This is a genomic window from Acinetobacter sp. 24-47-67 (assembly GCF_056779735.1).
Map to the genome: position 1 here is coordinate 1 of NZ_JBWYIK010000013.1, position 57,671 is coordinate 57,671.

Annotated in this window: 58 protein-coding genes and 1 rRNA gene (1 of these 59 running past the window's edge); 26 read left to right on the plus strand and 33 right to left on the minus strand. The window is 38.2% G+C overall.

Going from position 1 to position 57,671, the window contains the following annotated elements:
• Both rrf and AC1M9K_RS13075 read left to right on the plus strand, forming a co-directional pair.
• Window positions 1-85 (plus strand): 5S ribosomal RNA (rrf, locus tag AC1M9K_RS13070); the annotation flags it as partial.
• A 551-nt stretch (window positions 86-636) separates the two neighbouring features.
• A complete protein-coding gene (locus tag AC1M9K_RS13075; RefSeq protein ID WP_481589498.1) occupies window positions 637-1,989 on the plus strand; it encodes an MFS transporter in 1,353 nt (450 codons plus the stop codon).
• A gap of 26 nt (window positions 1,990-2,015) precedes the next feature.
• On the opposite strand, the gene AC1M9K_RS13080 is transcribed toward AC1M9K_RS13075, so the two are convergent.
• On the minus strand, window positions 2,016-2,501 hold the full coding sequence (locus AC1M9K_RS13080) for a lytic transglycosylase domain-containing protein (protein WP_481589499.1): 486 nt from the start codon (window positions 2,499-2,501) through the stop codon (window positions 2,016-2,018).
• A gap of 269 nt (window positions 2,502-2,770) precedes the next feature.
• Between AC1M9K_RS13080 and ybaK the strand changes: the two genes are divergently transcribed.
• Window positions 2,771-3,241, plus strand: a complete 471-nt coding sequence (gene ybaK / locus AC1M9K_RS13085; protein WP_180028959.1) for a Cys-tRNA(Pro) deacylase — start codon at window positions 2,771-2,773, stop codon at window positions 3,239-3,241.
• A 10-nt stretch (window positions 3,242-3,251) separates the two neighbouring features.
• Here the strand turns inward: ybaK and ppk1 are convergent, their stop codons facing one another.
• The 6 genes from ppk1 to AC1M9K_RS13115 form a co-directional block, all read right to left on the minus strand.
• Window positions 3,252-5,318 carry a polyphosphate kinase 1 gene (gene ppk1, locus AC1M9K_RS13090; RefSeq protein WP_481589500.1) on the minus strand — a complete coding sequence of 689 codons (2,067 nt, stop codon included), beginning with the start codon at window positions 5,316-5,318 and terminating at the stop codon, window positions 3,252-3,254.
• 177 nt (window positions 5,319-5,495) lie between these two features.
• Window positions 5,496-6,587 carry a porin gene (locus AC1M9K_RS13095; protein WP_180028952.1) on the minus strand — a complete coding sequence of 364 codons (1,092 nt, stop codon included), beginning with the start codon at window positions 6,585-6,587 and terminating at the stop codon, window positions 5,496-5,498.
• A 219-nt stretch (window positions 6,588-6,806) separates the two neighbouring features.
• A complete protein-coding gene (locus AC1M9K_RS13100; RefSeq protein ID WP_180028951.1) occupies window positions 6,807-7,220 on the minus strand; it encodes an HIT family protein in 414 nt (137 codons plus the stop codon).
• Window positions 7,221-7,249: 29 nt separating this feature from the next.
• Window positions 7,250-7,516 (minus strand): YARHG domain-containing protein, encoded by a 267-nt coding sequence (locus AC1M9K_RS13105; protein WP_035266544.1) that lies wholly within the window; start codon window positions 7,514-7,516, stop codon window positions 7,250-7,252.
• 83 nt (window positions 7,517-7,599) lie between these two features.
• The gene (locus AC1M9K_RS13110) at window positions 7,600-8,469 is read right to left on the minus strand and encodes an NAD(P)-dependent oxidoreductase (RefSeq protein ID WP_481589501.1); all 870 of its coding nucleotides are present in this window, start codon (window positions 8,467-8,469) and stop codon (window positions 7,600-7,602) included.
• 5 nt (window positions 8,470-8,474) lie between these two features.
• The gene (locus tag AC1M9K_RS13115; protein ID WP_092768451.1) at window positions 8,475-9,569 is read right to left on the minus strand and encodes an alpha/beta fold hydrolase; all 1,095 of its coding nucleotides are present in this window, start codon (window positions 9,567-9,569) and stop codon (window positions 8,475-8,477) included.
• A gap of 141 nt (window positions 9,570-9,710) precedes the next feature.
• On the opposite strand from AC1M9K_RS13115, the gene AC1M9K_RS13120 reads away from it, so the two are divergent.
• The 9 genes from AC1M9K_RS13120 (at window position 9,711) to trpB (ending at window position 17,375) form a co-directional block, all read left to right on the plus strand.
• Window positions 9,711-10,898 (plus strand): O-succinylhomoserine sulfhydrylase, encoded by a 1,188-nt coding sequence (locus AC1M9K_RS13120; protein ID WP_092768449.1) that lies wholly within the window; start codon window positions 9,711-9,713, stop codon window positions 10,896-10,898.
• Between the two features lie 24 nt (window positions 10,899-10,922).
• The gene (locus AC1M9K_RS13125; RefSeq protein ID WP_035266548.1) at window positions 10,923-11,252 is read left to right on the plus strand and encodes a YbaB/EbfC family nucleoid-associated protein; all 330 of its coding nucleotides are present in this window, start codon (window positions 10,923-10,925) and stop codon (window positions 11,250-11,252) included.
• A 12-nt stretch (window positions 11,253-11,264) separates the two neighbouring features.
• Window positions 11,265-11,861 carry a recombination mediator RecR gene (recR, locus tag AC1M9K_RS13130; RefSeq protein ID WP_481589502.1) on the plus strand — a complete coding sequence of 199 codons (597 nt, stop codon included), beginning with the start codon at window positions 11,265-11,267 and terminating at the stop codon, window positions 11,859-11,861.
• Between the two features lie 209 nt (window positions 11,862-12,070).
• Entirely contained in the window at window positions 12,071-13,213 is a 1,143-nt protein-coding gene (locus AC1M9K_RS13135) for a ribonuclease D (RefSeq protein ID WP_481589527.1), read from the plus strand.
• Between the two features lie 129 nt (window positions 13,214-13,342).
• Entirely contained in the window at window positions 13,343-13,648 is a 306-nt protein-coding gene (locus tag AC1M9K_RS13140; protein ID WP_035266558.1) for a YcgL domain-containing protein, read from the plus strand.
• A 34-nt stretch (window positions 13,649-13,682) separates the two neighbouring features.
• Window positions 13,683-14,054 carry a hypothetical protein gene (locus AC1M9K_RS13145; protein ID WP_481589528.1) on the plus strand — a complete coding sequence of 124 codons (372 nt, stop codon included), beginning with the start codon at window positions 13,683-13,685 and terminating at the stop codon, window positions 14,052-14,054.
• Between the two features lie 29 nt (window positions 14,055-14,083).
• Window positions 14,084-14,935, plus strand: a complete 852-nt coding sequence (locus AC1M9K_RS13150) for an AAA family ATPase (protein WP_092768445.1) — start codon at window positions 14,084-14,086, stop codon at window positions 14,933-14,935.
• Between the two features lie 8 nt (window positions 14,936-14,943).
• Window positions 14,944-16,131, plus strand: a complete 1,188-nt coding sequence (locus tag AC1M9K_RS13155; protein WP_481589503.1) for a vWA domain-containing protein — start codon at window positions 14,944-14,946, stop codon at window positions 16,129-16,131.
• Between the two features lie 35 nt (window positions 16,132-16,166).
• Window positions 16,167-17,375: a tryptophan synthase subunit beta gene (gene trpB / locus AC1M9K_RS13160; protein WP_481589504.1), complete on the plus strand. Its 1,209-nt coding sequence runs from the start codon at window positions 16,167-16,169 to the stop codon at window positions 17,373-17,375.
• A gap of 35 nt (window positions 17,376-17,410) precedes the next feature.
• Here the strand turns inward: trpB and AC1M9K_RS13165 are convergent, their stop codons facing one another.
• The 4 genes from AC1M9K_RS13165 to AC1M9K_RS13180 form a co-directional block, all read right to left on the minus strand.
• The gene (locus AC1M9K_RS13165; RefSeq protein ID WP_481589505.1) at window positions 17,411-18,283 is read right to left on the minus strand and encodes a hypothetical protein; all 873 of its coding nucleotides are present in this window, start codon (window positions 18,281-18,283) and stop codon (window positions 17,411-17,413) included.
• A 174-nt stretch (window positions 18,284-18,457) separates the two neighbouring features.
• Entirely contained in the window at window positions 18,458-18,889 is a 432-nt protein-coding gene (locus AC1M9K_RS13170; RefSeq protein ID WP_481589506.1) for a CBS domain-containing protein, read from the minus strand.
• Between the two features lie 87 nt (window positions 18,890-18,976).
• Window positions 18,977-19,360, minus strand: a complete 384-nt coding sequence (locus tag AC1M9K_RS13175; protein WP_092768437.1) for a DUF2750 domain-containing protein — start codon at window positions 19,358-19,360, stop codon at window positions 18,977-18,979.
• 140 nt (window positions 19,361-19,500) lie between these two features.
• Window positions 19,501-19,734, minus strand: a complete 234-nt coding sequence (locus AC1M9K_RS13180) for an SEL1-like repeat protein (protein ID WP_035266572.1) — start codon at window positions 19,732-19,734, stop codon at window positions 19,501-19,503.
• Between the two features lie 225 nt (window positions 19,735-19,959).
• On the opposite strand from AC1M9K_RS13180, the gene AC1M9K_RS13185 reads away from it, so the two are divergent.
• Together AC1M9K_RS13185 and AC1M9K_RS13190 are read left to right on the plus strand one after the other, a co-directional pair.
• Window positions 19,960-20,319 carry a hypothetical protein gene (locus tag AC1M9K_RS13185; RefSeq protein WP_180028945.1) on the plus strand — a complete coding sequence of 120 codons (360 nt, stop codon included), beginning with the start codon at window positions 19,960-19,962 and terminating at the stop codon, window positions 20,317-20,319.
• Between the two features lie 106 nt (window positions 20,320-20,425).
• Window positions 20,426-20,746 carry a hypothetical protein gene (locus AC1M9K_RS13190; RefSeq protein ID WP_180028944.1) on the plus strand — a complete coding sequence of 107 codons (321 nt, stop codon included), beginning with the start codon at window positions 20,426-20,428 and terminating at the stop codon, window positions 20,744-20,746.
• Here the strand turns inward: AC1M9K_RS13190 and AC1M9K_RS13195 are convergent.
• Both AC1M9K_RS13195 and AC1M9K_RS13200 read right to left on the minus strand, forming a co-directional pair.
• Window positions 20,743-22,254, minus strand: a complete 1,512-nt coding sequence (locus AC1M9K_RS13195; RefSeq protein ID WP_481589507.1) for a M16 family metallopeptidase — start codon at window positions 22,252-22,254, stop codon at window positions 20,743-20,745. The two genes, AC1M9K_RS13190 and AC1M9K_RS13195, sit on opposite strands and share 4 nt — an antisense overlap.
• 7 nt (window positions 22,255-22,261) lie before the next feature.
• Complete coding sequence (locus AC1M9K_RS13200) at window positions 22,262-23,569, minus strand: M16 family metallopeptidase (RefSeq protein WP_481589529.1); 1,308 nt, start codon at window positions 23,567-23,569, stop codon at window positions 22,262-22,264.
• Window positions 23,570-23,821: 252 nt separating this feature from the next.
• On the opposite strand from AC1M9K_RS13200, the gene ftsY reads away from it, so the two are divergent.
• The 3 genes from ftsY to AC1M9K_RS13215 all read left to right on the plus strand — a co-directional run bounded on the left by ftsY (window position 23,822) and on the right by AC1M9K_RS13215 (window position 26,487).
• Complete coding sequence (gene ftsY / locus AC1M9K_RS13205; protein ID WP_481589508.1) at window positions 23,822-24,901, plus strand: signal recognition particle-docking protein FtsY; 1,080 nt, start codon at window positions 23,822-23,824, stop codon at window positions 24,899-24,901.
• Between the two features lie 237 nt (window positions 24,902-25,138).
• The gene (locus tag AC1M9K_RS13210) at window positions 25,139-25,732 is read left to right on the plus strand and encodes a nitroreductase family protein (protein WP_035266583.1); all 594 of its coding nucleotides are present in this window, start codon (window positions 25,139-25,141) and stop codon (window positions 25,730-25,732) included.
• A 113-nt stretch (window positions 25,733-25,845) separates the two neighbouring features.
• Window positions 25,846-26,487, plus strand: coding sequence for a DUF2057 family protein (locus tag AC1M9K_RS13215; protein ID WP_481589509.1), 642 nt, complete (start codon window positions 25,846-25,848; stop codon window positions 26,485-26,487).
• 58 nt (window positions 26,488-26,545) lie between these two features.
• Here AC1M9K_RS13215 and AC1M9K_RS13220 read toward each other — a convergent pair whose 3' ends face one another.
• From AC1M9K_RS13220 to AC1M9K_RS13255, 8 genes are all read right to left on the minus strand, one after another.
• On the minus strand, window positions 26,546-26,842 hold the full coding sequence (locus AC1M9K_RS13220) for a cyd operon YbgE family protein (protein ID WP_481589510.1): 297 nt from the start codon (window positions 26,840-26,842) through the stop codon (window positions 26,546-26,548).
• Window position 26,843: 1 nt separating this feature from the next.
• Window positions 26,844-26,945: a cytochrome bd-I oxidase subunit CydX gene (cydX, locus tag AC1M9K_RS13225; protein WP_035266590.1), complete on the minus strand. Its 102-nt coding sequence runs from the start codon at window positions 26,943-26,945 to the stop codon at window positions 26,844-26,846.
• Between the two features lie 26 nt (window positions 26,946-26,971).
• Window positions 26,972-28,117 carry a cytochrome d ubiquinol oxidase subunit II gene (gene cydB / locus AC1M9K_RS13230; protein WP_481589511.1) on the minus strand — a complete coding sequence of 382 codons (1,146 nt, stop codon included), beginning with the start codon at window positions 28,115-28,117 and terminating at the stop codon, window positions 26,972-26,974.
• Window position 28,118: 1 nt separating this feature from the next.
• Window positions 28,119-29,699, minus strand: coding sequence for a cytochrome ubiquinol oxidase subunit I (locus tag AC1M9K_RS13235; RefSeq protein ID WP_035266593.1), 1,581 nt, complete (start codon window positions 29,697-29,699; stop codon window positions 28,119-28,121).
• Window positions 29,699-29,890 (minus strand): cytochrome oxidase putative small subunit CydP, encoded by a 192-nt coding sequence (cydP, locus tag AC1M9K_RS13240; RefSeq protein ID WP_481587955.1) that lies wholly within the window; start codon window positions 29,888-29,890, stop codon window positions 29,699-29,701. Before cydP ends, AC1M9K_RS13235 begins: the two co-directional genes overlap by 1 nt.
• Before the next feature lie 384 nt (window positions 29,891-30,274).
• Window positions 30,275-30,889, minus strand: coding sequence for an OB-fold-containig protein (locus AC1M9K_RS13245; protein WP_035266601.1), 615 nt, complete (start codon window positions 30,887-30,889; stop codon window positions 30,275-30,277).
• Between the two features lie 17 nt (window positions 30,890-30,906).
• Entirely contained in the window at window positions 30,907-31,215 is a 309-nt protein-coding gene (locus AC1M9K_RS13250) for a Rieske (2Fe-2S) protein (protein WP_171076765.1), read from the minus strand.
• A gap of 16 nt (window positions 31,216-31,231) precedes the next feature.
• Entirely contained in the window at window positions 31,232-32,236 is a 1,005-nt protein-coding gene (locus AC1M9K_RS13255; protein ID WP_481589512.1) for an adenosine kinase, read from the minus strand.
• Between the two features lie 258 nt (window positions 32,237-32,494).
• Between AC1M9K_RS13255 and AC1M9K_RS13260 the strand changes: the two genes are divergently transcribed.
• Both AC1M9K_RS13260 and AC1M9K_RS13265 read left to right on the plus strand, forming a co-directional pair.
• A complete protein-coding gene (locus tag AC1M9K_RS13260; RefSeq protein ID WP_481589513.1) occupies window positions 32,495-35,434 on the plus strand; it encodes an insulinase family protein in 2,940 nt (979 codons plus the stop codon).
• Between the two features lie 73 nt (window positions 35,435-35,507).
• Complete coding sequence (locus AC1M9K_RS13265) at window positions 35,508-36,599, plus strand: phospholipase A (RefSeq protein ID WP_481589530.1); 1,092 nt, start codon at window positions 35,508-35,510, stop codon at window positions 36,597-36,599.
• 39 nt (window positions 36,600-36,638) lie between these two features.
• Here AC1M9K_RS13265 and AC1M9K_RS13270 read toward each other — a convergent pair whose 3' ends face one another.
• From AC1M9K_RS13270 to AC1M9K_RS13300, 7 genes are all read right to left on the minus strand, one after another.
• The gene (locus tag AC1M9K_RS13270; protein WP_481589514.1) at window positions 36,639-37,274 is read right to left on the minus strand and encodes a CoA transferase subunit B; all 636 of its coding nucleotides are present in this window, start codon (window positions 37,272-37,274) and stop codon (window positions 36,639-36,641) included.
• 3 nt (window positions 37,275-37,277) lie between these two features.
• The gene (locus AC1M9K_RS13275; RefSeq protein ID WP_092768413.1) at window positions 37,278-37,982 is read right to left on the minus strand and encodes a CoA transferase subunit A; all 705 of its coding nucleotides are present in this window, start codon (window positions 37,980-37,982) and stop codon (window positions 37,278-37,280) included.
• 78 nt (window positions 37,983-38,060) lie between these two features.
• The gene (locus tag AC1M9K_RS13280; protein WP_092768465.1) at window positions 38,061-38,993 is read right to left on the minus strand and encodes a hydroxymethylglutaryl-CoA lyase; all 933 of its coding nucleotides are present in this window, start codon (window positions 38,991-38,993) and stop codon (window positions 38,061-38,063) included.
• Window positions 38,993-40,987 carry an acetyl/propionyl/methylcrotonyl-CoA carboxylase subunit alpha gene (locus tag AC1M9K_RS13285; protein ID WP_481589515.1) on the minus strand — a complete coding sequence of 665 codons (1,995 nt, stop codon included), beginning with the start codon at window positions 40,985-40,987 and terminating at the stop codon, window positions 38,993-38,995. Before AC1M9K_RS13285 ends, AC1M9K_RS13280 begins: the two co-directional genes overlap by 1 nt.
• Before the next feature lie 13 nt (window positions 40,988-41,000).
• Window positions 41,001-41,801 carry an enoyl-CoA hydratase/isomerase family protein gene (locus AC1M9K_RS13290; protein ID WP_180028890.1) on the minus strand — a complete coding sequence of 267 codons (801 nt, stop codon included), beginning with the start codon at window positions 41,799-41,801 and terminating at the stop codon, window positions 41,001-41,003.
• Between the two features lie 12 nt (window positions 41,802-41,813).
• Window positions 41,814-43,415, minus strand: a complete 1,602-nt coding sequence (locus AC1M9K_RS13295; RefSeq protein WP_481589516.1) for a carboxyl transferase domain-containing protein — start codon at window positions 43,413-43,415, stop codon at window positions 41,814-41,816.
• 26 nt (window positions 43,416-43,441) lie between these two features.
• Complete coding sequence (locus tag AC1M9K_RS13300; protein WP_092768404.1) at window positions 43,442-44,614, minus strand: isovaleryl-CoA dehydrogenase; 1,173 nt, start codon at window positions 44,612-44,614, stop codon at window positions 43,442-43,444.
• Between the two features lie 145 nt (window positions 44,615-44,759).
• Between AC1M9K_RS13300 and AC1M9K_RS13305 the strand changes: the two genes are divergently transcribed.
• From AC1M9K_RS13305 to AC1M9K_RS13325, 5 genes are all read left to right on the plus strand, one after another.
• Complete coding sequence (locus tag AC1M9K_RS13305; protein WP_092768402.1) at window positions 44,760-45,386, plus strand: TetR/AcrR family transcriptional regulator; 627 nt, start codon at window positions 44,760-44,762, stop codon at window positions 45,384-45,386.
• A gap of 102 nt (window positions 45,387-45,488) precedes the next feature.
• The gene (locus AC1M9K_RS13310) at window positions 45,489-47,180 is read left to right on the plus strand and encodes an AMP-binding protein (RefSeq protein ID WP_481589517.1); all 1,692 of its coding nucleotides are present in this window, start codon (window positions 45,489-45,491) and stop codon (window positions 47,178-47,180) included.
• A gap of 98 nt (window positions 47,181-47,278) precedes the next feature.
• The gene (locus tag AC1M9K_RS13315; protein WP_481589518.1) at window positions 47,279-47,953 is read left to right on the plus strand and encodes a class I SAM-dependent methyltransferase; all 675 of its coding nucleotides are present in this window, start codon (window positions 47,279-47,281) and stop codon (window positions 47,951-47,953) included.
• A 122-nt stretch (window positions 47,954-48,075) separates the two neighbouring features.
• Window positions 48,076-49,074: a cysteine synthase A gene (cysK, locus tag AC1M9K_RS13320; RefSeq protein ID WP_481589519.1), complete on the plus strand. Its 999-nt coding sequence runs from the start codon at window positions 48,076-48,078 to the stop codon at window positions 49,072-49,074.
• 183 nt (window positions 49,075-49,257) lie between these two features.
• A complete protein-coding gene (locus AC1M9K_RS13325) occupies window positions 49,258-50,574 on the plus strand; it encodes a flavin monoamine oxidase family protein (RefSeq protein ID WP_481589520.1) in 1,317 nt (438 codons plus the stop codon).
• 60 nt (window positions 50,575-50,634) lie between these two features.
• Here AC1M9K_RS13325 and AC1M9K_RS13330 read toward each other — a convergent pair whose 3' ends face one another.
• The gene (locus tag AC1M9K_RS13330) at window positions 50,635-52,257 is read right to left on the minus strand and encodes a long-chain-fatty-acid--CoA ligase (RefSeq protein ID WP_092768393.1); all 1,623 of its coding nucleotides are present in this window, start codon (window positions 52,255-52,257) and stop codon (window positions 50,635-50,637) included.
• Between the two features lie 113 nt (window positions 52,258-52,370).
• Window positions 52,371-53,726 (minus strand): flavin-containing monooxygenase, encoded by a 1,356-nt coding sequence (locus AC1M9K_RS13335; protein ID WP_213032621.1) that lies wholly within the window; start codon window positions 53,724-53,726, stop codon window positions 52,371-52,373.
• Between the two features lie 104 nt (window positions 53,727-53,830).
• Between AC1M9K_RS13335 and AC1M9K_RS13340 the strand changes: the two genes are divergently transcribed.
• Window positions 53,831-54,448 carry a TetR/AcrR family transcriptional regulator gene (locus AC1M9K_RS13340; RefSeq protein ID WP_481589521.1) on the plus strand — a complete coding sequence of 206 codons (618 nt, stop codon included), beginning with the start codon at window positions 53,831-53,833 and terminating at the stop codon, window positions 54,446-54,448.
• Window positions 54,449-54,452: 4 nt separating this feature from the next.
• Here the strand turns inward: AC1M9K_RS13340 and AC1M9K_RS13345 are convergent, their stop codons facing one another.
• Complete coding sequence (locus tag AC1M9K_RS13345; protein WP_481589522.1) at window positions 54,453-55,325, minus strand: alpha/beta hydrolase; 873 nt, start codon at window positions 55,323-55,325, stop codon at window positions 54,453-54,455.
• A gap of 152 nt (window positions 55,326-55,477) precedes the next feature.
• Here AC1M9K_RS13345 and AC1M9K_RS13350 point away from each other — a divergent pair, with 152 nt between their 5' ends.
• Window positions 55,478-56,146: a phosphatase PAP2 family protein gene (locus tag AC1M9K_RS13350; RefSeq protein WP_481589523.1), complete on the plus strand. Its 669-nt coding sequence runs from the start codon at window positions 55,478-55,480 to the stop codon at window positions 56,144-56,146.
• A 4-nt stretch (window positions 56,147-56,150) separates the two neighbouring features.
• On the opposite strand, the gene AC1M9K_RS13355 is transcribed toward AC1M9K_RS13350, so the two are convergent.
• Entirely contained in the window at window positions 56,151-57,464 is a 1,314-nt protein-coding gene (locus tag AC1M9K_RS13355; protein WP_481589524.1) for an ATP-binding protein, read from the minus strand.
• A 15-nt stretch (window positions 57,465-57,479) separates the two neighbouring features.
• Window positions 57,480-57,671, minus strand: partial view of a response regulator transcription factor gene (locus AC1M9K_RS13360; RefSeq protein ID WP_092768381.1) — the 3' end only. It continues 489 nt past the right edge of the window; only the last 192 of its 681 coding nucleotides appear in the window; the start codon falls outside the window, past its right edge — the gene reads right to left on this strand; the stop codon is at window positions 57,480-57,482.

Genomic DNA, 57,671 nt, shown 5'->3' on the forward strand with positions numbered 1-57,671 from the left:
GATCCCTTCCCGAACTCAGAAGTGAAACCTCTTAGCGCTGATGGTAGTGTGGGGTTACCCATGTGAGAGTAAGTCATCGCCAGCTCATTATTCTAAACACCCCCTTCAATAGAAGGGGGTGTTTTTTTATATATAAAAATTGAATTTGAAAATAATTAAACCCTTATAATTAAATAAGAAGCTCCATTCAGTTAATTTATGCTAAACAATAAATGCCTTAGTGATAAGGCTAATATCATAAAAACAACCCAACTAATTAGTTGAAAAGCTAAATAATAAACAATAATGAATGGTTCAAAAAATGAATGATTTACAATGAAATTTTTATTTACAAAGAGCATCAAAGTTGACTATTAAATAAAATGCCAATCCTAATTTGCAGATTGAGTATTAAAAATCAAGATTTCAGTCGAAAGGTTATATAAGAATTCATTCTTAGTAACTAAGAATAAATATAAAACTCTTAAAACTTGAATTTTCATGATTTTTTATGCCAATTGAATTATTAATCAATCTATTAAATGAATAATCCACTAGAAAGTTGTATAGACAAAAATCCTAATTTATTGCATTTATATAAAATATGAATCCAGGTTCATTATTTTAAAAATACTCACAATTGGAGGTGAGATAAAAATGACAGCGCAGACAATGAATGTGAATGCTGTAATTGATAATGCAAAATTTAAACCCTTTCATTTATCAATCGTATTATGGTGTTTATTTATCGTAATTTTTGACGGTTATGATTTAGCAATTAATGGCGTAACGTTGCCACTTCTTATGCAAGAGTGGGGTATGACTTCTGTCCAAGCTGGGTTATTAGCGAGCACAGCGCTAGCGGGAATGATGTTTGGTGCGATGCTTTTTGGTATGTTGGCAGATAAAATTGGTCGAAAAAAAGTTATTTTAATTTGTGTAACCTTGTTCAGTGGTTTTACTTTTTTAGGAGGATTCGCAAGTAATCCAACAGAATTTGGAATTTTAAGATTTATTGCTGGACTTGGTATAGGCGGTGTTTTGCCAAATTTAGTAACTTTAACTTCTGAATATGCACCACAAAAATTGAGAAGTACCTTAGTTACGATTATGTTTAGTGGCTATGCAGTTGGCGGAATTATGGCGGCTTTATTGGGTGTAAAATTTACACCTGAATTTGGTTGGCAGATTATGTTCTTTATTGCAGGAATTCCATTATTAGTATTACCGTTTATATGGAAGTATATGCCTGAATCACTAACATTTTTAGTGAAACAAAAAAATTATGAACCTGCCTCAGAAATTATTAATAAGATCAATGCAGATTTAAATGTTAATTCGTCAACTCATTTGGTTCTAAACGAAATTAAACTACCTGATGCATCGGTTAAATCGCTATTTACTGATAGTAGAGCGAAAACGACGTTATTATTTTGGTGCTGTTTTTTTATGTGTCTTTTAATGACATACGCATTAGGAAGTTGGTTACCAAAGTTAATGATGGCTGCAGGTTATTCTTTAGGAAGTAGTTTAACATTTTTACTTTCATTAAATATTGGCGCTGTCATCGGTACTATTGGTGGTGGAATTCTAGCAGATAAGTTTCATCTCAAACCTGTAGTGATTTCGATGTTTGTAATTGGAGCTTTTGCTTTATTTGGATTAAGTTTCAATTCGCCGCCAATGGTTATTTATCTACTTGTGGCATTGGCTGGTGCAGCATCAATTGGTACTAGTATTTTAATATATAGCTATGTAGCGCAATCTTATCCAATTGCTGTACGTTCAACTGGGATTGGTTGGGCTTCAGCGGTAGGGCGTATAGGTGCAATTGTCGGCCCCATTGTCATTGGTATTCTTTTAGGAATGGAATTGCCGCACAAATGGAATTTCATTGCTGTTGCTATACCAGCAGTAATTGGTGCAATAGCCGTATTCTGTATTAAGAGGACAAAAGTGATTGAAACAGTTCCTGAAAAAATAAAAATCGCATCTTCAATCACACAGTAGAATAAAAGCCTCATAAGAGGCTTTTTTTATAAATGTGATTTTAAAATTTTTTGATGCTCTTTAACCTGTTTGGCATAACGTTTACCTTGTTTTTTAATTTTTCGATTTGTGTTGTATCCAGTAGGCCCAACGTTGTAATAGGCCAGTGCTTTTTTCCAGCTACCAGCAGATTGATTATATTTTGATAGGATAAAAGTCCCACAATGTATATTAATATTTTCTTGAAAAAGGTCACCTGGACAAGATTGTTGCCAATATCTAGGGATAATTTGAGTAAGACCTACAGCACCTGCTGGTGATACTGCATAATTTCGATAACTCGATTCTTGTCGAATAAGAGCGGCCATTAACAGGGGGTCGACATCAAATTGTTGCGCACTTTGCACAATTAGTGGTGAAACCCTATTTGCGGTGTCTGGGTGTACAGAGTATGCCTTTTGAATACCTGTTGAAAGTTTTGCGGCGCGTTTTTGTACTGAACCACCACCTAAAGATGAGCAACCAACAAACACGATACACGATGATAGAACTAAACTATATTTAAGGAAAGTAAAGGATGGGGGAGGTGATTGTAAACGTTGTAAAAAAAGCAAAATAGTAACCGTGCAAATTCAATTTGCAAAAATCATAAGTAAGCTGGTGATTGGGGTCAAGCCCTAGATAAATTGGAGTGTTGTAGTTTTGCAATATATTGATGAGTAAGATAAATAGATCAGAAAAACTTTAAAATTGATTCAATATTTTCTTATAATAATGCCATTATTAAATGCCTGAAATCATCATGACGCCAGCTTGTAAATTTCTAAAAAACAAAAAGATAGATTATTCTGTTCATGAATATGAGCATGATCCTAATGCTGAAAGTTTTGGTTTAGAAGCAGCTCAAAAATTGGGTTTATCTGTACATGAAGTTTTTAAGACACTTCTAGTGACAGATGATGTCAATTATTTTGTGACAATTTTACCAGTGGACCATCAACTTAATTTAAAAAAGGCGGCGAATGCTTTCAGTTGTAAAAAACTTAAAATGGCTGATCCGAAAGTGGCTGAGCGTCTGACAGGTTACTTAGTGGGTGGGATTAGTCCAATTGCTCAAAAAAAGCGACTTAATACAGTCATTCACCAATCGGCAAGTTCTCTTAAAAAGGTGTACGTGAGTGGTGGAAAACGAGGGCTAGATATCGGATTAGATCCTCAATCATTGGCCCAAGTATTAGATGCTCAATTTAAGGACATTGTGGATCACACTTAATGTTTGATCACTACATTTGACGTAGATTGGTTAGATATTCTTGAGCGATAAAAATTTCTTGATCATCAGGTGGGCATACCTTGTTCCATTGATGTTCTTGATCTAATTCCCAAGCACGTTGATTATCGTTCAGATAATTCAGTAGACCATCTTTAATAATCGTTTTCTTTAGTTTTTTATCTTCAATCGGAAAACAAGTTTCTACTCTTGAAAATAAATTACGTCCCATCCAGTCTGCACTTGAACAATATAATTTCTCATTGCCTTGATCTAGAAAATAGTAGACCCGTGTGTGTTCTAAAAAACGTCCTACAATGGATCTGACGCGGATATTTTCTGATAACTGTGGTACTTGAGGTCTTAATGAACAGATGGAACGAATGATCAGATCGATTTGAACACCTGCATTTGACGCTTGATAAAGTGCCGCGATTAATTTAGGTTCAGTTAAAGCGTTAACTTTGATAATAATATGCGCTTTATGACCAGACTTAGCATGGTGGATTTCATTGGCAATGAGTTTTAAAAGCTGTTCATGCAAGGTAAAAGGTGCATGGAACAGCTTTTTAGGCTTTGCCATTTTTCCCATACCTGTCAATTCTTGAAAGATTTTATGGACATCTTCACAAATGTCATCATCAGTGGTCAGAAGACCGTAATCGGTATACATTTTTGCATTACCAGCATGATAATTGCCAGTTCCCAAATGAACATACCGTTTCAGATGATCTGCTTCTCTACGAACAACCAGAATCATTTTAGCGTGAGTTTTATAGCCCACGATGCCATACACAACAACAGCTCCAGCTTCTTGTAGGAGGTTGGCGACCATGATATTGGATTCTTCATCAAATCTAGCACGTAATTCAATAATCGCAGTAACTTCTTTACCATTTCGTGCTGCTTCTGCTAAGACCTGAACGATCTCTGAATCTGGTCCGCTGCGATAAAGAGTTTGCTTAATTGCCAAGACATTAGGGTCTTTTGCAGCCTCTTTTAACAGGTTGATGACGGGTGAAAATGAGTCAAAAGGATGATGTAAAAGGACATCACGTTGTTTTAATACATCAAATATACTTTTTGATTGTCTCAATATCTTCGGTATCACGGGTTGATAGGGTTTAAACTTCAAATCTGGACAATCAAAATCTGAAAATAATCGAGCTAAATTTACAGGACCTTGAACACGATAGAGTTGTGAAGGTTCTAAAGAAAATTGTTCAAGTAGATATTGGTTAATCGTTTCTGGGCAATTGTGATCAATTTCAAGTCGAACTTCACGTCCAAATCTTCGCGAAGAAAGTTCATCTTTAAGAGCAACTGCCAGATCGTCTACATCGTCAGCTAAATTTAAGTCAGCATTGCGTGTAACACGGAATTGGTAGCATCCTGTCGCCTTCATTCCTGGAAATAAGTCATTGATATGTTGTTGCAGAATAGCCGACAACAGGATGTAATGTTGCTTACCTTCGCATAAGTCATCAGGAATTTTGACCGCCCTTGGCAAAGTTCTCGGTGCAGGTACGATCGCGAGCTCAATCTGACGACCAAAAGCATCTTTACCTTCAAGCGTGACAATAAAATTAAGGCTCTTATTGACTAAACGGGGAAAAGGATGGGCAGGGTCTAAACTGATGGGCGTGATTACTGGTTGAATAAATTTACTGAAGTAGTTTTGAATCCATTCAGTATATTTATCTAAAATTCCATGATATTGGATAAATTCGATACCATAAGATTTAAGTTGAGGAATGAGCTCGTTATTAAGTATCTGATATTGTTCTTGAACCGCATGATGCGTTGTTTTAGATATTTGTTCTAAAATAATTTCATTGGGAATAGCATCAGGCGCAGTAGTTATTTGATTTAATTCGATCTGTTTTAAAAGTCCAGCAACGCGTATTTCAAAAAACTCATCTAAATTCCGAGAAAAGATGATTAAAAAATTTAGTCGCTCTAATAAGGGGTGGTGAGGGTCTTTAGCTTGAGCTAAAACTCGTTTATGGAATTCTAATAATGAAAGTTCGCGATTAATGTAAGTGTCTGAATTGTGTTGAAAGTTTTCAAAAGAGTGCATAGTACCAATTATTGCTTTTTGAGCCGTCAGGAAAGACCTTGCAGCGATGGTACGTTTGATGTGTGACAGTAATATTACATTGATTGGTATATATTCGATAAATATATATAATTGGATTTATTTTATTTTAATCAAAAAAGCACACAATAAGTGTGCTTTTTTTAAATCAATTAGGGCTTAGAAATCGTAACGGAAACCTAAAGATAAACCTAAAGCATCCTCACCTTTGAAACCCTTCACATTATTTGTACGTGCTTGTTCCCACGGTGTAAGGCTTGAGTTTTTGTCATTAAGCACAGTTGCGACGTTACCGTAAACACGAACTGCTTTATCAAGACGATGTTCAAGTCCTAAAGCAATGAGTGTTGCGTTCGCATCTTTAGCATCTACATCACGGTGCATCACTTGACCACGGATATATGTTTTTGGTGCAAATTTATAATCAGCTGCAACACCAATGACTTGTGCATCAGGATTTTTTACGTCATTGTCATGAGTCATATATTGATATAAACCACCAATATTTAGCTCAGGTGTGATTTTATAAGCACCAGCTAAACGGAAGCCATCACGTTCGCCGCGAGTCGCATCTTCTTCATAGTGTTCATAAGCAGCTGCGAAATCAACAGGACCTTCTTTATAGGTCAATGCAAGATCGTAAGCTTTATTCTTTTTAGAGTCGCCTTTCTTTTGAATAACTTCACCAGTATCTTTATCTACAATTGTTTCCGTGAAGCCTGGAGAATTGCTTTCGTGCAATGAAAGTGCTGCTAATACATTGAACCCATTTCCGAATTTTGGTGATTTATATTCGATGGTATTTTCATTACGCTCATCAAAACGTAAGTCACCAGCACGTGTTACATTACGTAAATCACCTACTTGATCGCCGAAAAAGTTAACTGGACCACGTGCTATTTTAAAAGGGCTATCAAAACGACCGACACGAGTTTGACCGAAATTACCTTTTAAGCCAACAAATGTATCACGTGTTGCAAAATCAACACCTGAATTTTGTCCACCGCTAGCAAAGTTGATTTCTTGTTCAATTTGACCAAAAACAGTCATATCATTTTCTAGTTTCTGTTCAACTTTAAAGCCTAGACGAGATGAATTAGATGATAAACCCACTTCATTATAATCTTTACCATCATCAAGGTAATCTAATGAAACATGCGCACGACCATAAATTTTAACGTCGGCTGCCATTGCGATTGATGGTGTAATTAGTGTTGCCCCAACTGCTAATGCACAAAGTGTTTTTTTCATTTCTAGCTCCAGTAAAGACTGATTTATTGTCCTAATAATCATGATCAGTAGTTTTTTTGTAACTACTGTTCTCTATTGGTGCTAAGTATTCATTACAAATAAGTCAGTAATATTAAGAATTTATTTCATTATCATGAAAATGGATAGAAACAATTTATAGTAATCAAAAGGCATAAACCAAAAAAAAGGAGCCAAAGCTCCTTTTTTTATGAGGATCTGTTATAAAGCAGCTTTAATCTTCTCAGCCAAAGTCTTGATACGCTCTTGATCACCCATTTGTGCTGCGTGTTTACCCAGTTCATGAATTGAACTTGGAATAAGATGGAAGTGAACGTGAGGCACGGTTTGCCCAGCTGCAGCACCAGATAACTGCATCAACACTATACCTTTTGCATCTAGTGCTGTTTCAATCGCTTTTGCAATTTTTTGAACGATTTGAATCGTGTACGCTGCAGTGTTTGGATCTAAGTCGAGTAAAGTTACGGCAGGTGATTTAGGGATGACTAAAGTATGACCATCTGCCTGAGGCATAATGTCCATAAATGCAAGAACTTGCTCATCCTCATACACTTTAATTGCAGGAAGTTCACCACGTAGAATTCTTGCAAAAATATTTTGATCATCGTAAGCCATAACTATTCCCAGAATGTAATTAGATTGAATTATTTACAGTTCAATTCTTTCTGACGTTGCTTAATGGAGTCAAGCTTTTGTTGCTCTTTTTCTGAGAACTTAGGTTTAGTTGTATTGCAATTTTCATTGCCGAACTTTGCCTTAGTATCTGGATCTTTAAAACAGAAGCCTTTTGATGCATAGATGATGTTGTAATCATCTTTAAGTTTTTCACACTCTTTTGTAGTGTCGGCAAAAGCATTAACCCCAGCTGAAACAGATACAGCAGTAATTAAACCTAATAAAAACTTATTCATGAGTATCCTCATTTAGAAATGGACATTTGATATTGTCACATTTCAATTATATGGGCTTTATATGTGAATTCAATGGCGAAAATTTATTCTAAGGTAATTTTGCTCCATGATTCGTACATTTTAACTGCTGTCGAAAAATCACTATTAGGTTCAGCTATTGCATTAGCAGCACCAATTAGACTTTGAGTAAGCGTAATGACAGGTGCGGATAATTTTGCTTGATGAATGAGGTCTACTGCGATACCAGTGTCTTTGCTCAGTAACGGTAAGGCAAAAGTATTTGGAAAACTTCGATTTAATACCCGTTGAGGCAATACATTTTCAGTCACACCACTTTTACCACTTGAAGCATTGATGCACTCTAAAGCTTCATTTAAATCCACACCATGTGCTTTAAGTGCAGTAAAACCTTCAGCAGCGGCACATAAGTGAACAGCCAAGAGCATGTTGTTCACTGCTTTCACAGCAAAACCAGATCCTGAGTCTCCTACATGCTTAATCAGTTTACCCATGGCTTGCATTGCTGGTAATGCAGCTTCAAAAGCCGCTTTTTCACCACCAACCATGAAGGTTAAAGTCGCATTTTCAGCACCAATAGTTTGTCCGCTAACCGGCGCATCTAGAAAAAATACACCTTTTGATTTTAAAAAAGCTTGTTGTGCTTTAGCTGCATCAGGCACGCCACTGGTACAGTCTACCCAAATTGATCCAGATTTAATGTCGACTTGATGAATGATCTCATTGACTTGCTGACTCGTTGGTAAGCAACTAAAAATGATATCAGCGTGGGCAGCTTCTTGAAGTGATACAGCTTGTGTTTGATATTCAGTTGCATGTTGTTTGGCTTTCTCGAAATTTCGATTCCATACCAAAACTGATTCATAGTGTTTGGGTAAATGAGCTGCCATACGGTAACCCATTGCGCCTAATCCAATAAATGCAACTGTCGTCATTTTCTTTACTCTATTTGTGTTGAACGCTCTGCTAACCAGTGAGCAAGTTCAGGCCAAAATTGATCGGCACTTTTTTGACTCGACATTAAACCTAAATGCCCACCAGGAATAAGAGTAAACGTGACATCACGACTATTTGTCAATTCAGTCAATGGTCTAACAGCATCAGCTGTGACCATTTGATCGCTTGAACCCGCGCCAATCATAAGAGAGCAGTCTATATTTTTTAATTCGATTTTCTTATCTTGAAGTTCGATATAACCATTTTTTAGCGGATTTCTTAACCAGACATTGAATAACATATCTTGGTTTACCCCAGCAGGATAATCAATCATATGATTGAGGAAATAACCTAAAGTGGCATGTTCATGCAAAAGTTTTTTATCATCAAGATTCAGTAATAATTGTTTATGGCCTTCATACCAACCTTTTGGATCTAAAATTTTAAATCCAATTGCATTTAAAATACCTGGGGAGTGAATGAGGCGCTTAGGAATACGACCGTTATAAACTTTATGTTTGAGTAGACGAGTTCTTTCAAGATAGCGATTCATCTTAGCATATAGCTTTCCGATACTACCTGAAGCAAAGCTATCAATTGGACTACCTAAAACGATTAGATTTTTTACATGGTTCGGCTGTCTGAGCGCTGTGTACAACAGAACAAATATTCCCGCCATACTCCAGCCATGTAATGAAATTTGATCAGATTTAGCGTGTGTACGAATTTGATCGATACAATTCGGGATTGCATCATCAATAAAACCTAAAAAGTTGAGATCGCGATCTTTATAGCTAAAGTGTCCCCAATCCAACAAATACACGTCAAAACCTTGCTCTGTATAATATTTGATAAGAGAACGGTATGGATAAAGATCATAAATATCCATCTTGATCGCTAAAGGCGCGACAAAGACCAATGGCTCAACATATTTTTTATTTTCAGATGCGTAATATCGAATTTTACTCGATTTATGAGTACCTATCACTTCATACGGCGTTGCTTGAGATAAAACCAAAGATTTACCGTAAAAAATGCGTGTCCCTAAATTTTTTAACTTGCTTTGTTTAGAACGCCAGTTAGTTTTTAAATGTTCCATGAAGGTTGAAGATCTCATAAGCATGTGATTTGAACGAAGTCTAAGCGATATTTATATATTTTACCTTGACCTTAAATGCTTTGGGCGCTCAAAATGTTGGCAATTATTCACAAAGGCAGTTTTTAGGACTGATTTAGAGCAATGAGCCAGCAAGACGACATTGAATACCAACTTGATACATTAGCACTTCGTACAGGTCATACGCGCAGTTTTGAAGGTGAGCATGCTGAACCGATGTTTCTAACTTCTTCATTTGTATATGCAAATGCAGCAGAAGCAGCAGCTAAATTCTCTGGGAAAGAGCCCGGTAATATTTATTCTCGCTTTACAAACCCAACAGTCGCAATGTTTGAAAAAAGATTGGCTGCAATGGAAGGTGCTGAACGTGCAGTGGCAACAAGTACGGGTATGGCTGCGATCATGGCGGTGGCGATGTCATTCTTAAAGGCTGGTGATCATGTTGTATGTTCTCGAGCAGTATTTGGTTCAACCGTGGCCTTATTTGAAAAATATATTTCTAAGTTTGGTGTGACTGTCAATTTTGTTGATTTAACAGATTTAGATGCTTGGAAAGCTGCGATCAAACCAGAAACTAAACTACTATTTGTAGAATCTCCGTCAAATCCATTATCGGAAATTGCTGATATTCGTGCATTAGCAGATATCGCGCATGAAAATGATGCCTTACTCGCAATTGATAATAGTTTCTGTACGCCAGTGCTACAACAACCATTAAAATTGGGCGCGGATCTAGTTGTCTATTCAGCGACAAAATATTTAGATGGTCAAGGTCGTGCGTTGGGTGGTGCTGTCGTAGGTAGTCATCAATTACTTGAAGAAGTTTTTGGCTACGTTCGTACAACTGGGCCTTCTATGAGTCCGTTCAATGCTTGGGTTTTCCTAAAAGGTTTGGAAACGCTTCGTCTACGTATGAAGGCTCATTCTGAAAGTGCACAAAAGATTGCTGAGTGGCTTCATCAGCACGATAAAATCGAGAAAGTATTCTTTGCTGGCTTAGCGGATCATGTAGGTCATGATTTGGCTAAACAGCAACAAAAAGGTTTTGGTGGTATCGTTTCATTCGTGGTAAAAGGTGGGCGAGAAGCTGCTTGGAAAGTGATTGATCACACTCAATTTATTTCTATTACTGGAAATCTTGGGGATGCAAAATCAACGATTACTCATCCTGCAACGACTACTCATGGTAAATTGTCTGATGAAGCGAAGGCTGCAGCTGGCATTGCAGAAGGTTTAATTCGTCTTTCAGTAGGTTTGGAAGACGTTGATGATATTATTGCAGACATTCAACGTGGTCTTGATTTAGTCTAATTTAAATTTGTTCGGAGTATACAAATGAACATTAACATGCTTATGCAACAAGCACAGCGCATGCAAAAGGAAGTAGAGTCCAACATCAAGAAAGCGAAAGAAGAGCTTGCACAGAAAGAAGTGCATGCTGAAGCTGGTGGTGGTTTGGTAAAAGTGACAATGACTTGCCGTAATGTGGTAAAACGCATTGAAATCAATCCAGAATTACTTCAAGACGATCCAGATATGATTGAGGATTTGATTGCAGCTGCTATGAATGATGCTGCACGCCAAGCCGAAGCGATTTCAGAAGAAACAATGAAGTCTGCAAATAGTGGTATGGGATTACCTCCTGGCTTATCAGGTTTATTTTAAGGATATTGCCGAGTGTTCAGCGAACGGTTTGACCAACTCGTCCAAGCACTGCGAATTTTACCAAGCGTTGGGCCTAAGTCGGCTCAGCGTATGGCGTTGCATTTGATCATGAAGAATAAGCAAGGTGCTTTGGCATTATCTGAAGCACTTAGCTATGCCGCTGATCATATCCATGAATGTTCTATTTGCCACTCATTGACTGAGAATGAGGTGTGTGACATTTGTCTGTCGCAAGACCGAGATGATACCTTGCTCTGTGTGGTTGAATCTCCTGCAGACGTGATGGCAATTGAGCAAAGTGGAAGTTTCAGAGGCAAATATCATGTATTGGGGGGGCATTTATCTCCTTTAGATGGTATAGGGCCTGAAGAGGTTGGCATACCTGCATTAGTTCAACGCTTAGCTGAAGGTCAGGTAGCAGAGGTTATTCTCGCTACCAATGCAACGGTTGAAGGACAGGCTACGGCACATTATTTGGTAGAAGCCACACGTCATTTGAATATCAAAATGACGCGTATTGCTCAAGGTGTACCACAAGGGGGTGAGCTTGAGTATGTCGATAGTCACACCTTAAGCCAAGCAGTTCATAATCGTATGCAAATGAAATAAGCACAAATTGTGCTTATTTTTTTGATTAGAGAAATATCACTTTTCTGAGTAGTTTTTTAGTCAAAAAAAATATTAAATTTTTCATGTTTTATAACTATTTACAGTGTATACATAGATTTGCTTGACGCTTTAATTGAAAATTTATATTTAAAATTGATAATTTAAGCTAAAATACATCTCGATACCAATCTAGCACATTGTTTTTTATGATGTTTCAATTTATCCAAGAGCAAAAAGAACTCGAGCATGTTTTGACACTAATGAGTCAACAAGATGTTTATGGTTTAGATACTGAATTTATCAAAGTTGATACACTATGGCCAAAATTGGGTGTCTTGCAAATCAATGTCGCAGATCAGGTGTTTTTATTAGACGGTACACGTCTAGATTTTTCGAGTTTCTGGCCTAAAGTTTTTGCTGCAAAGCAAAATATTTTCCATGCTTGTGGTGAAGATATTGATCTGATTTACCATTATTCAAAAGGCAATCATCTTAATAATGTATTTGATACTCAGGTGGCTTTGTCTTTTCTCGGACACGGATTACAGGTCAGTTATCAAAATGCGCTTAAAGAAATTTTAAATATAGAAATTGATAAAGATCAAACACGTTCAGATTGGCTTGCACGTCCTTTAACTGAAGAGCAAAAAGCATACGCAGCGAATGATGTCTTATATATTATGAATTTAGCCGATGCGCTAAAAAATGAATTAGAGAAAAAAGGGCATTATCAGTATGTACTAGAGGATTGTAAGAGCCTCACGCTTGAGATTGCGACAGAAACGCCGAAAGAGAAACTATACGAAGATGTCGGAAATTATAGACACTCTCGAAAGCAGTTAATGCAGCTACAATTGCTCAGTGTTTGGCGTGAAGAAATGGTGAAGGCTTTAAATCAGCCTCGAAGTTTTATTCTGAAAAATGCCACTATGATTGATTTGGTGGAAAAAAATCCAAAAAATACATTTCAATTATCCCAAGTTAAAAATATTCGTCCGAATGTGGTTCGTGAGCACGGTAAAACGATTTTGGATATTATTGCGTTGCTGCCCCCAATGGAAGAATGGCCATTACGAATTGCTCGACCAATTAAACATTCATCTAAAGATATTACACATGATGTTGATAACATGATTGGTAATCTTGCAGAAGTGTTGGTGATCCCCAAAGAAGTGTTAATGCGAAAAAAATGGCTCGGGGCTTTATATCAGCATGTGGTTTTTCATGGCGATGAACAAGACTTACCTCAATATTTACTCGGTTGGCGTTATGATTTACTGACGAAGCCATTAATTGAGTTGCTTCATAAAGATGCACAATATTTGAGTATGCAAATGAAAGTCAATGAATGACTTCTCTCAAAATTTGATTAAAGAATTACCAGTCATCCTAAACTAGACTGATGCGTTAACAAACGCTAATGTTTCGCCGTTTTTTTTGATGTATGCTTTGCTTTGAGTTTAAAAGGTGTTGTTTGAATCATGTGGTGTGAAATCTACAAATCTAGTAAGAAAGACGAAATGTATATTTACGTTGCGCGTCCTGAACAAGCGGAAAACCAAGAAGCTGTTGATCCGTTATCAGTATTATCTGATGCAATGAAAAATGCATTTGGCCGAGCGACATTTGTGATGTCACTGGAATTACATGCAGAACGCAAATTAGCACGTGCAAATGTTTTACATGTGATGGATTCAATTCAGACGAAAGGATTCTTTTTACAATTGCCGCCTGAAGGATTGATCAATCCTAATGCGGTAGAGCCAGAGGGACTACGCGGTGCGTGATAATCAAGTTGGAGGATGGGATCAGTTTGTTTCAATGTTGGATTCAATTCCAGAATATAACATTGCAATTACCGTCTATATTCTCGGAACTTTGATTATTCTGTGGTGTTGGTACGGCATAGCGAAACGCCTACCTTCACCTTTAGGTGGAGTGACTTGGATTTTTGTGTTTGCTATTTTGGCAACACCAACGATTTCTGAAGGTCCTAATTCCGCCTTAGCACCTGCAACTTTTGGTTTGATCTTTGGGGTATTAACAAAAGATTCACCTTTGATCTGGTCTAATTTCTCATTGATTGCCTTTGTTATTGCTTTAGGGTTATTGGCAGGTTATTTCTGGACTAAGTACGCTTCTAAACAAAAGAATCTGAGACACACATCGTCAGTGAAGACACCACCACTTTAATTATCCAAATAAAAAAATAAGGTTTCATTATGTCTGTTGATGCACATCAATTTACGGGTACAGATCAATATATCGCCACAGATAGTCTCAAGCTTGCTGTGAAGGCCGCTCGAGCGTTGCAAAAGCCTCTTTTAGTGAAGGGTGAGCCAGGTACAGGTAAAACATTATTGGCTGAACAAGTTGCTGATAGCCTGGGTTTAAAACTGATTACTTGGCATATCAAATCAACGACGAAGGCTCAACAAGGTCTTTATGAATACGATGCCGTTTCAAGATTACGCGATAGTCAATTGGGTGATGAGCGTGTTTATGATATTAAAAACTATATTAAACCAGGTAAATTGTGGGAAGCATTTACCTCTGAAGAACGTTGCGTTTTATTAATTGATGAGATTGATAAAGCAGATATCGAGTTCCCAAATGATTTGCTTCATGAACTAGACAAAATGTCATTCTTTGTTTATGAAACTGGTGAAACAATTACTGCAACACAGCGTCCAATTGTGATCATCACTTCAAATAATGAAAAAGAACTTCCTGATGCTTTTTTACGCCGTTGTTTCTTTCATTATATTGAATTCCCAGATGAACAGACCATGCGTGAAATTATTGCAGTTCATTTTCCAAGAATTTCAACGACATTGGTCAGTGAGGCACTTCAGGTCTTCTTTAAGCTTCGCCAAATACCTGGTCTTAAGAAGCCACCTTCAACTTCTGAATTAATTGATTGGTTAAGCTTATTGATGGCTGATGATATGCCTGAAGATATTTTAAGAAACCATGATAAGTCAAAAGCAATTCCACCGCTGTATGGTGCGCTCATCAAAAATGAGCAAGATGTGCAGCTACTTGAGCGCCTCGCATTTATGACTCGTCGATAGGTGATACTATGTTCGTAAGACTGTTTTACACCTTGCGAAAATACGGAATCCCCGTAACGACGCGCGAGCTGATTGATTTAAATCAAGCAATTAGTCTAGGTTTGGTTTTTGCAGATCAAGATGATTTTTATCAGCTTGTGAAGACAGTCATGGTCAAGGATGAGCGTTACTTCGATAAGTATGATCGTGCTATGAAGGATTATTTTCAGGGCATTCAAACCTTTGATGTAGATGATTTACTCAGTAAAGTTAATCAACTTCCTAAAGAATGGTTTGATTTAGAACTCCTTGAAAAACACTTAACGCCAGAGCAACGTGAAGCACTACAAAGAGCAGGTTCTTTAGAAGAGCTCATGAAAATGCTGGAAGAGCGTTTGCGTGAGCAACATAAAAAACACCAAGGTGGTAATCGTATGATTGGCACTGGTGGCACTTCACCGTTTGGAGCTTTTGGTGATCACCCAGAGGGGGTGAGAATTGGAGGGCCGGGACGTAAAAAATCTGCGGTGAAAGTGTGGGAACAACGTAAATACCAAAATCTTGATGATGATCAAATTTTGGGAACACGTCATATGCAAATGGCGTTGCGTCGTCTGAGAAAATTTGCGCGTCAAGGTGCTGAAGAAGAGCTTGATATAGATCAAACGATTCGCGAAACGGCTAAGCAGGGAATTCTTGATGTACAGATGGTGCCAGAGCGTCGTAATCGAATTAAAGTTTTGATGTTGTTCGATGTAGGCGGTTCTATGGATGCCTATATTGCACAATGTGAAAAACTGTTTAGTGCAGCCAAAACAGAATTTAAGACTTTAGAATATTTCTATTTCCATAACTGTCTTTATGATTACGTGTGGAAAGACAATCATCGCCGTACTTCGACAAAAATGAATACCTTAGATTTATTTAATACCTATGGTAAAGATTATCGAGTGATTGTTGTTGGTGATGCAAGTATGGCGCCATACGAATTAAAATCTGCTGGTGGTTCTGTCGAATACATGAATGAAGAGTCGGGTGAAATTTGGTTGCGTCGTTTGCGCCAGCATTATGAAAAGACGGCTTGGTTGAATCCTGAAACTGAGAATTACTGGCATTACACTCAAACGATAGGATTGATCAAAGAAATATTTGAAGATCATATGTATCCAATGACTTTAAAAGGCATTGAAGATATGACTAAATTCCTCTCCCGCTAACTTTTTTAAATTATATTCATCTAAAGGATCTTGATATGAGCTATCAAATCAATGGTGTGGCATTGCCAAATGAAGAAGGTTTTTTTGGTGAATATGGTGGTCAATTTATTCCACCTCATTTAAAAGCAGCAATGGATGAAATCAATGTTGCTTATGAAGAAATTCGTAAAACATCTGAATTTCAAAATGAGCTTTCAGAGCTGTTTGCGCATTATGTAGGTCGTCCAAGTCCTCTATTTCATGCCAAACGACTTTCAGAACAATTGGGCGGTGCTCAAATTTATCTGAAGCGTGAAGATTTGAACCATACAGGTGCACATAAAATTAACCATTGTTTGGGTGAAGCTTTACTTGCTAAATACATGGGCAAGAAAAAAGTCATTGCTGAAACTGGGGCAGGTCAACATGGTGTCGCATTAGCCACCGCTTGTGCCTTGGTTGGTATCCCATGTGAAATTCATATGGGTCAAGTTGATATTGAAAAAGAACATCCAAATGTCGTGAAAATGAAAATTTTGGGTGCGAATCTAATCTCAGTCACTCGTGGAACAGCAACATTAAAAGATGCTGTTGATAGTGCTTTCGAAGAGTATTTGAAAGACCCTGATAGCTTTATTTATGCCATCGGATCAGTCGTTGGTCCACATCCATTTCCTAAAATGGTGCGTGATTTCCAAGCAATTATCGGTGATGAAATTAAAGTTCAATCACAAGACAGATTTAATAAATATCCTGATTATATTGTTGCTTGTGTTGGCGGTGGCTCAAATGCAATGGGAGCATTCAGTGCATTCCTTAATGATGGTAGTGTGAAATTGATTGGTGTTGAACCAGCAGGACATGGTTTAGATACTGATCAACATTCGGCAACATTAACTTTAGGTAAACCAAGTCAACTTCATGGTATGGCGTGTTATGTGTTGGAAGATGAAAATGGCGAACCATTACCTGTGCATTCAATTGCTTCTGGATTAGATTATCCTGGTGTGGGGCCTCAACACAGTTTCTTAAAAGATATTGGTCGTGTTGAGTACTCAACAGCAACTGATGAAGAATGTCTGAATGCATTCATGACTCTATCTCGAGTTGAAGGGATTGTGCCTGCATTAGAAAGTTCACATGCTGTTGCTTGGGCGATACGCGAAGCTCCACAATTGTCCAAAGATACCATTGTTGTGGTGAATTTATCAGGTCGAGGTGATAAAGACTCGGATTATGTGGCAGAAAAATTAGGTTTAAATTAACACATAAAAAAACCAGCTTAGGCTGGTTTTTTTAATTACATTTCTGGTGGTTCTTCATTTAAAGGCGTAAGAATATTTTCAAAGGAGGAAATTTCAATTGGAATGAGCGGCGTTTCGATTGAAAGATCTTGAACAGGTGTTTCAGTCGCTTGTTGAGCTTGTTGAGCTTGTTGAGCTTGAACCATGGTTTTCATTATTTCATCAGCTGGTGCACTTAGTTCGTGTGCTTTTTTGCTGTCATATTTGGTGGCAAGTTCTTTTAAAATTGCGTAAGACAAATAACTCGTAAATGCTGGATTCTCAGATTTAGCCTTGGATGGAAGTAGAGAAACGCAAGCGGCATGAAATAAACCATGTTGTACGTATGTTGCATTGAATGCAGGATCTTTAGCTTTATCAGGATCACCTAAATAACCAATCTTGAAGCCAATTTCAGATGCAGCACAGGCATTGGTCACTTCAGAAGAGGGATTGCGATAGTCAGCATTTTTTTTGAAATATAGCACTTCTGCAATCGACATCATTTCATCTTGAATTTCTTTAAGTCGGCCATCTAAATTTGGGACTGCAAAATAATTTTTTAACTTAAATAGTGTTACAGTGCCTTCGAGCCATTTTTGAGGTTGCTCTGTATAACTCAAATTTGTATAACAGGCAGAAGTTTGCAGGGCGGCTTCAACAAATTCTCTGTTTTTTCTTGGATTTTTCATATCTTGATCAGCCCCTAAATATCCCATCATGTAGGCTTTTTCATAGGTATTACATGCAGGGGTGATGAGCGTCTTTTTTTGATATGTTTTTGCTTTTTTTAGCAGCTCTATTTGATTCTTTATCGTTGGTTCAAGTTCAGATGCATAAGTGGAAGCAGTTACAAATAAAGCGGTGTAACACAATAACTTTTTATACATCATCAGTCCTTAGGCAAAAAATTCCATAATGTAATGACTTTACTGATGCTGTTTAAATAGTTCAATGACTCAATAAAAGAAAATCATTGTAAAAGATGACCAATTTCAATCAATTGTCCAAAATTGAGATCGTGATGGAGTTATCAAAAAAGCCCCCGAGATGGGAGCTTATTTTTATCCTGAAATATACTGTTGAAGTTGTTCAATCAATACTTTTTGGTCTTCCATCACGGCTTTAACCAAGTCACCAATTGATACAATTCCGACGAGTCTATCGTCTTCTAATACTGGCAGATGGCGAATATGACGTTCTGTCATTAAATCTAAACACTCATCTACGGTGTTGCTTTTACTTACAGATAAAACCGTACCAGTCATAATTTCTGAGACTGTAGTTAAGTCGGATGTACGTTGCATAAGTGCAATTTTACGCGTGTAATCCCGTTCAGATAAAATTCCAACAAGTCTTTCATCTTGTACGACAACAACGGCACCAATACCTTTTGTTGCCATTAATGTGATTGCTTCTAAAACTGTAGCATCAGGTGTGATGGTAGAGATTTCTGAATTGTTTTTATTTTGTAGGACTTGAGCTACTGTTTTCATAAAGGTTCCTCTTGTTGGTTATTCATCCATGTATAAGTTAATAACTGAAATCTTAAATCTTTACAATTGTTTTAGTGGAATTTTCTGCTAAATAGATGGGCTCAAATGATTTTGAAAAAATAGCATCTGCATGTGTGGAATAGTGAGCTTAAAGTGGCGATCTCGATGATTGCACAGGGCAGGTGTGACTTTTAGTCGCGTTAGGGTTGGGAGTAGTGAATTTTTAAAATCATCAGACGTTATTTTTCGAGGCTGATAGTGCGGCCAGTGAATTTTTGCATAATGTAAAGCCTGGACTGAGTTGAGCCAGAAGGGGAATATGTATTCTTGATTGATTGATCGAATGGCCCAACCTTGATGTTCTGGATTGTACAGTCCCCACAGTACTCCACAATACATCATGGTTTTAAGGATATTAACTTTGAGTAAAAAATGCTTTGAATTTGGTGTCAACTGTACAAAGGTGTTCATGATCGTTCGATGATTCATTACCAATGATGATAAGTTCAGTCTAATGATTTTTTCTTAAAGTTTAGTTGCATTAATTTAAAGTTTGGTAAGCAAATATGTAAATAAAAGAGCTAAAAAAACGCCACTAATGTGACGTTTATTTATGCTTGCATTGTGGCCATGTTTTGCCAATACTGTGCTTTCAAAGAATCACGTTCTACACGGAAACCTTGAAGATAGAGTTCAGCTAGAAACATCGCTGCTTTACCGTGACCCGCACGTGCTGCATTCTCAAGTTCTGAAACTGCATCTGTAAAATTCATTTCAAATTGAATGGTATTTACAGCATTCGAATACATATGTTCGAGGTCTTGTTGAGAGAATTGTTTAATCATATAAAACTCCTTATTCTAATTATGATTAGTACTACAGTTATAAAGACCTAAATTAGGTCAAAATGGAATATAACAAAGTAATATTAAACTAATATTACAATTTGCGTTAATTGTCAAATAAATTTTCAAGATAAATCTTTTAAAAAATACTTACATGATTAAACTTTAATCATTTTATATTGGGTTTATGATAAAACTGTAAATAACTATAAAGGAGAATGACTTATGACTAATACCATTGATGGTTTCACATTTGGCAATCCACCAGAGCCATCCGATATTATTGCGCTTGCACATCATCATAAAAAACAACTTAATGAAGCAATTTTTCATCAAGAAATCCATTTAGGTCACTACTGTTTAGAGCAGCGTAAACGTGTGCATGATTACACGCAGACGCTTGATCCTGCAGCGAAAGCTGAATTTTATCGCTACTATGACGGCGAATTAAAACGTATCGCCGTCATTGACGAAGAACACCCTGATGATGCTGAAGGTGGTTTAAGTGTTTTCACTATTTTTATCGTACTCGCGGTGATCGCTGCTATCTTATATTTTGGTGTTGTACAGAATGTTGTCTCTTAAAGGTGAATAAGCGCCATTTTTTGCATAATGGTTCTTGTTTAAATCAACGTTAACACTATATTTTTAAAGCATCTCGGATTACACTTAAGCTAATCCGAGGTTGTACATGCTCCATTTAAAAAAAATTTCGTCTGATCTTTTCTCACAATTAAATATTGAGCAGATTCAAAATGCTTTCATCATAGGCATTGTACTTTTTATTCTTATTGTCTCTAGTATTGCACTGAATCGTCCAATTAATTCTGCCCACTTTGAACAAGTTCAAGCGCTCGCGGCTCAAAATCGTTTAGAGCGAACGCATGAAATGGCAACTTTGTTACTTGCAAAACCTAAGATTAAAAATATTGAATTTTATCGTTTGCTGAATGCTTATCATATCGAGAATGCTCATATAAAAATTTATCCAGCGATTGAAAAGTTGGATTAGTCTTCAATCTTATTCAGATTGAGCCCAAGATTTTGATTCAGTATTTCTTCGATCTCCTTGGCAGTGACACGTTCAGAGACAGCAATAACAGTCATTTGATCGGGGTGTAAATGTTTTTGTATTGCATTTTGAATATCTTGGCGAGTTAGTTTTCGAATCTGCTCCTGATACTCATTTAGATAATTGGAATTAAGTCCGTAAAAACCAATTGATGCGATTTGGGCATTAATATTTGCATTGCTATTTAAGGTCATCGGAAAAGACCGAAGAATACTTTCTTTATTTTCTTTAAGTAAAGAGTCAGTAATCGGCTGTTTTTTGAAGTCAATGAATACTTGATGTGCGAGCTTTAAGCTTTCGAGCAATTGGTCTTGTTGTGTCGCATATCCAAAACTAAAAACGCCAGGTACCTGTGGTGTAGTCAGCGTACTCGATGCGCTATAGGTGAGTCCTCGTTTAACTCGTAACTCTTTTGATAAGATTGAATTAAAACTCCCACCACCAAACATTCTGTTGGCAACTTCCAAAGCGGCACGATCTGGATGTGCTCGCTCTAAAGATAAATGACCCATTAATGCATGTGCTTGTAGGCTTTCGCGTTTTAGTACTGAAATTTTAAAACCTGATTCACTTACGGGAGTTGGAAGGTTAGGCTGCTTTTGCCCTTGTGGTAAATTGATGCTGATCAGTTCCGAGATCTGTTGAGCTTGATCTTGAGTGAGTTGTCCTGTGATTGCTATATTGGAATTTTGAGCGACAAGCAATCGATCTCTAAATTCTTTGAGTAATTCAGGCGTAATCTTTTTTAAACTACCGACTGTCCCAGCTGTTGGTTGAGCATATGGATGATCCCCATACAGCATACGGTACAGTTGTATTGACATTAGTCTGGATGGATTCTCTTGAAGTTGTTTTTGTCCAATATGAGTATTACTGAGCGCGAGATTAATGCCTGATTGTTTGAAGGTGGCATGCTTGATTAAATGCAGTAGTAAGTTCAGTGCAGGGTCAAATTTTTCAGGATCATTTAACACTCTTAGTCGAACAACAAACATGTCACGAAAGGCGTTGAAAGAGTATTTGGCGCCTAATCCCTCAAATGTGGTGGTAATCTGTTTGGCACTGAGCTGATCTGTTCCTTCAAGCATAAGGCGAGCTGCCATATTGGATATACCATAAAGTCCTTTACCTATGACTTCATCTCGTGCAGATCCAGCATTAAATGTAATTTGAATGTCGACCATTGGCAGATCATTCGTTTCGACAAATAAGGTTCGTACATTTAAAGAGTTTTTAAGTTCTTGAACAAAAGGTGCTTGATAATTGTGCGAATTTTTTTTGATCTCTTTTAAGCTTAACAAGTTTTTGATCGAGCTTAGACCACTGGGATCTTCTTCGATGATTTGTTCAATTGGTTCAGCTTCTATAAGTTCCTCCGCATGCGACATTGAACTCAAGATGGCACCACACAATACACTCGTTAAAAATAGAGAAGATAAATAATTCATAAAACGCCTAGTTATTGTTTTTGTGTTCAGGATAAAGATGTAAAACGCTCAAATTGTCACGATTAAAATAAATATTGGCAATGCGTTGTAAATCGTGCGGTGTGACTTTATCAAAGTAATCAGGGAGTTGATCAATCATGCGATAGTCTAGATCATTGATGCTGAGCAAACCAATGAGTCGAGCTTGCCCAATAATATCATCTTGGCTGAACACTAAATTTGAAATGAAATTCGCCTTGACCCGATTGAGTTCTTTTTCATTCACTAATTCTGATTTGAATAAATCAAGTTCCTGCTGTATGCGTTTTTGCGCTTGCTCTAGACTGATACCTTCAGCTGGTATGGCAGAGATTAAAAATAGGCTATCCCCACGATTATATGGATCATAACTCACATTAATTGAGGTCAGAATTCGCTTATCTCGGATCAGTCTCTCTTGTAGGCGTGCTGAAATTCCGCCGTCCAATAGATTTTGAATAATGGTTAGAGCGTAGGCGTCTTGAGGATTTTTTGCTGTTTTAATGGAATTAACATTCCAAGACATAAATAAGTTGGGTACGTGTACAGCCTGATATTGCTCCATGAAGCGATATCCAATTCTTGAAAATTCAAGCACATCATTTCGTTCAGGAACTGATTTTTTGGGAATCTTATTAAAATATTTTTTGACATCTCGAATGGTTTGTTCAGAATCAACATCCCCAATAATGACTAAGGTTGCATTATTCGGTGCGTACCAAGTTTCGTACCATTGTTTTAAATCATTCAATTGAATGTTATTCAGATTTTTCATTAAGCCAATCACTGGTTGGCGATAGTGACTGGTCGGGTATGCAATCCATTTAAATCTTTCAAAAGCAAGGTTGCGAGGATTGTCCTCTGTTCGTTGCCGTCGTTCAGCCATTACGACTTTAATTTCGGGTTCGAAATCTTCTTGGCGCAGAACTAAATTTTGCATTCGATCTGCTTCTAACTCTAATGCCAGTGGAAGATATTTTTTAGGATAGAATTGATAGTAATTGGTGTAATTTGTGGATGTGAATGCATTGACACTACCACCATAAATTCGACTAAGGCGTGTAAATTCATCATTCGGTACTTTTTTAGTGCCTTTGAACATCATATGTTCTAGTACGTGTGAAATGCCGAGTAAATTCCCTGACTCGTCACTACTGCCGACGGCATACCAAATTTGGCTAATTACTACAGGTGCGCGGTGATCTTCTCTAATAATGACTCTTAAACCATTATCCAGTGTTGTTTCGACGGTGTTCCGAGAGAGTTGAGTAGTTTGCTGATTTGCAAATGCCATCATCGGTGCTGATGTAATAGCAGCAATGATGATTGTCTGTTTGAAAATGAGTTGCAGAGAGAATTTGAGCCGGCTGAGAGACACAATTAATCCGAATAATGACTTTAAAATTATTCTTGATGATGTCGTATATTTATTCAAGATTGAACTGTTGCAATTTGGTTGATCGTTTTAAAAGTAATTGCAGATCGTGAATTTAAAGCAATCTATGCTAAACTCCATTCTTTTAATCGCAATGCTTTTCAAGGAATCGGCATGCAAGAACAGCAAAATAAATTCTTGATTGATGCGGATATTGGTGATGACGATGTCACCTTACCGAGCCTCCCGGCCGTTAATGTGCCTATTATCGAAAACAATGAAGTAGAAAAGCTGGAAACGGTGCCGGCCGTTGAAGAAACAAAACCGAAAGGTGGTTTCTTCAGTCGTATGAAAGAAGGCTTATCAAAATCTCGTAAAAATTTAGCTGATGGAATGATGAATATTCTAGTCGGTGGTAAAGAGATTGATGATGAGCTGCTCGAAGAAGTTGAAGAACAATTATTGGTCGCAGATATTGGGGTAGAGGCGACTAAAACAATTATTGCCAATTTGACTGAAAGAACTGCGCGTGGCGATTTGATCTACTCTCATTCTCTCTATAAAGCTCTTCAAGAAGAATTAGTTGCTTTATTAGCACCACGTGTTAAACCGTTACATATCGATCCGAATAAAAATCCCTATGTGATTTTGGTTGTGGGTGTAAATGGTGTAGGTAAGACAACCACGATTGGTAAACTCGCAAAACGATTGCAAGGTGAAGGTAAAAAAGTCATGCTCGCGGCAGGCGATACTTTCCGTGCTGCGGCGACTGAACAGCTACAAATTTGGGGTGAACGTAATGATATTAATGTCGTTGCACAAGGTCATGGTGCAGACAGTGCTTCTGTAATTTTTGATGCTTTTGAAAGTGCACGAGCGAAAGGGATCGATGTATTGATTGCAGATACCGCAGGGCGTTTGCATAACAAAGGTCACTTGATGGAAGAGCTCAAAAAAGTAAAACGTGTTATGCAGAAAATTGATGCGACTGCACCGCACGAAGTGATGCTTGTTGTGGATGCTGGCACAGGACAGAACGCGATTAACCAAGTTGAAATGTTTGATGAAGCTGTAGGTTTAACGGGTCTTACTATTACTAAATTGGATGGTACGGCAAAGGGTGGTGTGCTATTTAATATTGCGAGCCGTACACATGTGCCAATCCGATTTATTGGTGTAGGTGAAAAGATCGATGATTTGAGACCGTTCTCAGCAAAATCATTTGTCGCTGCATTATTCGATAACGAAAAATAATTATTCTTGGGTTAATTTAAAAAGCTCCTTATACGGAGCTTTTTTTATAAATACTTAAAATTCATAAAGTTATTCAAATATGAGAAAGCCGAATTTTTTGACTCAATACATTAAATACGCAATTTGTTCCAAAAATAGAACACTTTGTTATAAAGATAAGGCTGAAAAGGTTTCGTAATATGAATAAGATAGCATCATCGTTAGCACACAATGAATGTTAAAAATAAGGAATAAGTTATGTCTTTTCTAAATCAAATTAAAAATCGCCGTACCATCTATGCAATTGGTAAGAATGTTTCTTTAGACAATACTCAGATTGAAGAAACCATTAAAGAAGCGGTACGTCAAAGTCCATCGTCATTTAACTCACAGACATCACGTGTTGTAACACTTTTTGGTGAGTCACATGACAAATTTTGGAATATCGTTTTAGAAACGTTACGTAAAATTGTTCCTGCAGAAGCATTTGAGGGAACTCAAAATAAGATCAATAGCTTTAAAGCGGGTCATGCAACTGTATTGTTTTATGAAGATCAAGATACGGTGAAAGGTTTACAAGAGCAATTCCCACTTTATGCTGAGAATTTCCCAATCTGGTCTGAACATTCAACAGCTATTGCTCAATTTGCGGTTTGGACTGCATTGTCAGAAAAAAATATTGGAGCATCATTACAACATTACAATCCAATTGTGGATGAAGAAGTGGCTTCAACATTTGAAATTCCAGCTTCTTGGAAACTTCGTGCTCAGCTTGTGCTCGGTTCAATCGAAGCGCCTGCTGGAGATAAAACGTTTATTGATGACGAGATTCGTTTTAAAACTTTTAATTAATCCAAATCATATAAAGGCACTTCGGTGCCTTTTTTTATGACGAGTTCTGTCATTAAATTGTCATCGCTTGGTAGCATAGTAGTCATATCTAACAATCTAATATTGAGTTATTTATGAAATTAAAAATTGCGTCTGCATTGATATTTACGGGTTTGAGCAGTCAAATTTTTGCAGCGGCGACCTTGGTGGTTCCAGAGGAACTGGTCGTAATTTCATTGAATAATCAAGAGGTTAAATCAGGACTATTTAAATCAAAAAAACAATACCAAATTGATGTGAATCAACCTTTGGTGAATGTTCGATATAATCAATACTTTGAACTACCTTTAAATAATCATGAGATCGTAAAGTCGGATATTCTTACTTTGAAATTGCCAGCCCTAGAGGATAATAAGTCATACAAATTGGATTTAATTCATCCACCACGAGATTTGGACCAAGCAAAAACATTCGCCAAAAATCCTCAATTGGCAATTTATAATCAAAATAATCAACTCATTTCAAATAATCTGATTGTTCAAATGACCTCGCAAAGTTTGCTAGGCGGTACGATCAATCAGATATTGCATAATGAGCCACAAGCTAGCCCAATGACCAAGTCAAGTTCATCATCAATAAATACTCAAACAGTGGAACAAGCTGACATTAAAAATACAAATTCAAATACTCATGTTGGTCAGACGTTGATTGAAGTATGGAAAAATTCTTCAAAGCAGGAACGTCAAAAATTTATGACTTGGCTTGCAACGCAATAAAACATTTAATATTTCAAAACAGATATAAAAAAGCCCTCATAGAGGGCTTTTTTATAAATTAAGTGAACAGCCAAGTATAGTAACCATAAATCATCAATGGCCATGCTACAAATGGACTAAATAAATACTTCCATATCCAATAACGTGGTATAAACCCTACGCCATGGATAAATCCACCAGATATTCCAATCATAATCAGCATCATTGCACGGTGACTGTAATGACCACTTGCATCCAACATTAGACTTGGGTGGATGAGTAATATGGTAGCGAGAGGCAATGCCATCAGAAATGAAATGATCATTGCAAATGAGTATTTACGTTTTTCAGAATTTGACATCGCAAGCTCACTCATTTCATTCACCATCTAAGTCTTGATGTTGTTCCATGTAAATGGCGGCAAGTACACTCGCGAAACATGCCATTAACACACCTAGTATCCATGCGAAGTACCACATAATTTTCTCCTAACAGTGATTCGGTTTTAATACAGACTATGCGTGTGGTCTTGAATATGTTTCTTGGTAATCACACCCCACATTTTGTAGTAACACCAAGTGGTGTATGCCAAGATCAGTGGAACAAAAATACATGCAGCAACAGTCATTACTGAAAGCGTCATTTGGCTAGATACTGCATCCCACATCGTCAAGCTAATGTTTGGATGAATACTAGATGGCATCAGGAATGGGAATAGGGCAAAACCAGCAGTGAGAATTGTGCCAATCACAGCGAACGATGTACCCACAAAGCTAAGTCCCGCTTTATTTTTAGACGATGCTAAAACCACAATTATTCCTCCGATAATTGCCATCACCGGTGCCAATATTGTGATTGGATAAATAGAATAATTGTTCATCCAGCCATGATTGGCATTAGTGAGTACTTCTTTAGCAAGTGGATTAGCTACACCATTCGTATCATAAGGTGTTACAAGCGTGTAGCCTTCGATATTGCCGAAATACAACCATGCACCAGCACCGAGAAAACAGATGAGAAAAAGAATACTCATATATCGTGTAGCTTGAGCAGAGCGTGTTCTTAATGCACCTTCAGTGCGTAGCATTAACCATGCACCACCATGCGCAGCAAGCATCGTCAAACTGACCAATCCACAGACCAAGGCAAATGGATTTAAAAGTGCAAAGAAGCTTCCTGTGTAAGTTGAACGAACAGTTTCATCAAGTGTAAAGGGGATGCCAAGGAACATATTGCCAAATGCAACACCAAAAACGAGTGCTGGTACTGCGCCGCCAATACATAAGCCCCAATCCCAAGCATTACGCCATTTAGTATTTTCGAGCTTAGAGCGATAGTCAAAACCAACAGGTCTAAGGAATAAAGCAAATAATACGAGTAACAGCGCCCAGTACATACCCGAGAAAGCTGTTGCATATACCATTGGCCAAGCTGCGAAAAGTGCACCACCCGCCGTAATAAACCAAACTTGGTTTCCATCCCAATGTGGTGCAATCGTGTTGATAGCAGCACGACGCTCTTCATCATCTTTACCGACGAACGGCATCAGTGCCATAGAGCCCATATCAAATCCATCAGTCAAAGCAAACCCAATAAGGAGGACGCCGACCAATACCCACCAAATGATTTTGAGAAGTTCATATTCAATCATGTTAAATCTCCTCAGTTGACTTATTGGCTGCTGCTAGTTTTTCGAAATGATACTTTCCAGTATGTAAAGAGCTTGGTCCTAGTCTTGAGAATTTGATCATTAAATACATTTCTATGATGAGCAGCACTGTATAGAAAGCAGCGAGTGCTAAAATTGAACCCCATACATCCGCTGAACTAATACTTGATGCAGATAGGTGTGTTGGTAAAACTTCACCAATAGTCCATGGTTGACGACCAACTTCAGCAACGTACCAACCTGTTTGAGCTGCAATCCATGGAAGTGGAAGGGCGATCAGTGCAAACTTGAGCAACCAAGTTTTATTTTCAGCATTACGTTTCATGACAGCGTACGTTGCAAGAATGAACAACAAGAGCATCAAGAAACCTGACGCCACCATCGCTCTAAATGCCCAAAATAAACTTGGAACATGAGGGATAGTATCTAAAGCTGCAGATTTAATTTGTTGTTCAGTAGCATCAACCACAGTTGGTGTGTATTTCTTCAACAATAGACCATAACCCAAATCTTTTTGAGTCTCGTCAAATGCAGCTTTGAGTTCTGGTGATTGATCTCCAGCACGAAGTTGTTCAAGCTGTGCATAAGCGACCATACCATTACGGATACGTTGCTCATGTTGTGCGATTAAATCTTTGATCCCTGTGACTTGTTCAGTTGTAGAGCGAGTCGCAATTAAACCCATGACATATGGAATTTTCACAGCATAGTCTGTTGTTTGCGTCTCGGGATTGGGGATACCAAATAATGTGAATGCAGCTGGTGCTGGATGTGTATCCCATTCTGCTTCAATTGCAGCGAGTTTGGTTTTCTGAACATCACCTAATTCATATCCTGATTCATCACCCAGTAAAATTACGGATAATGTCGAAGCAAGACCGAAAATAGCAGCAATGGCAAATGAACGACGGGCAAAGGCCAAATCACGTTTTTTAAGTAGGTAATAACTTGAAATTGCCAATACAAAAATTGCACCAGTCACATAACCCGCAGAAACAGTATGGACAAATTTAACTTGTGCCACTGGGTTAAATATTAGTGCGGCAAAATCTACCAGTTCCATACGCATGGTTTCATAGTTAAATGCGGCCCCGACAGGGTTTTGCATCCAACCATTTGCAACCAAGATCCAAAGTGCTGACATATTAGAGCCTAAAGCCACTAACCATGTCACACATAAATGTTGGACTTTAGAAAGACGTTCCCAGCCGAAAAAGAATAAACCAATAAAAGTAGATTCTAAAAAGAAGGCCATTAATCCTTCGATTGCTAATGGCGCTCCGAAAATGTCACCTACATAATGTGAGTAGTAAGCCCAGTTTGTACCAAACTGGAATTCCATCGTTAGTCCAGTGGTTACCCCTAAAGCAAAGTTGATCCCGAATAACTTACCCCAAAACTTGGTCATGTCTCGGTAAATCTCTTTACCTGTAATGACGTAGGTGGTCTCCATGATGGCAAGGATAAATGCCAAACCTAGAGTGAGGGGTACAAATATAAAGTGATACATTGCGGTCATTGCAAATTGAAACCGCGATAGATCGACCACGCTTTCAGAAATCATCAACGTGTCTCCTTCATTTTAAGTTCGCTGCCCGTAATTCGTTCAGCGACTTGATGGTCAAAGTTTTTGGGAATGGTAGGTGCATCAAACCAGATATTTTTAATCACGATAAGAATGATTACTTTGATAATTAGAATCAGAGTAATCTCTTTGATTAAATTTTTATTTAAACTTGAAGGTTTAATCATCATATTTAAATGCATTATTTGAATCTATTTTAATTATTATTATCTTTTTTTTATTTAAAATAAATACTTTATAGTCATAAATATTTTTAGTATAAAAAATATAATAAAAACAGTTATTTATAATTTTATTTTAAGTAAAATTAAATCCGACTAAAATGGTTATATTTAAAAATAAAATAGACTAAATTACTTGGTATTAATATTTTAATTCCAACTAAAATAATAGGATTATTGTTTTAAAGCTTATTAAATTGGTTGGTTATAAAGATTTTATTAATTTTATATAATCGTTGAGTTGATTGGATTTAAATTTAATAGGCGTCAAAAATACCTTGAATGAACTATTTTCAAATCAAATGCATATAATTGAAGTGGGGTAATAGCTAATTAATGCTGATCAACATTGAAAAGTTGATTTGTTTTTGCAATTTTTTTAGCAATAAAATGAGATCTTTTTGCACGGATCAGGAGGATTTGAGATTGAAATTCAAGTTCCCCAAACTCTGGTTCAACTTGTACATAATGTAATTGACCGAATTCATCGCGAACGCGTGCTTGAGCAGAGAAGCCAGGTCGTGCATTACCACTGGAAACAGTTGCTAGTCGACCAAGCAAATTTGAGTGCTCGGATTTGTACTTGGGTTTGATCACTTGATCCAAACAATGAATCATAAATACCGTAAAGAAGATTGCGATAATTAAAGCGGGTAATAAAACATAGTACCAAGCTAGAAAGGTTTTCTGGCTTGCAAATACAATGAGCTGAAGAAAATATCCAGCAAAACTAAAATTGATCAGAAAAAAAACAAGAATGAGAACTTTGGAAAATTTAACTTGAAGCAAAGGAAGGCGAATAAGCCAATAAGGTGTTAATTTTTTTATAAATTGACTAGGTCTTAAGCCAACAAAATAGCCTAAGGTTTCAGCCATGCTGAGCATTAGCAATGCAAACACGCACATATGAAATGGCATTAAATCAATTTCCATTAAAAATGCCAGCATGTCATTCACCTCATGACTTAAGATTCTAAGTAAATTCCACCATCAGAATGAACTTTAATCTCGACTTTTTCTAAAGATTCACCTTGGCATGGGCCTGAAATGCACACACCAGTTTCTACATCAAATAAAGCACCATGAGTAGAGCATTCAATGAACTCTTGATCACGATCTAAGAATTGATTTTCAAGAAACTCGAGCTCAACTTGCAAATGTGGGCATACATTTTGATACGCATAGAAGCAACCATCTCGTTGCGTAATGAAAATGTTGTCACCATTTTCAGTTTCAAAAGATCGAGATTCTCTTTCAGGAATGTCTTCAGTCATGCAAATTTTATTCATTTTATGCGACTTCTATTTGAAATTCTTTAAGAAGTTTAGCGTAATCAGCTACGTCTAAACGTGGACCAAATTGAGCAACCACTTGGCTTGAGATTAAAATAGCCAATTCAGTCGCTGTTTGTAAATCTTTACCAGCATTTAATGCATATAAAAATGCACCAGAGAAAGCATCACCAGCACCGTTCGTGTCTAAAGCAACAACTTTACGTCCTTTCACTTGAAGTTCAGTTGATTCCGTTGCTACAAGAGCGCCGTCTGCTCCAAGCGTAATAATGACGGTAGAGCTTAATTTTTTAAGTGCAGCAAGAGCATTTTGTAAGCCATCAGTTTGTGTATACATCAATGCTTCTTGTTCATTACAGAATAGAACATCTACACCATCATCTAATAATTCGTCCAAGCCTGTACGCGCATACTGCACCATAGCAGGATCAGAGAGCGTTAACGCAATTTTGACATTATTTGCTTTCGCAATTGCACGCGCTTGCTTTACGGCAGCTCGTGCCGTATCACTCGTAGAAAGGTAACCCTCTATATATAACCATTTAGCGGTTTTTAGCGTTTCAAAATCAATTTGTTCATTACTGAGTTCAGCTGTAATACCTAAGAAAGTATGCATGGTACGTTCTGAATCAGGACTGACCAAAACCATGCAAGTCCCAGTTACGCCTTCACTGATCGAACGTTCAGAGGTTTGTATTCCTGCATCATTTAGACCTTTTAAGTACAACGCTCCAAGATCATCATTGCCGACACGGCATCCATAAAACGCTTGACCACCTAAGGCACTAAAAGCCACTGTTGAGTTAGCTGCAGATCCCCCAGAGGCTTGACCTTTATATTCTTGAGAATTTTTTAAGTTTTGAAATAGACGGGCTTGAGTTTCCCCATCTGTAAGCTGCATAGTACCTTTTTGCAAATTTTGCTCTAAAAGAAATTCATCAGATACTTTGAATTCTTGGTCAATGAGGGCATTGCCAATCGCAAAAAGGTCAACTTTAGCCATGTCTAAATTCACATCACGAAAAAAGAAAACGATTTTACACCAATGCGATTGAATTCAGTAGCGTATTGCTTGATTTTCAAGCTTTAACCCGCATTTAATCGAAATGAATTATTTAATTCCGATATAGTTCTATTGATTTAGTTTTAATCTGACTATTTTACTCGGAAAATAGTTAGAGTTTGTTGTATAAATGATGAATTGTATTGAACTATCAGTATAATGATCTTTGTTAAAATTTATGTAAATTAAGGAGCACACATGACCGTAGATGTTACTGAAACCATTCAAAACACCGTTCATCCCGCGTTTCAGTTGGTACGTCAACATCATGTAGCCGCACTCGATATATTAGTTTCAGAATACCGTCATAAAGAAACTGACGCTGTGCATTTTCATCTAGCAACTGAACATGATGAAAATGTTTTTTTAGTTGCTTTCCGTACACAACCGATGGATTCAAAAGGCGAAGCACACATTCTTGAGCATACTGCATTATGTGGTTCTGAAAAATTTCCTGTACGTGATCCATTCTTTTTAATGATCCGTCGTTCTCTAAATACGTTTATGAACGCATTTACAGCTGCCGATTGGACAGCTTATCCATTTGCGACACAGAATAAAAAAGATTTCCAAAACTTACTTTCCGTCTATTTGGATGCTGCATTTGCAGCCAATTTAAACCCTTTGGATTTCGCTCAAGAAGGTATCCGAATTGAGTTGGAAAATGGTGAGCCTGTTTACAAGGGTGTGGTTTTTAATGAAATGAAAGGTGCAATGAGTTCGCCTTCAGATCAGTTATATCACCAACTTGCTCATCATTTATTCCCTAAAACGACTTACCACTATAATTCAGGTGGTGATCCTAAGGATATTCCTGATTTAACTTACGAAGAGTTAGTCAGTTTCTATAAGTCACATTATCATCCAAGTAACGCTATTTTCATGACTTTTGGTAATCAATCTGCCTATGAGTTACAAGAGCAGTTTGAAACTTTAGCGTTATCTAAGTTTAAGAAAGGTCAAACCTTATATTCGACACCAGAAGAGCGTCTAGAAGCACCTATTGAGGTGACAGAGACTTACGCGGTAGATGCTGAAGATTTGAAAGATAAAACCTACCATGTACTGGCATGGTTACTTCCTGAATCTAGTGATATTCAACTTCGTTTAGGCTTACGTTTGGCTGAAGGGATCTTATTGGAAGATTCTGCTTCACCATTACGTCACTATTTAGAAACGTGTGGTTATGCTCAATCTACAGGACCAATTTTAGGTCTTGATGATTCTAACTATGAAATGACATTCTACTGTGGTATTCAAGGTTCAAATCCTGAACATGCAGAAACATTCAAAAACGGTGTGTTGAATGTGCTGAACGAGGTTGCCTCGAAGCCTGTAGATCAGTCATTGGTTGATGCGATTTTGCATCAAATTGAATTACACCAACGAGAAATTGGTGGAGATGGCACGCCTTATGGTCTAAGCCTCATCCTCAATGGTTTAAGCAGTGCAATTCATCATAATGATCCAATACATGTTTGGGACGTAGATTCGACCATTGAGCAAGTGAAAGAGCAGTTGAAAGACCCGATGTGGTTGCCTAATCTGATTAAGACCCATTTGATTGATAATCCGCATCGTGTACAGATGACGCTTGTACCAGATGCGAATAAGTCGAAATTAGAGGCTGAAGCAGAAAAACAGCGTTTAGCTGATATAGGCGCACGCTTAACAGATGATGAAAAAGCGGAAATTGTACGCCAGACTGAGGCATTAAATGAAAGACAGGCAACTCCTGATAACTTAGATTTATTGCCGAAAGTTGGTTTAGACGATATTCCTGCCGAACTTCCAGTCGTTCAAGGTCAATTGAGAGAAATCATTTCTAATAACTTAGATACACCCTTGAACTTATACCATGCTGGTACTAACGGAATTTATTATCAACAAGTGATTATTCAAATTCCTGATCAAGTCGTGAAATCACCTTACTTTAACTTACTCTCCGTGCTCATGGGGGAGGTTGGTGCAGGTCAATATAATTATTTAGAATTACAGCAATTACAAACAGCGGTAAGTGGTGGTCTTGGTATGGGGGCATCTCTACGTAGTAAAGTTGATGATAAAGGTAAAATTAGCGCATTTTTAACGCTGACAACCAAATCGCTTGCCCACAAACTAGATACGATTCAATTGTTAAAACTGGCATTTGAGAAACTGCGTTTTGATGAAAAGGACCGTATTATTGAACTTTTACAACAGCGTAAGACGCGTTGGGCATCCCGTTTGTCTGGTTCTGGACATAGCTATGCCATGCAGATTGCTTCTCGTAATATGAGTGCATTGGCATTACGTGATTATAATAATACCGGCTTAGGTGCGCTTAATTGGCTGAGCGAGCTTGTGCAAAGCATTGAAACAGATGAACAAGCATATGCGAACCTCATTCAAGAGTTGCAAAATATTCACCGTTTGTTGTTACTCGCGCCTAAACAGTTCCTACTGGTCTGTGAAGAGCAACAGTCTGAACGTTTAATTGAAGAAATTCAAAATGTTTGGGATAAACTTGAAGTGAAGCGTGAGCCAGTGCATCTTGCTGAAGTTAATTTTGAACAAACGCAAAATGACGAAGCATGGCTGATTCAATCCAATGTCCAATTCTGTGCTTCTGCTTATCCAGCAGTTGAAGTTTCTCATCCGGATGCAGCACCGTTAATGGTGCTTGCGGCTTATCTACGAAATGGTTTCCTACACAGTGCAATCCGTGAAAAAGGAGGCGCTTATGGTGGTGGTGCAAGCTATGATGGCAATGCTTGTGCATTTAGATTCTATAGTTATCGTGATCCACGTTTAGCAGAAACTTTCCAAGATTTTGAAGCAAGTATTGATTGGTTATTGAATACTGAACAAAAACCACACCAACTTGAAGAGGCGATTCTGGGTCTTGTATCGAGCATGGATAAGCCAGGTTCTCCAGCAGGTGAAGCAATTACTGCATGTTATGCATTATTGCATGGACGCACGCCTCAATTCAGAAAAACTTTACGAGAGCGTTTGCTCAATGTAACGTTAGATGATCTAAAGCGTGTAGCTGAAACGTATTTAGTGAATCAAAAACCAACGAAGGCTGTTGTAGCACCAATGGCTAAAAAAGAGCAACTTGCAGAACTTGGGTTTTCAATAAAACAAGTGAATTAAAATTAAAAATGGGGCTTAGCCAATGCGAAATAGAATAAAACGTTCACCAATATGGTTGGGTGTGTCGTCGTTTATGTGTTTGCCTATACAGACAGTTTGGGCAACAGATGTGGTACCAGCGAATCCAGCGTCACCACAAGCGTGCGTTGCACTTGATTCAAATGCAGAGCGTTTAGCCTGTTATGATGCATTGTATAAAGCCCCTGAACTTGAGCAACCTGCTTATGTTTCTGAGCGTCAGGCTGCGCGTGAAATACCAGCACCGCAGGTTGAACCACAGGATTTAAAGTCTAAAATCGAACAAAAAGTTGAAAACTTGTTTTCGGTGGAAGGTCCTGTAATTACACCGAATTCATCGTTGCTTGATAAACGATGGGAATTGGCTGAAGACAGTAAATTAGGTACATGGAATATACGCGCACATCAACCTGTATATTTACTTCCTGCATTTTGGACGTCTGATAAGAACGAATTTCCATCGAGCCCAAATCCTCAAAACACCGTAGAAGATGATCAAAATTTAAAGTCTTTAGAGTCCAAGTTTCAAATTTCACTCAAAACTAAAGCTGTTGAAAACTTAATCGGGAATAATGGCGATATTTGGTTGGGTTATACCCAGTCCTCTCGTTGGCAGGTTTACAACTCTGAAGAATCACGACCATTTCGTGAAACGAATTATGAACCTGAAGCAAGTATTGTGTTTCGAACCAACTATGAATTTTTAGGTTTAAATGGTCGCTTACTCGGTTTAACGCTGAATCATCAATCAAATGGACGTTCGGATCCTTTATCACGTAGTTGGAACCGTGTGATGCTGAACTTAGGATTTGAGCGTGATAATTTCGCTATGATGATTCGACCTTGGTATCGAATCGAAGAAGATTTCAATGATGATAACAATCCTGACATTAAAAACTATATTGGTCGTGGTGATTTAACGACTTTTTACCGTTGGAATGATCATGATTTTAGTTTGATGTTAAGACATTCACTTAAGGGTGGGGATGATTCTCGAGGAGCTTTTCAATTTGATTGGGCATTTCCAATCAGTGGCAAACTTAGAGGTCATTTTCAATTATTCGATGGGTATGGTGAGAGTTTGATTGATTATAATCATCGTGCTACCTATGCGGGTATTGGCGTCTCTTTAATGAATGCTTTCTAAATAAAAAAACCACGCTTAGGCGTGGTTTTTTTAGCGATCTTATTGCGATTGAATTAGGGGAACTCCAGTCACTTTCTGTATCTCATCAAAGTTGACGTCATGAGCCAGTTCTATCAGTTTTACCCCTTGAGGCGTGATATCCAAAACCCCTAGATCTGTAATCACGCGCTGAACGACTGCTTTACCTGTAAGGGGCAGTGAACATTGCGGAACAATTTTTGGGGTGCCATCTTTGGCACAATGTTCCATCAGCACGACGACTTTTTGTACGCCAGCCACCAAATCCATTGCTCCACCCATACCTTTGACTTTTTTCCCTGGAATCATCCAATTCGCAAGATCACCTTGCTCAGAGACTTCCATAGCGCCAAGTATAGCTATATTCACGTGCCCACCACGGATCATGGCAAATGAATCAGCACTGGAAAAAAATGCAGCGCCTGCTCGCGCCGTAACAGTTTGCTTACCCGCATTAATCAGGTCAGCATCTACGGTTTCTTTTGTTGGAAATTCGCCAATTCCCAGCAAACCATTTTCAGATTGGAGCCAAACATTGATATTTTCAGGAATATAGTTCGCAACCAATGTAGGCAATCCAATCCCTAAATTGACATAAAATCCATCTTCGAGTTCCAAGGCAGCTCGTTGTGCCATTTCATTACGCGTCCATGCCATAACTTATGCCTCCGCCTTTAAGGTCATTTGTTCGATTCTTTTTTCTGGTGTAGTGTTAAGAACGATACGATTTACATAAATGCCGGGCAAATGTATCGAATCGGGATCGAGCTCACCGATCTCTACAATTTCCTCAACTTCAGCGACTGTGATTTTCCCAGCCATCGCACAAACGGGATTAAAATTTTGAGCTGTTTTCCTAAAGATTAGGTTACCTGCCTTATCTGCTTTATACGCTTTGACCAAAGCGACATCTGCAGTTAAAGAGGGTTCTAAAATATATTCTTTACCATTGAACTCACGTACTTCTTTACCTTCTGCAATCAACGTACCTACGCCTGTTTGGGTAAAAAATGCAGGAATCCCAGCTCCACCAGCACGGAGTTTTTCAGCCAAAGTGCCTTGAGGGGTTAGTTCGACTTCAAGTTCACCATTTAAGTATTGTCGCTCAAATTCTTTATTTTCTCCGACATAGGACGAGATCATTTTTTTAATTTGTTTTGTTTCGAGTAGTAATCCCAAACCAAAACCATCTACACCTGCATTGTTTGAAATACAAGTCAGCTCTTTAGCTCCTGTTTGTTTCAGGGCAGCAATCAAAGCCTCAGGAATACCACATAAGCCAAAACCGCCAACAGCTAAGGTTTGACCATCTTGAATGATATCGTTCAGTGCACTTTCAGCACTTTCATATACTTTGTTCGTCATTGAACACCTCATTGTATTTTTATTTTGTTCATCCTGAATCAGCTTTTGATCTTCATCATTTCATAATGCTGATACGTACTAAGCACATTTTTTTTGCCAATACGCATTGGCATAGTTAGATGGATTATTTCGTTGCAAAACTTGACTAATGTTACGACTCGCAAGCATCAGGGCATCTAGGTCAATGCCAGTCTCATAGCCCATATTGGACAAGAGATAAAATAAGTCTTCAGTCGATACATTACCCGAAGCACCTTTGGCATAAGGACAACCGCCAAGTCCTGCAATCGATGAGTCAAATATGCGGATGCCTTGTGTCAGTGATTGATAGATATTGGCAATTGCCATGCCGTAGGTATTGTGAAAATGGCCTGCTAAAAGTTGTGGTTCAATTCGTTCCAAACATGCATTCCAAACTTTGGAAACACGATCAGGTGTAGCTGTGCCGATGGTTTCACCCAAGGATACTTCGTAGCAACCTAGATCAATTAACTTTGCACTGACTTCAGCAACCTTAGATGGATCAATTGGACCTTCATAAGGGCAGTCGACGATACATGAAACGTATCCGCGTACTTTAATATCATGTTGTTGAGCAAACTGTAATACATCAGCAAACTTCTCAAAACTTTCCTCAATTGAACAATTTATATTCTTTTGAGTGAAGCTTTCAGAAGCAGCGGTGAAAACCGCAACTTCTTTACAGCCTACAGCTAAAGCTGACTCGAATCCCTTAAGGTTTGGTGTCAGTAAGCTGAACTGGATATCTTCATCATGTGGTAGGCTAGCATAGAGTTGATCACTTTCTGCCATTTGAGGTACCCACTTTGCAGATACACAAGAACCGACTTCGATATTCTTCAAACCAGTTTTCATCAAATCAAGAATAAGATTGCGTCTGTCTTCGAATGTTAAGGGTGTTTTTTCATTCTGAAGACCGTCACGAGGTCCAACTTCAACGATTTTCACAAAATTATCGTGATTTGGTGTGGTTTGATTGGTTGTTTTCATCATGCCGCATTCTCCTCAGCAGCTTGAAACTCAACCAGCTCATCACCAGCTTTCACTTGATCACCTTGTTGGAAATAAGCTGCGACTACGACACCATCAAATGGTGCACGTATAGCGTATTCCATTTTCATTGCTTCTAACGTTAATAACACTTCATCTTTTTTTACACGTTGATTTGCTGAAACAAATACTTGTGTCACTGCACCCGGCATTGGTGCTTTTAGATTTGAGTCAGATGAAGATTGATCATTTGTATTAAAATTAGGTTTGATGAGTTCAAATTTAAAAGTCTGCCCATTTTTAAATAGGGTGACCGCATAATTGGTTTTTTTAAAACTGATTTTCTCTTGACCGAAAGAGGTATAGATCGCCATGAGATTTTCATTGAGCAACTGACCTGAGATAGCGTAGCTTTCGCCATCAAGCTGTGCTTCGAACCCTTGTGAAGTTGAGATAAATTCAACTTGATACGTTTGTCCGAGATGTTCAAGTTTTATCGGTGTACGCGCATCAACATTACTTCTCCACAGGGGTTTTGCTTTCCAAACTGGATGGCTTGTACGCTTGGATTCATTTAACTGAGAATGCAGTTCAATAAATGCTGCTGTGACAATTGTTTCAGACGAAGAAGGAGTAGTGGTTTTAAATAGGAACTCATCTTCGCGCTGAATTAAATTAGTATCTAGGTTGGCATTTTTGAAAGAGTCACATGCCACTAAGCGATCTAAAAATGCAATATTGTTGCCTAAGCCTTCGACATGAAAGTGGCTCAAAGCATGATGCATTTGGACGAGTGCTGCTTCACGATTTTCTCCCCATACGATGAGTTTAGCAATCATTGGATCATAGAACGTTGTGATCTCATCACCTTGCACAATGCCACTATCAACACGGACACATTCATTTTGAGTCGGATAATGAAGATAATTAATTTTTCCAATTGCTGGGAGAAATCCTTTCTCTGGCTCTTCTGCATAAACACGAGCTTCAAGTGCATGGCCATGAATTTTTAATTCAGACTGTTGTTTTGGCAAAGGTTCACCATAAGCAACACGTAATTGCCATTCAACCAAATCTTGTCCTGTGATCATTTCCGTCACAGGGTGTTCAACTTGAAGGCGAGTGTTCATTTCCATGAAGTAAGCTGTACCATCTTGCTCAACAATGAACTCAACCGTTCCAGCACCGACATAGTCTACTGCTCGGGCAGCATTAATCGCAGCTTCACGCATCGCTTCGAGTTTAACTTCGGCCATTTTAGGGGCTGGGGCTTCCTCTAGGACTTTTTGGTGACGGCGCTGCACAGAGCAATCACGTTCAAAGAGGTGAACATAATTGCCATGTTTGTCACCAAAAACTTGCACTTCAATATGACGAGGATTGACAACATAACGTTCAATTAGAACGTCATCATTGCCAAAGCTTGATTTCGCTTCACTTTTGCATGAGTTCAGTGCAGGAAGAAAGTCTTCAGCACGCTCAACTAAGCGCATGCCTTTACCACCACCACCTGCACTGGCTTTAATCAGTACAGGATAGCCAATCTGATCAGCTTGTTGTTTTAAGAAATCTGCATCTTGATTGCTACCATGATACCCGGGGGTGAGAGGTACACCTGCTTTTTCCATCAATGCTTTAGATGTTGCCTTTAAACCCATGGCTAAGATGGCAGCCACTGGAGGTCCTATAAAGGTGATGTTGTTTTTTTCACAAGCTTCCGCAAATTGATCATTTTCAGATAGGAAACCGTAACCTGGATGGATGGCTTCAGCCCCTGTTTTAAGTGCAGCTTGAATAATACGATCTGCTTGTAAATAACTTTGTGCAGCAGGGGATTCACCAATATAAATAGCTTCATCCGCTAATTTGACATGCTGCGCTTGGGTATCTGCATCTGAGTAAACTGCAACCGTTGCGATACCTAATTTTTGTGCACTACGAATCACACGACATGCAATTTCGCCACGGTTTGCAATGAGAATTTTTTTAAACATATAGAATCCCTTTTTATTGTTCTGCCGTTGCTTGAATCCATGCTGGGCTTTGTTTATTTAAAAAAGCAGTTAAGCCATTTTTGGCTTCATCACCTTGACGTACGTGCGCAATGTGTTGAGCGGTTTGAATCAGTAAATCTTCTGTGACTTCTTGATGATCAACTAAACGAATCAAAGACTTTGATGCAGCTTGAGCTTCAGGACCACCAAGCAAAATTGCATCAATGATTTCTGATACGGTAGCATCCAACTGTTCTGGCTGACAAACTTCATGGACGAGACCAATATGCTTTGCTTGCTCTGCAGAAATACGTTCAGCCGTGAGAAAGTATCGAGATGCTTGACGAGCACCGATGGCACGGATCACGTATGGACTAATCGTTGAAGGTGCTAAACCTAATCTCACTTCTGAAGTGGCAAACTTAGCATCAGTGGTAGCCACACAAATATCGCATGCTGAAGCAAGCCCCATACCGCCGCCAAATGCAATACCATGGACACGTGCGATAGTCGGTTGTTTCAGCGTGGCTAAACTTTGTAACATTTTGGCAAGTTTCAAAGCATCTTCTTCATTTTCCACTTTTGATGCTTGACCTGCTTGCTTCATCCAATTAAGGTCCGCGCCTGCTGAAAAGCTTTTACCACGACCTGCCAAAACGACAACACGAACGTTATCATCAGCATTTAATGTTGTGAAACAGTGATTCAGCTCTTCTATCACTTGTGTATTGAATGCATTGTGTAATTCAGCACGATTAATCCATACGGTCGCAACTTGGCGTTCAATTTCAAGCTGTAAAAATTCATAACTCATCTCATTTTCTCCTTACATGCGGAACACGCCGAACTGAGTTGGTTCAATTGGTGCATTCAATGCAGCAGCCAAACTCAGACCTAAGACATGACGTGATTCTGCTGGATCAATCACACCGTCATCCCACAACCGTGCAGATGCATAATAAGGGTGTCCTTGCTTTTCAAATTGATCACGATAAGGTTGTTTGAATTGATCTTCTTCTTCAGCTGACCAAGTTTCACCACGTTGCTCAATTTGATCACGCTTAATCGTGGAGAGAACACTAGCAGCTTGTTCACCGCCCATCACGGAAATACGTGAATTCGGCCAAGTCCATAAGAAGCGAGGAGAATATGCTCGACCGCACATTCCATAGTTGCCTGCACCAAAAGAACCACCGACCACCAAGGTGATTTTAGGAACATTTGCGGTCGCTACTGCCATGACCAATTTGGCTCCATTTTTGGCAATACCTTCATTTTCATATTGGCGACCGACCATGAAGCCTGTGATGTTTTGGATAAAGAGCAGTGGAATATTGCGTTGCGTACATAATTCGATGAAATGCGCGCCTTTCTGTGCAGACTCTGAAAATAAAATTCCGTTATTGGCAATGATTCCGACCTTCATGCCGTAGATAGATGCAAAACCTGTAATTAAGGTTGTACCAAAACGAGCTTTAAACTCATCAAGTCTTGAACCATCCACGATACGTGCAATCACTTCACGGATGTCAAAGGGCTTGCGTGAGTCACTCGGAATGACACCATAGAGTTCCTCAGCACTATAAAGTGGTTCTTCAATTTCTGTCTTAAATGCTTTCGGTTCGATATTTAGGTTTTGAACAATATTGCGTGCAATTTGAATCGCATGTTCATCACTTTCTGCAAGATGATCTGCGACACCAGATAAACGGGTATGAACATCGCCACCACCAAGGTCTTCAGCAGTCACCACTTCACCTGTTGCAGCTTTTACCAAAGGTGGACCACCGAGGAAAATCGTACCTTGATTGCGGACAATAATTGTTTCATCGGACATGGCAGGGACATATGCGCCACCCGCAGTACAACTCCCCATAACCACGGCTATTTGTGCAATACCTTTACTCGACATGCGTGCTTGGTTGTAAAAAATTCGTCCAAAATGATCGCGATCAGGGAATACTTCATCCTGCATTGGCAGAAATGCACCGCCTGAGTCGACCATATAAATACAAGGAAGATGATTTTGTTCAGCAATTTCTTGCGCACGTAAATGTTTTTTTACAGTTAAAGGATAATATGTCCCCCCTTTAACCGTTGCATCATTGGCAACGATCATGCAAGTCACACCATGCACTTGACCAATACCTGCAACCACACCTGCAGCTGGAACATCGTCAGCATAAACTTGATAAGCAGCGAGTTGACCAATTTCAAGAAAGGCAGTTCCTGCATCAATGAGTTGATCGATCCGCTCACGCGGTAATAATTTGCCACGTGCTAAATGTTTCTGACGTGCTTTTTCTCCACCGCCTAAGGCAATGGTGTGAGCTTGTTTTTTTAAGTCTGCGACCAATTCAAACATCGCAGCTTGATTGATTTTAAACTCTTCACTACGTGGATTGATTTTGCTTTTAATTTCGTTCATCAATGACTTCCTTGTATTAACTTGAATTATTTGGTTTCGTTGAATAACTCACGACCAATTAACATGCGTCGAATTTCAGAAGTTCCTGCACCAATTTCATAAAGTTTGGCATCACGCCATAATCGACCTGTGCTGTAATCATTGATATAACCATTGCCCCCAAGGGTTTGAATTGCTTCACCAGCCATCCAGGTTGCTTTTTCAGCAGAGTAGAGAATGGCACTTGCTGCATCTTTACGTAAACCACGATCATGATCAGCTTTATCACATGCTGCACCCACGGCATAAACCAAAGCCTTGCTTGCCAACCATGTAGAATACATATCCGCAATTTTGCCTTGCATGAGTTGGAATTCACCTAAACATTGACCGAATTGCTTACGTTCATGAATGTATGGGATGACCACATCTAAACATGCATCCATAATGCCTAGTGGTCCACCACTGAGAACTGCACGTTCGTAATCCAATCCACTCATGAGCACTTTTGTACCGTTACCCACACCACCCATCACGTTTTCTTTAGGCACTTTGACATTGTCAAAGAACAGGGGATAAGTATTTGAACCACGCATTCCGAGTTTGTCTAAGTGACTCCCATGACTAAAGCCTTCCATGCCTTTTTCAATAATGAAAGCAGTCATGCCTTTGGCACCAGCATTGATGTCAGTTTTGGCGTAAACCACCAGCACGTCAGCATCTCCACCATTGGTAATCCACATTTTTGAGCCATTAAGTACAAAGTGATCACCATGATCTTCAGCACGTAATTTCATACTAACGACATCTGAACCCGCATTCGGTTCAGACATTGCCAAAGCACCGACATATTCGCCAGAAATTAATTTAGGAAGATATTTTTGTTTTTGTTCTTCGCTACCATTACGGTTAATTTGATTCACACAAAGATTTGAATGTGCCCCGTATGAAAGTCCAATGGAAGCAGATGCTCGTGAAATTTCCTGCATGACAATGATATGAGCCAAATAACCCAGATTGACACCACCGTATTCTTCACTCACGGTAAGTCCAAGTAACCCCATATCACCAAATTTTTTCCATAAGTGAGCTGGAAATAAGTTGTCTTGATCAACTTGTTGAGCAATAGGTGCGATTTCCTTTGCACAGAATGCAGCTACAGAATCACGTAAAGCGATTAGTGTTTCGTCTAGTCCAAAGTCGATACTCTGTAAATTCATTTTCATTCATCCTAAAATTTAATTTTTATTTCCAGTGAAGCATTTTGTCCTTGCTTGAGAAATACAATACAGTTATTTTTTAAAAAAGTGAATATAGATTCAGAAAATGATTTATAATTCATTTTAGTTGATTGGGTGAACAATTATGAGTTATAAAAGATCCACTTTGATGCAAGAGCGTATGGAGCAAAATCGTCAATCGATACTGCAATCCGCGCGCGAACTTATTGCGGGTGGTGGTTTTAAAGATGCACAAGTGCAAGCGATTGCAGATAAATCTGGTGTCTCGAGTGGTTTGGTCTATCGCTATTTTGAGAACAAAAATCAGATTTTGATTGAAGTGCTTTCACAGGCCATCAAAGGTGAGGTCGATATTCTGAATCAGATTGCAAAAAATGATTGGACTTCGACTGAGAAGTTGACAAAGGCCGTCACTGCTTTCGTAAAACGTGCTCTGAATAGCCCTCAACTTGCATATTCACTCATGTTTGAGCCCGTAGACCCAACGATTGAGCATGAACGTTTTAGAAGTAAGCAATTGATAAAACAATCCATTAAGGAGATTCTTGCCGAAGGAAAGGTCAATGGTGAGTTCGAATTTGAAGATTTAAATACAGCTGCATTATGCGTGGTTGGTGCGATGACATTCGTTGTGATTGAACCTTTAAATCCATCCCGTAATGTGATGTTTGATGACGGTTATAAAGGTTATTTCGTTAAGCAAATTGCAGACTTTTGTGTCAATGCAGTTAAGGCAAAGGAGGAAAATTAATTTAATTCACACAAAAGGATGTCATGTTTAAACGAGTAATCGCGTAATTAATAACGAAATATTGGATTGATATAAGAAAATAGAATCAAGGAGTATGATTCAATGACGCAATTACGACTCAGTTATGCCTATGGCACCAGTGAGCAACCCTTATTGGGTATGACCATAGGCCATAAATTTGATCAAGCATGCCTACAATATGCCGATCAGGATGCTGTGGTCAGTGTGCATCAAAATGTACGTTTGACCTATCAGCAGTTACAAGAGAAAGTAAATGCTTTTGCATGTAGTTTATTAAAAATCGGTTTAGAAAAGGGAGATCGTCTAGCGATTTGGTCCCCTAATTGTGTGGAATGGACGATCGCACAATTTGCAGCCTTCAAGGCTGGAATTATTTTGGTCAACTTAAATCCTGCGTATAAAAGCTACGAGCTAGAATACGTACTCAATCGAGTATCTTGCAAAGGATTGATCATTGCATCGACCTTTAAGACGACCAATTATCAAGAAATTTTGACGCAAATTGCACCAGAAATTTTGCATACGACCAATGGCGTTTTAAATGCTGAAAAATTACCGCATTTAAAGTATTTGATCAAAATAGATGATCAACAACATACTGGGTTTTATCGCTTTAGTGATTTATTGGCTGAACCGACTTCAGAGCAGTTAGATCAACTTAATGAGATAGCATCTGGTCTTCAATTCGATGAAACCATCAATATCCAGTTTACCTCCGGAACGACAGGTAGCCCCAAAGGGACCATGCTGACACACAATAATATTCTGAATAACGGGTATTTTGTGGGAGAGGCAATCAAACTGACTTCTCAAGATCGAGTTTGTATTTCTGTACCGTTATTTCATTGCTTTGGTATGGTGATGGGTAATCTCGCCTGTATTACACATGGATCAACCATGATCTATCCATCAGCTGTATTTAATCCTCTTGATAGTCTTAAAGCGATTGAACAAGAGAAATGTACTGCGGCATATGGTGTGCCTACCATGTTTATTGCCATGCTTGATCATGAGCAATTTGACGAATTTGATTTGACCACATTACGTACAGGCATCATGGCTGGCAGTCCATGTCCAAAAGAAATCATGAAGCGCGTCATTGAGCGTATGCATATGCGAGATATCACGATTTGTTATGGCATGACTGAAACAGCGCCAGTAAGCGCACAAAGTTCGATCACAGATTCGCTAGAACAACGAGTGAGCACTGTTGGTCGAGTTCATCCACATATCGAAATTAAAATAGTCGATGAACACGGTAAAGTAGTGCCTCGTGGCAAACTCGGAGAGTTGTGTGTACGAGGATACTCAGTCATGCTGGGCTATTGGGATGAAGAAGAAAAAACCCGAGAAGTCGTAGATGTCGCAAAATGGATGCATACCGGTGATATCGCTGAAATGGATGATGAAGGCTTTATCAAAATCAAAGGTCGCATTAAAGATGTTGTGATTCGGGGAGGTGAGAATTTATTCCCTAAAGAGATTGAAGACTTCTTATATAAACATCCTGCTGTTAGCGATGTTCAAGTCATTGGGCTTCCTGACCCGAAATATGGCGAAGAGTTATGTGCTTGTATTATTTTGCATGAAGGACATGACTGTTCTGAACAAGTGATCAAAGATTACTGCAAAGCCAATATCTCACATAATAAAGTGCCACGATATGTACATTTTCTTAAAGAGTTCCCAATGACTGCTTCTGGTAAGGCTCAGAAGTTTAAACTCCAAGAATATATGCGTGAGCAACTCAATATTTTTGATGAGAGTGCTTAATCGTCATTGAGTGATATTTTTAACTTTAAGCAGAAAATAACAAAGCCGAACTTAGTTCACTAAGTTCGGCTTAATTTTAAAAATAGTCGAAGAGTGATATGGCAAAGAATTTTGATCACCCAAAAATCGTAGAAAACTATGATGAACATATCAGGCAGCTCATACCAGGATATGAACTGATGCATCTACATATATTAGCGCTGCTTGAAACTCATCTCAAAGAAGAGGCTAAAATTGCCATTGTCGGGTGTGGAACTGGATTTGAACTGAATTATTTATTAGATCATTTTCCAAAGGCGGAGTTTGTTGTGTTTGATCCATCGGCAGCGATGCTTGAAAAAACAAAACAGATCGTTCAGTTTAAGCAGCAAATGCACCGAGTCATAATTCTGCAAGGTGACACGACGGTGCTCCAGAAATATTCTGAAAATTTTGATGCAGTATTGAGTATTTTGGTTTTTCATTTTGTTTCACATGCATACAAAAAGAGTTTTTTAGGTGATATTTACCATGCTTTGAAACAAGATGGTGTGGTTCTGAGTTTCGATCTGATGCAATTCGAAGAACCAAATGATCAGTTAGTATTAAAAAATTTGGTGACAAAAATAGGATTAAGTGAAAAACAAAGTCAGGTCATGTTGGAAAGAATACATGATGACTTTAATTTAATGACGGTGAAGGAGATGAAGAATCTATACCTTCAGGCTGGTTATCAAAATTTAAGAACTTTTTGTCAAATGTCTAATTTTTATGGATTAAAAGCAGTAAAGTGATAATTTCATATTTAGAATAACTTATTCATTTTATCTTATATGAAAATCGTACAAATGGTTATATATCTAAAATGAAAAAGGATTATGATAAAAGTATTGTTTTATGAATATAAGGATTGTTCATGACCACAGAGACTCAATTTCCACAAACTTCTAATCGTGGAATCGCGGTATACAGTAATAACGCTGAAGCGATTGGTAATACACCGCTTATTCGCATTAATCGTGTAATACAGGGTGGGGCTACAGTTCTTGCTAAAGTGGAAGCACGTAACCCAGCATTTTCAGTAAAATGCCGTGTTGGTGCAGCTTTGATTGCAGATGCAGAACAACGTGGTGTGCTTAAAGCAGGCATGCATATTGTTGAACCGACGAGTGGTAATACTGGAATTGCGCTAGCTTTTGTTGCTGCTGCTAAAGGTTATGACATCACACTGACTATGCCTGCAAGTATGAGTATCGAGCGCCGTAAAGTACTCAAAGCATTGGGTGCTCATTTAGTATTAACCGATCCTGCTAAAGGGATGAATGGTGCTGTTCAAGAAGCAGAACGTTTAGTTGCTGAGAACCCTAAGCTTTATTATTTACCTCAGCAATTTGAAAACCCAGCAAATCCTGCCATTCATGAAACTACAACTGGACCTGAAATTTTTGAAGCAACGGGTGGTAAGGTTGATATTTTAGTGGCTGGTGTAGGTACGGGAGGTACGATCTCTGGTATTTCGCGTTATTTTGAGAAAGTTAAAAATCAAGCCCTTTACTCAGTTGCAGTTGAACCAGCAGACTCACCAATTATTGGACAAGCGAAGCGTGGCGAAACACTGACTCCGGGACCACATAAAATCCAAGGCATTGGTGCAAACTTTATTCCTAAGAACCTAGATTTAGATTTGGTGGATGAAGTTATCGCGATTGAAAATCACACTGCAATTGATTTTGCTCGTCAATCTGCAATCAAAGAAGGGATTTTTGTGGGGATTTCAAGTGGTGCAGCATTAGCGGCCGCTCATGAACTTGCTCAACGTCCTGAAAATGCAGGTAAAACCATAGTGGTGATTTTACCTGATGCTGGAGAGCGCTATTTATCTTCAGTTTTATTTGAAGATATCTCAGCAGATTAATGAGAAAATCAAAGCATTCTAAAAAAACGGTCTTCATGGCCGTTTTTTTTGTGATTTATTCGATTAAAACAATTTTTAACTCTTCTTAAGTTACCAATCATTTTAAATTTATTACATCACACGACTATTTTCACAGTTTTGAACGCGATATCTTTAAGCGAATTTTTTCTAATAAAAAAATGAATGAACGACTTTAATCATCCTATTTATATTATCGGCGCTGGTGTTGCAGGATTAAGTTGTGCTCAGCATTTAAAATCAGCAGGATTTAATGTTGTTGTTTTAGAAGCACGTGATCGTTTAGGTGGGAGAATACATACACAAAACATTGATGGTCATTGTTTTGACCTTGGTGCATCATGGATACATGGTATTGATAATAATCCGATATGGAAAATTGCAGAGTCCAATCGGATCAATACTCAAGTTTTTAATTATGATCAAGTGGATTATTTTCTTGCCAATGGTCAGCCATTTACCGAACAAGAGAGCTTAGAATTTGAAAAATGCCTTCGTGATGTTCAGAAGGTTTTTCAAAATACATCAATAGAGCAGGATATCTCCGCTTTTGAGCAACTTGAGAATGTTTTAGGAACGATACGTTTTCAACTTCATTATTTTGATCGAGACGTCATCACACAAAAAATTAATCAGTATTACTCAAGGCTTGCCAATGATCCTTTTGCGACTGATTTAGAGCAATTAGCCCATAATTTTATGGATTTTGAAGGCTACTTCTCAGGCGATGAAGTGATATTTCCAAAAGGTTATGAACAGATTGTTAAAGTTCTGGCTACTGATTTAGAGATTCATACGAATGCAGATATTATTGAAATCGATCATGACTCTCATCAAGTGCAGATAAAAACAGCATGTGGACAGCTTTACATAGGTTCTCAAGTTGTGGTGACAGTTCCACTCGGTATTTTAAAGCAAGATAAAATTAAGTTTGAGCCGCCTTTGCCTAGTGGATTAGTCCGATCGATTCAAAAGCTGGGTTTTGGATCTTTCAATAAAATATTTATACAATTTTCAAAAGCTCTAGAATTTAATGGGAATGCACTTAAATACAATACGGCATTTTTTTGGGATGAGCGTGAGCTGTATAGTATTTTAGATTTTAGTCGTTTATATAATAAACCGACTTATCTCCTTCTCGTGGGAGGTACAAATTCAGAATGGGTTGATCAAGCAACAGATCAACAGGTGCATGAATATATCAAGAAAATATTGAAGATTTGCATGCAATCCAATGAAATTCAGAACATCACGATTACCCGCTGGGGGAGTGATCCATTGAGTTTAGGTTCATTTAGTTTTCCAAAAGTCGGACATACTAAAGATGATGTAGAGATCTTTAAAAAAGAGCATCCAGCGCAAGTATATTTTGCAGGTGAACATTGTCATACCGATTATGCAGGCACTGTGCATGGTGCATATCTGTCAGGTCGTGATACTGCTAATTTAATTATTCGTAATGGCTCAAATATAAAGCTGTAACTGATGTACAGTTACAGCTTTATTTAGTTAGTATGAGTGAGTTGAGAAATTAACCTGAACTCACATTAATACATGTCCATATTCTTCGCGTAGTTTTCTTTTTAGCATTTTTCCAGTGCCGCTAAGCGGTATGGCATCGACAAAAATCACTTTATCTGGAGTTTGCCATTTAGCAATTTTATCAGCATAGTAATCAATGAGTTGTTGTTCAGTGATTTGGCTATTAGGATGTTTAACGGCGATTAAGACAGGTCTTTCATCCCACTTTGGATGTTGTGCTGCGATGACCGCAGCCATCGCAATTTCTGGGTGACCCATTGCGATATTTTCAAGCTCTACAGAAGAGATCCATTCTCCACCAGATTTAATCAAGTCTTTGGCACGATCACTAATATGCAGATAGCCATCAGCATCTATAGACGCAATATCTCCAGTATCAAACCATCCATCACTGGTGAGTGGTGAGTCGGACTGACCAAAGTATTTGTCAACAATCCAATGTCCTTTGATTTGTAAATTACCAATAGTCTCACCATCATGTGGAACAAGATCGGTTCCTCTTTCTTCAGACACTAAACGAATCCTGACTCCAAACGGTGGGCGACCTTGGGAAAGACGTAGTTTTGCTTGTTGATCCTGAGAAAGTTGTTTATGTTTAGCTTTGAATTGATTGGCAGTGCCAAGTGGACTAGCTTCAGTCATCCCCCATGCATGAATGGTTTCACAATCATATACATCACGGAATGTGGCTAACATGCTTGGTGGGCAAGCCGAGCCACCAATCACATTACGTTTTAAAGAGGTCAGTGAACTGTTCATTGCTTTTGCAGCGACCAACAAGCTTTGCCAAATGGTAGGAACACCAAGTGCAACAGTCACTTCATATTGATCAATGAGTTTAACTAGACTCTCACCATCAAGACCCGGCCCAGGTAATATAATTGAAGCACCTACCATCGCTGCGGCATAAGGTGTTCCCCATGCATGAACGTGAAACATCGGAACTACAGGTAAAATAATGTCTTTGGCTGACAGATTGAGTGAGTCAGGTAAGCTGGCCGCTAAACTGTGAAGAACAGTTGAGCGATGAGAATAGAGAGCACCTTTAGGATTGCCTGTTGTTCCAGAGGTATAACATAGTGAACTAGCAGTGGTTTCATCAAATTCAGGCCATGTATATTCTGCAGTTTGACCCGCAATTAAATCATCGTAGAACAAGACTTCGGGTAAGGCTTGACGAATCTTTTCATCAGGTGCATCTAAGCAGATGAAATGTTGCACCAGTGGAATATGTGCTTTTATTCCTGTAATCAAAGGTAGGAATGTTTTATCAAAAATAATTGCTTTATCTTGTGCATCATTAATAATGAAAATCAGTTGTTCTGGAAATAATCTTGGGTTAATGGTGTGACAGATTAAACCACTACCAGAAATAGCATACCAAGCCTCTAAATGACGATGATTGTTCCAAGCTAATGTTGCAATACAATCGCCGTGAATGAGTTTAAGTTCATTTAATGCCTTCGCACCACGTTTAGCATTATCCGATACATCGCCCCAATTGGTTTCGTAAAGTGAGCCATCGGTGTTTTTTGAAACGATCAGGGTGTCTTTATGAAATTCAGCAGCATGTTCTAGTAAACTGCTGATTAATAAAGGTTGAAACATCATACGTCCGTGCATGCAAAGCTCCTGCTATTGATCATTTAAGTTGTTATTTTGAGTTGATTATACTTATGTAAGGTGAGTGCTCAAGATTAACGTAACACTCACTGATGACCTAGAAATACACTAAATTAAGCAGTCAGTAAAGAACCAACTAATTTACGGATTGAAACCAAAGGTTTACGCTCTGGAATGATGACACCAGCAGTTTTAAGGTCAGATACGAGCTCTGCACGGAAGTCATTATAGTCAACTTCTGCTGCATGACGTTGACCGCCTTCAAAGTTGTAATGCGGATGATCTAACTCATGCTGAATCGCTTTTTTCATATCAGCTGGACGTTTATATTTTCCTAAAATTTCCTGACATGCCAAATTGGCTTGATGATCTGAAATTGGCCAAATACAACCTAATGGTTGGAATAAACCAATGAAATAAAGATTGTCATGTTCTGCATGCATCATTTTACGGTAAAGCGGTAATTTTTCAGCATGTTGGAAATCTATAAAATCTTTATCGAAGAAAGGGAAGACGGTCCAGAAACCAGTACAACAACAAATAATATCAAACTCTTGTTGAGTACCATCGACGAATTCTACAATTTTACCATTGAGACGCTTGATCGCTGGTTTTGGTTTGATTTTACCGTGACGCACATAGTCAATGAAGTCAGAGTTCGCCGTTGGATGTTGTGTCAGCATCGGTTTGTCATTTACAGGCAAGCCAAAATCTGCGTAATTTCCGCTGAATGCTTTTACCAATTTGGTCAGAATTTTTTGGCGCATTTTGGGCGGAAGTTTTTCCATTGACTTGACGAGTATGTCTGCGGGATGTCCAAACATAAATTTTGGAACAAACCATTGTGGACTGCGCATCGATATATACACATCTTTTGAGACACGTGCTGATTCTACGGCAACATCACAGCCTGAATTACCTGCACCAATGACTAAAATTTTCTTTCCACGCCAGTCGTCATTTACACCTTTAAAATCATGTGAATGCATCCACTTGCCAGTAAATTCACCTTCATACTCAGGGTATTTCGGTTTCCAGTGATGACCATTTGCAACCATTAAATAGTCATATATTTTCTGTTGTTCTTTACCTTGATCATCGGTGTAATCCACCACCCATTTTTTATTTTCATTTTTATGAATATGGTGAATCGTGTGATGAAATTTAATCTTGTCATATACACCAAAATGTTTGGCATAATTTTCAAAATACTGCTGCAAATGATCATGTCGTGGATAATCAGGGTAACTGTCTGGCATTGGATAATCTTCATATTCAGACATTGTACGCGAGCTAATAATGTGTGTATTCTCATAGACTGAAGAATGACCAGTTTTAGAATTAAACACCCAATTCCCACCAACTTTGTCATTCTTCTCGAAGATATCGTATGCAATACCATTTTGTTGACAATTTTTAGCAGCCGTAATTCCTGACGGACCTGCACCAATGATACAGACTGTGTTCATATTCATATCCTTGAATGATGTTCTTTTTATTCATAACCAACTATAGTTGGTTTTATGACTATAATCGATTTATTTTTAAACAGCAAGACAGGGGATTTGTTTAAATGCTTTTTGATGAAATTAAGCTTCCTGTACAAAAAAGAAGTAAAGCAAGGTTAGAACTTGTACTAGAAACAACAAAGAAAATATTAGAAAAACAAGGCATCAATCACTGTACTATTCCCGAAATTGCAGCACAGTCCGATCTTCCTAAGATTACGATTTATCAATACTTTCCAACAGTTAATCATTTGTTCAGCATATTGGTGAAACGTTATTTAGATGAACTTCAGGCCTATGTTTTGTTTAAAAATGAGTGCTATCAAACTTGGTCAACACGTGATATTTGTTTTGATCTAATTTCTAAGGTGGCAGAGTTCTACAATTCAAATCCTGCTGCAAGTATTTTGATTTTGGGTGGGCCAGTGCATGTTGATGGTTTTAATTTACAGGAAATTGTGATTGAGAAGATTGCTCATGATTTACAAGCGGTATTTGAGCAGAAAGTACATCCGCTGAAATTGAATAGAAAAGAGGAAGCGGTGTATTTGGTTGAAATGGTTTTTGCATTAATGAAACACAGCTATTATCAGCATCAACAAGTCACTGATGACATTCTAAAAGAATGCCATTTCATCAGTGAATTTTACTTAAGCAGTAAGGGATATAACTACCAACTTTAAAAGTTTATTTTAGTTTTTCCAAAAAATGTTGATGCGCTGCGATGAGTTGATCAAAAACGGGCGAATGAAATAGATCGAAGTGACCGCAGACGAACTCACGATATTCACCTTGTTTTAGTTTTTGTGCGAGTTTACGTGTTGCTTTGATAGGAATAAGTGAATCTAGTTCCGCACCTGACACAAAAACAGGGCATTGAATTTTATGAACGATCATTGTTGGTCGGTATAAACCAATAGTTGCAACGATTCGAGCTGGTACAGCATTTTTCCAATGCATCCCATCTGGGATCAGTCGATAATAGGCATCATAGCAATCTTCACCCGCCAAAATAGCAAACCGATCTTTTGCAACTACAGGCATGGTTTTGACTCTACCTATTTTTGCTAGGGCTAAATCTTGTAATGCAATCATGGTTGCAGGCAATAAATATTTTTTCGGATACAGCGTCAAGCTCGCTAAACCATCAACGTGTGGAAAATTAGAGATCACTGCTTTAAAGGTGTGTTCACTTGCTAATGTTAGAACATGCGCACCACTGAACGAATACCCCCATAAAATGATATTTTTTTTCGAGATGTAGAATCGGGTTTGAATATAGTCGATAACGACTTTCCAATCCTGAAGTTGACTATTTTTATCAACAAGATGCTGAACAGGACCACTGCTTAATCCAAAACCAGAATGATCAAATACGCATACGTTATATCCCAATTCTGCATAAGCTTCAGCGAAAGAGTTTAAGCCACAGCTTTTTTCTCCACCCAAGCCATGAGCCATAATGATGATACTAGAATCTTTTGTGATCGGCACTGGCATATAAAAATCCGCTTGGATTTGATAGTTGCCATTCGGAATAAGTAATTCTTGAGTTTGCATCGTGGTTATCCTTAACACTTTTTTATTTTTAAAACCCAACTCAGGTTGGTTTAAGCATATCGTTATGCAGTATAAAAGTCTATTTGATGTCAAATCGTTCAGAAAATTTTAAGCCTGATTGATTTAAATACATTTTTATTCGATGTATTCGTATGAGTTTTTTCTATCGCAAGCAATGTATCGCCTTAATCTTGAGCTATTTCATTTTGGTCAATCTATTTCCAGTACATGGTGCAGTCGACATGAAATTGATTCAATTAGGCTTAAATTCAAAAGGAGTGTTCTATTTAAAAGATGCATTTTGGCCAAGTGTAGTCGGGCATGAATGGGTTAAATATGTGCTAATCGCGATGTACTGCAGTATGCTGATATATGCAGTCATGGTTGCTCATCCCAAATCGAGAAATCAAAGTTTGGAAACCTCTAAAAATTACATCACAATTTTTGCAATTGCTTTGATTTCAATTATTTTAATAGCGTTGTTCAAATCACAGTCGAACTTGATGTGTCCATGGGATGCAGCTCAACCTCAGGGAATGACAATTGTCTGGAGTCTCAGTAGTAAAGTTGGGCATTGTTTTCCTGGAGGTCATGCTTCTGCAGGTTTTGCATTATTGAGTGGGTATTTTGTGTTCAGGAGCAAAAAAAGCAAATTAGCTCAATTTTACTTATTGAGTGCAATTCTCTTGGGAATGCTTATGGGATGGACACAAATGCTTAGAGGTGCACATTTTTTGAGTCATAATCTTTGGACTGGTTGGCTGATTTGGATGTTCAATGTCGTAATATTTAGTCTAAAAGAAAAGGTTAAATTAGCCTAAGCAATTAATGTAGTTTAATTTCCACTCTCACCAATAAACCACCTAATTGAGGGCTGCGATCAAAGATAAGATTACCCCCCATACGTTCTACCGCTTTTTCAACAATTGATAAACCTAAGCCACTACCAATTTCTTGATGTTGCTCGACTCGATAAAATCTTTTTTTAATACGTTCATACAGATCTGCTGAAATTCCTGGGCCACTGTCCTCGACTTGAATGATAGCTATATCATTCTCTTGAAATGTAGAAACGTTAATGATGCCATTGGGGGGCGTGTATTTAATCGCATTCTCTATTAAATTGGTTAATATTGAATCTATAGCAGATGAGTAATTTATAATTTGAACGTGTTCATAACGTTCCATACCTAAATCGATTTCTTTGGCTAAGGCTAAATGAATCAATTGTTCAATAGATTGATAAGCACGTTCATCTAACCGAATACTCATTTTTTTCTCGTTACTGGCATTCAATGAATCTTGTTGAGCGAGATTTAAAAGCTGTCCGACCAAATGCTGAGTTCGATGTAAACCATTATTCATTTTGATTAACGATTCGTGATGGGGGAGCTCTTTGAGTAAAATTTTAGTTTGAAGATTTAATGCTGTAATTGGTGTTCTTAATTCGTGAGCGGCGTCTGCAATAAATTGTTTTTGTTCTTGTTGGGCATCAGAGATCCTTTGAAATAATTGATTGATCGCTTGAATGCTGGGTACTAGCTCAATAGGGTACTGTTGAGGGTCAATTACGGTCAGCTCATTTGGTTTACGTGTACTTAATTCGGATTTAAATTGCTCAAATGGAGCAAAATTTCTTCTAATTATAAAACCTAAGCCATAAATCGCGAAAGGCATAATGATTAAATAAGGTAAAAACATGTTGATTGCGAGCTCTATGGCTAAAGCTTGTCGAACAGAGTCTTGTTGGCTCACTTGGACTTGAACAGTTTTCAATGGAATCACATAGGTATGCCATTTACCATAATGATTAGTGTGATGATAAAAACCTGACTTAGCAACTGGGTCAACCAACTGTTTAAACTTTTCGTGTAAATGTGATTGTTGGTCATAGGCCCAAACATCTACAAATAAATCTTCTTCATGGTACTGTTTTAAATGTGAAAATTTACTCTTTATAGGATCTGGATTAAATTTTGCAACGCGCTCTGCCAGATTTTTCAGCTGAGCATCAAGTATTTCATTTGTTTCTTCTAAAGCTGTTCTATAGGCTGAAAAAACCAATATACATCCCATTACCACACTAAAAATTGATGTAAATACAACAAGTTGCTTTTGTAAAGAGTAGGGTTGCGTCATGTATCAATTCTTGTTTTATGGTGTAGGCTGACCTAGCCGATAACCTAATCCTCGCACATTACGAATAAAATTTTTACCTAATTTTGAGCGTATGCGATGAATATAGACTTCAATGGTATTACTGCTGATTTCATTTTCAATATCATACAGTTTTTCTTCAAGATTAGACTTCGAAAAAATCTTATTTGGATAAGTTAAGAGTGGAAT

Excerpts from the sequence above, each read along its gene's own strand:
- cydX (WP_035266590.1), bottom strand. The coding sequence starts at position 26,945 with ATGTGGTACTTCGCATGGATACTAGGTGTGTTAATGGCATGTTTCGCG.
- AC1M9K_RS13350 (WP_481589523.1), top strand. The coding sequence starts at position 55,478 with ATGAGTTTTTTCTATCGCAAGCAATGTATCGCCTTAATCTTGAGCTAT.
- ppk1 (WP_481589500.1), bottom strand. The coding sequence starts at position 5,318 with ATGCACTCTTTTGAAAACTTTCAACACAATTCAGACACTTACATTAAT.
- ybaK (WP_180028959.1), top strand. The coding sequence starts at position 2,771 with ATGACGCCAGCTTGTAAATTTCTAAAAAACAAAAAGATAGATTATTCT.
- AC1M9K_RS13180 (WP_035266572.1), bottom strand. The coding sequence starts at position 19,734 with ATGATTAAACAATTCTCTCAACAAGACCTCGAACATATGTATTCGAAT.
- AC1M9K_RS13215 (WP_481589509.1), top strand. The coding sequence starts at position 25,846 with ATGAAATTAAAAATTGCGTCTGCATTGATATTTACGGGTTTGAGCAGT.
- AC1M9K_RS13310 (WP_481589517.1), top strand. The coding sequence starts at position 45,489 with ATGACGCAATTACGACTCAGTTATGCCTATGGCACCAGTGAGCAACCC.
- AC1M9K_RS13335 (WP_213032621.1), bottom strand. The coding sequence starts at position 53,726 with ATGAACACAGTCTGTATCATTGGTGCAGGTCCGTCAGGAATTACGGCT.
- AC1M9K_RS13295 (WP_481589516.1), bottom strand. The coding sequence starts at position 43,415 with ATGAACGAAATTAAAAGCAAAATCAATCCACGTAGTGAAGAGTTTAAA.
- AC1M9K_RS13220 (WP_481589510.1), bottom strand. The coding sequence starts at position 26,842 with ATGAGTGAGCTTGCGATGTCAAATTCTGAAAAACGTAAATACTCATTT.
- AC1M9K_RS13290 (WP_180028890.1), bottom strand. The coding sequence starts at position 41,801 with ATGAGTTATGAATTTTTACAGCTTGAAATTGAACGCCAAGTTGCGACC.
- AC1M9K_RS13255 (WP_481589512.1), bottom strand. The coding sequence starts at position 32,236 with ATGGCTAAAGTTGACCTTTTTGCGATTGGCAATGCCCTCATTGACCAA.
- AC1M9K_RS13190 (WP_180028944.1), top strand. The coding sequence starts at position 20,426 with ATGCTCCATTTAAAAAAAATTTCGTCTGATCTTTTCTCACAATTAAAT.
- AC1M9K_RS13265 (WP_481589530.1), top strand. The coding sequence starts at position 35,508 with ATGTGTTTGCCTATACAGACAGTTTGGGCAACAGATGTGGTACCAGCG.
- AC1M9K_RS13315 (WP_481589518.1), top strand. The coding sequence starts at position 47,279 with ATGGCAAAGAATTTTGATCACCCAAAAATCGTAGAAAACTATGATGAA.
- AC1M9K_RS13210 (WP_035266583.1), top strand. The coding sequence starts at position 25,139 with ATGTCTTTTCTAAATCAAATTAAAAATCGCCGTACCATCTATGCAATT.
- ftsY (WP_481589508.1), top strand. The coding sequence starts at position 23,822 with ATGCAAGAACAGCAAAATAAATTCTTGATTGATGCGGATATTGGTGAT.
- AC1M9K_RS13145 (WP_481589528.1), top strand. The coding sequence starts at position 13,683 with ATGTTGGATTCAATTCCAGAATATAACATTGCAATTACCGTCTATATT.
- AC1M9K_RS13285 (WP_481589515.1), bottom strand. The coding sequence starts at position 40,987 with ATGTTTAAAAAAATTCTCATTGCAAACCGTGGCGAAATTGCATGTCGT.
- AC1M9K_RS13165 (WP_481589505.1), bottom strand. The coding sequence starts at position 18,283 with ATGTATAAAAAGTTATTGTGTTACACCGCTTTATTTGTAACTGCTTCC.
- AC1M9K_RS13125 (WP_035266548.1), top strand. The coding sequence starts at position 10,923 with ATGAACATTAACATGCTTATGCAACAAGCACAGCGCATGCAAAAGGAA.
- AC1M9K_RS13115 (WP_092768451.1), bottom strand. The coding sequence starts at position 9,569 with ATGGAACATTTAAAAACTAACTGGCGTTCTAAACAAAGCAAGTTAAAA.
- AC1M9K_RS13245 (WP_035266601.1), bottom strand. The coding sequence starts at position 30,889 with ATGCTGGCATTTTTAATGGAAATTGATTTAATGCCATTTCATATGTGC.
- AC1M9K_RS13175 (WP_092768437.1), bottom strand. The coding sequence starts at position 19,360 with ATGAACACCTTTGTACAGTTGACACCAAATTCAAAGCATTTTTTACTC.
- AC1M9K_RS13105 (WP_035266544.1), bottom strand. The coding sequence starts at position 7,516 with ATGAATAAGTTTTTATTAGGTTTAATTACTGCTGTATCTGTTTCAGCT.
- AC1M9K_RS13075 (WP_481589498.1), top strand. The coding sequence starts at position 637 with ATGACAGCGCAGACAATGAATGTGAATGCTGTAATTGATAATGCAAAA.
- AC1M9K_RS13345 (WP_481589522.1), bottom strand. The coding sequence starts at position 55,325 with ATGCAAACTCAAGAATTACTTATTCCGAATGGCAACTATCAAATCCAA.
- AC1M9K_RS13155 (WP_481589503.1), top strand. The coding sequence starts at position 14,944 with ATGTTCGTAAGACTGTTTTACACCTTGCGAAAATACGGAATCCCCGTA.
- AC1M9K_RS13270 (WP_481589514.1), bottom strand. The coding sequence starts at position 37,274 with ATGGCATGGACGCGTAATGAAATGGCACAACGAGCTGCCTTGGAACTC.
- AC1M9K_RS13330 (WP_092768393.1), bottom strand. The coding sequence starts at position 52,257 with ATGCACGGACGTATGATGTTTCAACCTTTATTAATCAGCAGTTTACTA.
- AC1M9K_RS13170 (WP_481589506.1), bottom strand. The coding sequence starts at position 18,889 with ATGAAAACAGTAGCTCAAGTCCTACAAAATAAAAACAATTCAGAAATC.
- AC1M9K_RS13140 (WP_035266558.1), top strand. The coding sequence starts at position 13,343 with ATGTGGTGTGAAATCTACAAATCTAGTAAGAAAGACGAAATGTATATT.
- AC1M9K_RS13095 (WP_180028952.1), bottom strand. The coding sequence starts at position 6,587 with ATGAAAAAAACACTTTGTGCATTAGCAGTTGGGGCAACACTAATTACA.
- AC1M9K_RS13100 (WP_180028951.1), bottom strand. The coding sequence starts at position 7,220 with ATGGCTTACGATGATCAAAATATTTTTGCAAGAATTCTACGTGGTGAA.
- cysK (WP_481589519.1), top strand. The coding sequence starts at position 48,076 with ATGACCACAGAGACTCAATTTCCACAAACTTCTAATCGTGGAATCGCG.
- AC1M9K_RS13260 (WP_481589513.1), top strand. The coding sequence starts at position 32,495 with ATGACCGTAGATGTTACTGAAACCATTCAAAACACCGTTCATCCCGCG.
- trpB (WP_481589504.1), top strand. The coding sequence starts at position 16,167 with ATGAGCTATCAAATCAATGGTGTGGCATTGCCAAATGAAGAAGGTTTT.
- AC1M9K_RS13275 (WP_092768413.1), bottom strand. The coding sequence starts at position 37,982 with ATGACGAACAAAGTATATGAAAGTGCTGAAAGTGCACTGAACGATATC.
- AC1M9K_RS13150 (WP_092768445.1), top strand. The coding sequence starts at position 14,084 with ATGTCTGTTGATGCACATCAATTTACGGGTACAGATCAATATATCGCC.
- AC1M9K_RS13185 (WP_180028945.1), top strand. The coding sequence starts at position 19,960 with ATGACTAATACCATTGATGGTTTCACATTTGGCAATCCACCAGAGCCA.
- AC1M9K_RS13355 (WP_481589524.1), bottom strand. The coding sequence starts at position 57,464 with ATGACGCAACCCTACTCTTTACAAAAGCAACTTGTTGTATTTACATCA.
- AC1M9K_RS13280 (WP_092768465.1), bottom strand. The coding sequence starts at position 38,993 with ATGAAAACAACCAATCAAACCACACCAAATCACGATAATTTTGTGAAA.
- AC1M9K_RS13120 (WP_092768449.1), top strand. The coding sequence starts at position 9,711 with ATGAGCCAGCAAGACGACATTGAATACCAACTTGATACATTAGCACTT.
- AC1M9K_RS13235 (WP_035266593.1), bottom strand. The coding sequence starts at position 29,699 with ATGATTTCTGAAAGCGTGGTCGATCTATCGCGGTTTCAATTTGCAATG.
- AC1M9K_RS13305 (WP_092768402.1), top strand. The coding sequence starts at position 44,760 with ATGAGTTATAAAAGATCCACTTTGATGCAAGAGCGTATGGAGCAAAAT.
- AC1M9K_RS13195 (WP_481589507.1), bottom strand. The coding sequence starts at position 22,254 with ATGAATTATTTATCTTCTCTATTTTTAACGAGTGTATTGTGTGGTGCC.
- AC1M9K_RS13325 (WP_481589520.1), top strand. The coding sequence starts at position 49,258 with ATGAACGACTTTAATCATCCTATTTATATTATCGGCGCTGGTGTTGCA.
- AC1M9K_RS13340 (WP_481589521.1), top strand. The coding sequence starts at position 53,831 with ATGCTTTTTGATGAAATTAAGCTTCCTGTACAAAAAAGAAGTAAAGCA.
- AC1M9K_RS13135 (WP_481589527.1), top strand. The coding sequence starts at position 12,071 with ATGTTTCAATTTATCCAAGAGCAAAAAGAACTCGAGCATGTTTTGACA.
- AC1M9K_RS13300 (WP_092768404.1), bottom strand. The coding sequence starts at position 44,614 with ATGAATTTACAGAGTATCGACTTTGGACTAGACGAAACACTAATCGCT.
- cydP (WP_481587955.1), bottom strand. The coding sequence starts at position 29,890 with ATGATGATTAAACCTTCAAGTTTAAATAAAAATTTAATCAAAGAGATT.
- cydB (WP_481589511.1), bottom strand. The coding sequence starts at position 28,117 with ATGATTGAATATGAACTTCTCAAAATCATTTGGTGGGTATTGGTCGGC.
- AC1M9K_RS13110 (WP_481589501.1), bottom strand. The coding sequence starts at position 8,469 with ATGACGACAGTTGCATTTATTGGATTAGGCGCAATGGGTTACCGTATG.
- AC1M9K_RS13250 (WP_171076765.1), bottom strand. The coding sequence starts at position 31,215 with ATGACTGAAGACATTCCTGAAAGAGAATCTCGATCTTTTGAAACTGAA.
- AC1M9K_RS13200 (WP_481589529.1), bottom strand. The coding sequence starts at position 23,569 with ATGATGGCATTTGCAAATCAGCAAACTACTCAACTCTCTCGGAACACC.